This is a genomic window from Bradyrhizobium sp. FW305-F6 (assembly GCF_058782905.1).
Window position 1 is genome coordinate 338,690 of the sequence record NZ_JBYSYD010000002.1, and the last position, 54,711, is coordinate 393,400.

At 64.4% G+C, this 54,711-nt stretch carries 58 protein-coding genes (1 of these 58 running past the window's edge); 35 read left to right on the forward strand and 23 right to left on the reverse strand.

Annotated elements, in window-relative coordinates; translation table 11 throughout:
- A protein-coding gene (locus AC3WLX_RS12835; protein WP_291627032.1) for a chloride channel protein crosses the window boundary here: on the reverse strand, nt 1-1,398 show its 5' portion. The gene continues 390 nt to the left of window position 1, outside the view; the window shows 1,398 of its 1,788 coding nt (coding positions 1-1,398); it begins with the start codon at nt 1,396-1,398; its stop codon lies beyond the left edge, outside the window.
- A gap of 12 nt (nt 1,399-1,410) precedes the next feature.
- The gene (locus AC3WLX_RS12840; protein ID WP_492336199.1) at nt 1,411-2,064 is read right to left on the reverse strand and encodes an L-fuculose-phosphate aldolase; all 654 of its coding nucleotides are present in this window, start codon (nt 2,062-2,064) and stop codon (nt 1,411-1,413) included.
- Nucleotides 2,065-2,120: 56 nt separating this feature from the next.
- On the opposite strand from AC3WLX_RS12840, the gene AC3WLX_RS12845 reads away from it, so the two are divergent.
- From AC3WLX_RS12845 to AC3WLX_RS12870, 6 genes are all read left to right on the forward strand, one after another.
- The gene (locus AC3WLX_RS12845; RefSeq protein WP_492336200.1) at nt 2,121-2,288 is read left to right on the forward strand and encodes a hypothetical protein; all 168 of its coding nucleotides are present in this window, start codon (nt 2,121-2,123) and stop codon (nt 2,286-2,288) included.
- An 87-nt stretch (nt 2,289-2,375) separates the two neighbouring features.
- A complete protein-coding gene (locus AC3WLX_RS12850) occupies nt 2,376-2,582 on the forward strand; it encodes a hypothetical protein (RefSeq protein ID WP_492336201.1) in 207 nt (68 codons plus the stop codon).
- 105 nt (nt 2,583-2,687) lie between these two features.
- Nucleotides 2,688-3,269 (forward strand): YciE/YciF ferroxidase family protein, encoded by a 582-nt coding sequence (locus AC3WLX_RS12855; RefSeq protein ID WP_492336202.1) that lies wholly within the window; start codon nt 2,688-2,690, stop codon nt 3,267-3,269.
- A 157-nt stretch (nt 3,270-3,426) separates the two neighbouring features.
- Nucleotides 3,427-3,810, forward strand: a complete 384-nt coding sequence (locus AC3WLX_RS12860) for an Hsp20/alpha crystallin family protein (protein WP_024342525.1) — start codon at nt 3,427-3,429, stop codon at nt 3,808-3,810.
- An 8-nt stretch (nt 3,811-3,818) separates the two neighbouring features.
- Nucleotides 3,819-6,197, forward strand: a complete 2,379-nt coding sequence (gene lon, locus AC3WLX_RS12865) for an endopeptidase La (protein WP_492336203.1) — start codon at nt 3,819-3,821, stop codon at nt 6,195-6,197.
- Between the two features lie 5 nt (nt 6,198-6,202).
- Nucleotides 6,203-6,373, forward strand: a complete 171-nt coding sequence (locus AC3WLX_RS12870; RefSeq protein WP_492336204.1) for a hypothetical protein — start codon at nt 6,203-6,205, stop codon at nt 6,371-6,373.
- A gap of 70 nt (nt 6,374-6,443) precedes the next feature.
- Here the strand turns inward: AC3WLX_RS12870 and AC3WLX_RS12875 are convergent, their stop codons facing one another.
- The 6 genes from AC3WLX_RS12875 to AC3WLX_RS12900 form a co-directional block, all read right to left on the reverse strand.
- Nucleotides 6,444-6,746, reverse strand: a complete 303-nt coding sequence (locus AC3WLX_RS12875; RefSeq protein ID WP_025037698.1) for an HU family DNA-binding protein — start codon at nt 6,744-6,746, stop codon at nt 6,444-6,446.
- 343 nt (nt 6,747-7,089) lie between these two features.
- Complete coding sequence (locus AC3WLX_RS12880) at nt 7,090-8,322, reverse strand: acetyl-CoA C-acetyltransferase (protein ID WP_492336205.1); 1,233 nt, start codon at nt 8,320-8,322, stop codon at nt 7,090-7,092.
- Nucleotides 8,323-8,596: 274 nt separating this feature from the next.
- Nucleotides 8,597-10,060, reverse strand: coding sequence for a GH1 family beta-glucosidase (locus AC3WLX_RS12885; RefSeq protein ID WP_492336206.1), 1,464 nt, complete (start codon nt 10,058-10,060; stop codon nt 8,597-8,599).
- A 143-nt stretch (nt 10,061-10,203) separates the two neighbouring features.
- Entirely contained in the window at nt 10,204-10,611 is a 408-nt protein-coding gene (locus AC3WLX_RS12890) for a hypothetical protein (RefSeq protein ID WP_291623273.1), read from the reverse strand.
- Nucleotides 10,612-10,670: 59 nt separating this feature from the next.
- Entirely contained in the window at nt 10,671-10,838 is a 168-nt protein-coding gene (locus AC3WLX_RS12895; protein ID WP_492336207.1) for a hypothetical protein, read from the reverse strand.
- A gap of 164 nt (nt 10,839-11,002) precedes the next feature.
- Nucleotides 11,003-13,435 carry a TonB-dependent receptor gene (locus AC3WLX_RS12900; RefSeq protein ID WP_492337277.1) on the reverse strand — a complete coding sequence of 811 codons (2,433 nt, stop codon included), beginning with the start codon at nt 13,433-13,435 and terminating at the stop codon, nt 11,003-11,005.
- A gap of 355 nt (nt 13,436-13,790) precedes the next feature.
- On the opposite strand from AC3WLX_RS12900, the gene AC3WLX_RS12905 reads away from it, so the two are divergent.
- Both AC3WLX_RS12905 and AC3WLX_RS12910 read left to right on the forward strand, forming a co-directional pair.
- Nucleotides 13,791-15,950 carry a PQQ-dependent dehydrogenase, methanol/ethanol family gene (locus tag AC3WLX_RS12905; protein WP_492336208.1) on the forward strand — a complete coding sequence of 720 codons (2,160 nt, stop codon included), beginning with the start codon at nt 13,791-13,793 and terminating at the stop codon, nt 15,948-15,950.
- A gap of 90 nt (nt 15,951-16,040) precedes the next feature.
- Nucleotides 16,041-16,679, forward strand: coding sequence for a response regulator transcription factor (locus AC3WLX_RS12910; protein ID WP_492336209.1), 639 nt, complete (start codon nt 16,041-16,043; stop codon nt 16,677-16,679).
- A gap of 30 nt (nt 16,680-16,709) precedes the next feature.
- On the opposite strand, the gene AC3WLX_RS12915 is transcribed toward AC3WLX_RS12910, so the two are convergent.
- Entirely contained in the window at nt 16,710-18,068 is a 1,359-nt protein-coding gene (locus tag AC3WLX_RS12915; RefSeq protein ID WP_492336210.1) for a histidine kinase, read from the reverse strand.
- Nucleotides 18,069-18,274: 206 nt separating this feature from the next.
- Between AC3WLX_RS12915 and AC3WLX_RS12920 the strand changes: the two genes are divergently transcribed.
- Together AC3WLX_RS12920 and fghA are read left to right on the forward strand one after the other, a co-directional pair.
- Nucleotides 18,275-18,895, forward strand: coding sequence for a response regulator (locus AC3WLX_RS12920; protein ID WP_291623283.1), 621 nt, complete (start codon nt 18,275-18,277; stop codon nt 18,893-18,895).
- Nucleotides 18,896-18,963: 68 nt separating this feature from the next.
- Nucleotides 18,964-19,809: an S-formylglutathione hydrolase gene (gene fghA, locus AC3WLX_RS12925; protein WP_492336211.1), complete on the forward strand. Its 846-nt coding sequence runs from the start codon at nt 18,964-18,966 to the stop codon at nt 19,807-19,809.
- A 201-nt stretch (nt 19,810-20,010) separates the two neighbouring features.
- Here fghA and AC3WLX_RS12930 read toward each other — a convergent pair whose 3' ends face one another.
- Nucleotides 20,011-20,577: a DUF3280 domain-containing protein gene (locus tag AC3WLX_RS12930; RefSeq protein ID WP_492336212.1), complete on the reverse strand. Its 567-nt coding sequence runs from the start codon at nt 20,575-20,577 to the stop codon at nt 20,011-20,013.
- 60 nt (nt 20,578-20,637) lie between these two features.
- Between AC3WLX_RS12930 and AC3WLX_RS12935 the strand changes: the two genes are divergently transcribed.
- From AC3WLX_RS12935 to AC3WLX_RS12960, 6 genes are all read left to right on the forward strand, one after another.
- A complete protein-coding gene (locus AC3WLX_RS12935; RefSeq protein ID WP_492336213.1) occupies nt 20,638-21,819 on the forward strand; it encodes an ABC transporter substrate-binding protein in 1,182 nt (393 codons plus the stop codon).
- Nucleotides 21,804-22,802, forward strand: a complete 999-nt coding sequence (locus AC3WLX_RS12940; RefSeq protein ID WP_492336214.1) for a YVTN family beta-propeller repeat protein — start codon at nt 21,804-21,806, stop codon at nt 22,800-22,802. Before AC3WLX_RS12935 ends, AC3WLX_RS12940 begins: the two co-directional genes overlap by 16 nt.
- Nucleotides 22,799-23,599: an ABC transporter ATP-binding protein gene (locus AC3WLX_RS12945; protein ID WP_492336215.1), complete on the forward strand. Its 801-nt coding sequence runs from the start codon at nt 22,799-22,801 to the stop codon at nt 23,597-23,599. The genes AC3WLX_RS12940 and AC3WLX_RS12945 overlap by 4 nt, the downstream gene beginning before the upstream one ends.
- Complete coding sequence (locus AC3WLX_RS12950) at nt 23,596-24,444, forward strand: ABC transporter permease (RefSeq protein ID WP_492336216.1); 849 nt, start codon at nt 23,596-23,598, stop codon at nt 24,442-24,444. The genes AC3WLX_RS12945 and AC3WLX_RS12950 overlap by 4 nt, the downstream gene beginning before the upstream one ends.
- Nucleotides 24,441-25,049, forward strand: a complete 609-nt coding sequence (locus tag AC3WLX_RS12955) for a hypothetical protein (protein WP_492336217.1) — start codon at nt 24,441-24,443, stop codon at nt 25,047-25,049. The genes AC3WLX_RS12950 and AC3WLX_RS12955 overlap by 4 nt, the downstream gene beginning before the upstream one ends.
- A gap of 136 nt (nt 25,050-25,185) precedes the next feature.
- Entirely contained in the window at nt 25,186-25,488 is a 303-nt protein-coding gene (locus AC3WLX_RS12960; RefSeq protein ID WP_291624813.1) for a copper-binding protein, read from the forward strand.
- A gap of 276 nt (nt 25,489-25,764) precedes the next feature.
- Here AC3WLX_RS12960 and AC3WLX_RS12965 read toward each other — a convergent pair whose 3' ends face one another.
- The gene (locus AC3WLX_RS12965; RefSeq protein ID WP_291624798.1) at nt 25,765-26,322 is read right to left on the reverse strand and encodes a PQQ-dependent catabolism-associated CXXCW motif protein; all 558 of its coding nucleotides are present in this window, start codon (nt 26,320-26,322) and stop codon (nt 25,765-25,767) included.
- Nucleotides 26,319-27,203 (reverse strand): substrate-binding domain-containing protein, encoded by an 885-nt coding sequence (locus AC3WLX_RS12970; protein WP_492336218.1) that lies wholly within the window; start codon nt 27,201-27,203, stop codon nt 26,319-26,321. The genes AC3WLX_RS12965 and AC3WLX_RS12970 overlap by 4 nt, the downstream gene beginning before the upstream one ends.
- 127 nt (nt 27,204-27,330) lie before the next feature.
- Between AC3WLX_RS12970 and AC3WLX_RS12975 the strand changes: the two genes are divergently transcribed.
- On the forward strand, nt 27,331-28,254 hold the full coding sequence (locus tag AC3WLX_RS12975) for a quinoprotein relay system zinc metallohydrolase 2 (protein WP_492336219.1): 924 nt from the start codon (nt 27,331-27,333) through the stop codon (nt 28,252-28,254).
- A gap of 52 nt (nt 28,255-28,306) precedes the next feature.
- Nucleotides 28,307-29,125 (forward strand): quinoprotein dehydrogenase-associated SoxYZ-like carrier, encoded by an 819-nt coding sequence (locus AC3WLX_RS12980; RefSeq protein ID WP_492336220.1) that lies wholly within the window; start codon nt 28,307-28,309, stop codon nt 29,123-29,125.
- A gap of 100 nt (nt 29,126-29,225) precedes the next feature.
- On the opposite strand, the gene AC3WLX_RS12985 is transcribed toward AC3WLX_RS12980, so the two are convergent.
- Nucleotides 29,226-29,585 carry a hypothetical protein gene (locus AC3WLX_RS12985; RefSeq protein ID WP_291624789.1) on the reverse strand — a complete coding sequence of 120 codons (360 nt, stop codon included), beginning with the start codon at nt 29,583-29,585 and terminating at the stop codon, nt 29,226-29,228.
- An 86-nt stretch (nt 29,586-29,671) separates the two neighbouring features.
- On the opposite strand from AC3WLX_RS12985, the gene AC3WLX_RS12990 reads away from it, so the two are divergent.
- Genes AC3WLX_RS12990 through AC3WLX_RS13005 form a run of 4 tightly spaced genes read left to right on the forward strand, consistent with a single transcriptional unit; the run spans nt 29,672 to nt 32,491 of the window.
- Nucleotides 29,672-30,652 (forward strand): ABC transporter substrate-binding protein, encoded by a 981-nt coding sequence (locus tag AC3WLX_RS12990; RefSeq protein ID WP_492337278.1) that lies wholly within the window; start codon nt 29,672-29,674, stop codon nt 30,650-30,652.
- Between the two features lies 1 nt (nt 30,653).
- Entirely contained in the window at nt 30,654-31,391 is a 738-nt protein-coding gene (locus tag AC3WLX_RS12995) for an ABC transporter permease (protein WP_492336221.1), read from the forward strand.
- Nucleotides 31,381-32,091 carry an ABC transporter ATP-binding protein gene (locus tag AC3WLX_RS13000; RefSeq protein WP_492336222.1) on the forward strand — a complete coding sequence of 237 codons (711 nt, stop codon included), beginning with the start codon at nt 31,381-31,383 and terminating at the stop codon, nt 32,089-32,091. The genes AC3WLX_RS12995 and AC3WLX_RS13000 overlap by 11 nt, the downstream gene beginning before the upstream one ends.
- Before the next feature lie 46 nt (nt 32,092-32,137).
- Nucleotides 32,138-32,491, forward strand: a complete 354-nt coding sequence (locus tag AC3WLX_RS13005) for a hypothetical protein (RefSeq protein WP_492336223.1) — start codon at nt 32,138-32,140, stop codon at nt 32,489-32,491.
- Between the two features lie 145 nt (nt 32,492-32,636).
- On the opposite strand, the gene AC3WLX_RS13010 is transcribed toward AC3WLX_RS13005, so the two are convergent.
- The 5 genes from AC3WLX_RS13010 to lanM form a co-directional block, all read right to left on the reverse strand.
- Nucleotides 32,637-32,846 carry a hypothetical protein gene (locus AC3WLX_RS13010; RefSeq protein ID WP_492336224.1) on the reverse strand — a complete coding sequence of 70 codons (210 nt, stop codon included), beginning with the start codon at nt 32,844-32,846 and terminating at the stop codon, nt 32,637-32,639.
- A gap of 101 nt (nt 32,847-32,947) precedes the next feature.
- Nucleotides 32,948-33,778, reverse strand: coding sequence for a DUF6662 family protein (locus tag AC3WLX_RS13015; protein ID WP_492336225.1), 831 nt, complete (start codon nt 33,776-33,778; stop codon nt 32,948-32,950).
- A 240-nt stretch (nt 33,779-34,018) separates the two neighbouring features.
- Entirely contained in the window at nt 34,019-34,099 is an 81-nt protein-coding gene (gene pqqA / locus AC3WLX_RS13020; RefSeq protein WP_008562446.1) for a pyrroloquinoline quinone precursor peptide PqqA, read from the reverse strand.
- 215 nt (nt 34,100-34,314) lie between these two features.
- Nucleotides 34,315-34,638 carry a hypothetical protein gene (locus AC3WLX_RS13025; RefSeq protein ID WP_492336226.1) on the reverse strand — a complete coding sequence of 108 codons (324 nt, stop codon included), beginning with the start codon at nt 34,636-34,638 and terminating at the stop codon, nt 34,315-34,317.
- Between the two features lie 120 nt (nt 34,639-34,758).
- The gene (lanM, locus tag AC3WLX_RS13030; protein ID WP_492336227.1) at nt 34,759-35,151 is read right to left on the reverse strand and encodes a lanmodulin LanM; all 393 of its coding nucleotides are present in this window, start codon (nt 35,149-35,151) and stop codon (nt 34,759-34,761) included.
- A 323-nt stretch (nt 35,152-35,474) separates the two neighbouring features.
- On the opposite strand from lanM, the gene AC3WLX_RS13035 reads away from it, so the two are divergent.
- The 5 genes from AC3WLX_RS13035 (at nt 35,475) to AC3WLX_RS13055 (ending at nt 40,300) form a co-directional block, all read left to right on the forward strand.
- The gene (locus AC3WLX_RS13035) at nt 35,475-37,139 is read left to right on the forward strand and encodes a methanol/ethanol family PQQ-dependent dehydrogenase (protein ID WP_492336228.1); all 1,665 of its coding nucleotides are present in this window, start codon (nt 35,475-35,477) and stop codon (nt 37,137-37,139) included.
- Between the two features lie 11 nt (nt 37,140-37,150).
- Nucleotides 37,151-37,504, forward strand: a complete 354-nt coding sequence (locus AC3WLX_RS13040) for a c-type cytochrome (protein ID WP_291624652.1) — start codon at nt 37,151-37,153, stop codon at nt 37,502-37,504.
- Nucleotides 37,501-38,436, forward strand: a complete 936-nt coding sequence (locus tag AC3WLX_RS13045) for a substrate-binding periplasmic protein (protein WP_492336229.1) — start codon at nt 37,501-37,503, stop codon at nt 38,434-38,436. The genes AC3WLX_RS13040 and AC3WLX_RS13045 overlap by 4 nt, the downstream gene beginning before the upstream one ends.
- A gap of 313 nt (nt 38,437-38,749) precedes the next feature.
- A complete protein-coding gene (locus tag AC3WLX_RS13050) occupies nt 38,750-39,751 on the forward strand; it encodes a Bug family tripartite tricarboxylate transporter substrate binding protein (RefSeq protein ID WP_492336230.1) in 1,002 nt (333 codons plus the stop codon).
- A 123-nt stretch (nt 39,752-39,874) separates the two neighbouring features.
- Nucleotides 39,875-40,300 (forward strand): hypothetical protein, encoded by a 426-nt coding sequence (locus tag AC3WLX_RS13055; protein WP_492336231.1) that lies wholly within the window; start codon nt 39,875-39,877, stop codon nt 40,298-40,300.
- 37 nt (nt 40,301-40,337) lie between these two features.
- Here the strand turns inward: AC3WLX_RS13055 and AC3WLX_RS13060 are convergent, their stop codons facing one another.
- The gene (locus AC3WLX_RS13060; protein ID WP_492336232.1) at nt 40,338-41,306 is read right to left on the reverse strand and encodes a helix-turn-helix domain-containing protein; all 969 of its coding nucleotides are present in this window, start codon (nt 41,304-41,306) and stop codon (nt 40,338-40,340) included.
- Between the two features lie 510 nt (nt 41,307-41,816).
- On the opposite strand from AC3WLX_RS13060, the gene xoxF5 reads away from it, so the two are divergent.
- The 7 genes from xoxF5 (at nt 41,817) to AC3WLX_RS13095 (ending at nt 49,724) form a co-directional block, all read left to right on the forward strand.
- Nucleotides 41,817-43,622 carry a lanthanide-dependent methanol dehydrogenase XoxF5 gene (gene xoxF5 / locus AC3WLX_RS13065; RefSeq protein WP_291624647.1) on the forward strand — a complete coding sequence of 602 codons (1,806 nt, stop codon included), beginning with the start codon at nt 41,817-41,819 and terminating at the stop codon, nt 43,620-43,622.
- An 80-nt stretch (nt 43,623-43,702) separates the two neighbouring features.
- Nucleotides 43,703-44,224, forward strand: a complete 522-nt coding sequence (locus tag AC3WLX_RS13070; protein ID WP_492336233.1) for a c-type cytochrome, methanol metabolism-related — start codon at nt 43,703-43,705, stop codon at nt 44,222-44,224.
- A 61-nt stretch (nt 44,225-44,285) separates the two neighbouring features.
- Nucleotides 44,286-45,395, forward strand: coding sequence for an S-(hydroxymethyl)glutathione dehydrogenase/class III alcohol dehydrogenase (locus AC3WLX_RS13075; RefSeq protein WP_492336234.1), 1,110 nt, complete (start codon nt 44,286-44,288; stop codon nt 45,393-45,395).
- A gap of 32 nt (nt 45,396-45,427) precedes the next feature.
- Nucleotides 45,428-45,991: an S-(hydroxymethyl)glutathione synthase gene (gene gfa / locus AC3WLX_RS13080; protein WP_492336235.1), complete on the forward strand. Its 564-nt coding sequence runs from the start codon at nt 45,428-45,430 to the stop codon at nt 45,989-45,991.
- A 635-nt stretch (nt 45,992-46,626) separates the two neighbouring features.
- Nucleotides 46,627-47,079 (forward strand): (2Fe-2S)-binding protein, encoded by a 453-nt coding sequence (locus AC3WLX_RS13085; protein ID WP_492336236.1) that lies wholly within the window; start codon nt 46,627-46,629, stop codon nt 47,077-47,079.
- Between the two features lies 1 nt (nt 47,080).
- A complete protein-coding gene (locus AC3WLX_RS13090) occupies nt 47,081-49,393 on the forward strand; it encodes a xanthine dehydrogenase family protein molybdopterin-binding subunit (protein ID WP_492336237.1) in 2,313 nt (770 codons plus the stop codon).
- Nucleotides 49,394-49,466: 73 nt separating this feature from the next.
- Entirely contained in the window at nt 49,467-49,724 is a 258-nt protein-coding gene (locus AC3WLX_RS13095; RefSeq protein ID WP_492336238.1) for a hypothetical protein, read from the forward strand.
- 128 nt (nt 49,725-49,852) lie between these two features.
- On the opposite strand, the gene AC3WLX_RS13100 is transcribed toward AC3WLX_RS13095, so the two are convergent.
- From AC3WLX_RS13100 to AC3WLX_RS13115, 4 genes are all read right to left on the reverse strand, one after another.
- Nucleotides 49,853-51,589 (reverse strand): methanol/ethanol family PQQ-dependent dehydrogenase, encoded by a 1,737-nt coding sequence (locus tag AC3WLX_RS13100; protein ID WP_492336239.1) that lies wholly within the window; start codon nt 51,587-51,589, stop codon nt 49,853-49,855.
- 132 nt (nt 51,590-51,721) lie between these two features.
- Nucleotides 51,722-52,375, reverse strand: a complete 654-nt coding sequence (locus AC3WLX_RS13105) for a QcrA and Rieske domain-containing protein (RefSeq protein WP_492336240.1) — start codon at nt 52,373-52,375, stop codon at nt 51,722-51,724.
- 237 nt (nt 52,376-52,612) lie between these two features.
- A complete protein-coding gene (locus tag AC3WLX_RS13110) occupies nt 52,613-53,077 on the reverse strand; it encodes a group III truncated hemoglobin (protein WP_492336241.1) in 465 nt (154 codons plus the stop codon).
- A 135-nt stretch (nt 53,078-53,212) separates the two neighbouring features.
- The gene (locus AC3WLX_RS13115) at nt 53,213-54,064 is read right to left on the reverse strand and encodes a 3-hydroxybutyryl-CoA dehydrogenase (protein WP_492336242.1); all 852 of its coding nucleotides are present in this window, start codon (nt 54,062-54,064) and stop codon (nt 53,213-53,215) included.
- Nucleotides 54,065-54,389: 325 nt separating this feature from the next.
- Between AC3WLX_RS13115 and AC3WLX_RS13120 the strand changes: the two genes are divergently transcribed.
- Nucleotides 54,390-54,671, forward strand: a complete 282-nt coding sequence (locus AC3WLX_RS13120; protein WP_492336243.1) for a hypothetical protein — start codon at nt 54,390-54,392, stop codon at nt 54,669-54,671.
- Nucleotides 54,672-54,711: the final 40 nt, after the last annotated feature.

Genomic DNA, 54,711 nt, shown 5'->3' on the forward strand with positions numbered 1-54,711 from the left:
GTCGGAGCGCATCAGGCGCTCGACGGTGAGGTTGCGCAGCCAGCCGACGTCGTTGGCACTGCGGATGGTCTCGCCGCGCAGATGCAGCCGCCAGGTCGAGAAGGAATGGCCGAACATGAAGCGTACGCAGATCGAGGTGACGATGCAGCCGGCCAGCACCACGGCGGTGACGTCGACATTGCGGGTCATCTCCAGCACCAGGAACGCCATGGTCAGGGGGCCGCCGACGATGGCGACGCCGAGCGTCGCCATGCCGGTCAGCATCGCGACCAGCGGATCAATCGCGAAGTTCGGGCTGATCAGGAGCAGAACCGCAGCAAAGAACTTGCCGATCAGGCTGCCGACGAACAGCGAGGCGAAGAACAGGCCGCCGCGGAAGCCCGAGGCGAGCGAGATCAGGCAGGCCGTCACCTTCAAGGCGATGATCAGCGCGATCAGTCCGATCGTCATATCGTGAAACAGATCGAGCACCATGGCGCCGTGGCCGGCCGCCAGCACCTGCGGCGTGATGATGGCAAACCCACCGACGATGAGGCCGCCGAACACAGGCCGGATCCAGACCGGCAGCCAGACGAACAGACGCTCGAACATCGGCGAGGAGCGCATCACAGCGATGCCGACGCCGCTGGTGATGAGCGCGAGCCCGATCAATGCCAGATATTGCTCGACGCCGACGGCGCTGACCTTCGGTATCTCCAGCGAGTAAGGCGCGCCGCCCAGCCATTGCGCGGTCAAGGCGCCCGCGAGCGAGGCGGCGAGGATCGGCGCGGCGCTGCCGACGGCATAGACGCCGACGATCAGCTCGCAGGCGTAGAAGGCGCCGGTGATCGGCGCTCCGAACGCGGCCGCGATCGCGGCGGCGGCGCCGCAGCCGACCATCAGGCGCAGATCGTTGCGGCGGAGATTGAAGAACTTGCCGATCAGCGAGGCCATGCCCGAACCGATCTGGGTGTAGCCCGCCTCGAGGCCGACGGAGGCGCCGCAGCCGTTCGAGATCAGGGTCTGGCCGGCGACCACCACGCTGTCGCGCATCGACAGATTGCCCCCGCGCAACGCGTTCGCCTCGATCGGATCGACCGCGTTCGATATCTTCATACGCCGCCGCGACCATTCCATGATGCCGAGCGAAAGCCCACCGAGCGCGGGGGCGATCAATGCCGCCCACGGACTGACGCGTGCGTGGGCCGACAGGTGGACATCAACGGGAATGCCGTAGATCACGACATGCGCGATCTGGGCGATGTGGGCCATCAGCGTCACGACGGCACCCGCGAGCGTGCCGATCACGAGCGCCAGCGGGATCAGGTACAACTCGTTGCTGCGCAACAGGGCGCGCAGCCGAACCATGGTGCGGTTCGTCTTCCTGCGATCGAGAAGATGCCTGAGCCGCACGAACACCTTTGGCTCGCCCTACCCTTCCGACAGGCCGTAGCCCGCCATGCGTTGACGGACCCGCTCGATCTCCTCGCTCGCGAGCAGCGGCGGACGTCCGATCTGGAGGCAGCCGTGATATTGCCGCGCCAGCGTCTCGACCTCGACCGCCAGCCACATCGCCTTGTCCAGCGTCTTGCCGATCGCGATCATGCCGTGATGATCGAGCAGGCACGCAAGCCGGCCCTCCAGCGCCCGCACCGCATGTTCGGACAGCTCCGCCGTCCCGAACGTCGCGTAGGGCGCGCAGCGGATGCTGTCGCCGCCCGCCGCGGCGATCATGTAGTGTACCGGCGGGATCTCCATGCCCATGATCGCCAGGATGGTGCAATAGGTCGGGTGGGCATGCACGACAGCGTGGACGTCTGGCCGCGACTTCAGGATGTCGCGATGGAAGCGCCATTCGCTCGACGGCTTCTGGCCGGGCGCATGGGAGCCGTCCATGGCCATGAAGACGATCTGGTCCGGCGTCATGTTTTCATAGGGCACGCTGGTCGGCGTGACCAACAGGCCGTCCGCATAGCGGACACTGATGTTGCCCGAGGTGCCCTGGTTGATACCGAGCGCGTTCATGCGGCGGCAGGCGTCGATGATGGCTTGTCTTTTGGCGAGCTCGTCCGCTGTCATCGACATGTCGCTTTCCTGTCGAAGGGTCTGCTGGACCGGAAGTACGTCAAAGCAATATCGCAGTGCAAGCGAAAGCGTCCCATTTCCGCGGCCAGAGGAAGTTCGGCCGGTCGCTGCAGGATGCCAGCGGCGAGGTGACGATATGGCTGCGGGCCTCCAGCAAAGCCGGCGACTTCACCGCCCCGGGCGGCGAGCCGAAGGCGGCGCCGGCACGCCGACCGCTGGCGTAGCGCATCACGAACCGGCCCGCATGGAACGAGGTTTCGGCGGCCGACTTAGCTCAGCATGACCGCAATGACCATCGGTGGAGACCAATCATGAGCGACAGCGGAGTGAGCATGCTCTTGGGCCACGCCTCGGCCCAGATGCTTTGGCTCTGGTTCATCGGCGCCTTCGTGCTCGGCGGGGCTCTTGTTTACGGAGTGATGAAGGCCGGCCATCTGCGCGGCAGCGAACGGGCACGCCTGGATCGGGCGACGGAAGAGCGCCAGCGCCAGGAAGATCCCCACAAGCGCCCGACCTGAGCGAGCACGGGTTGCAGTTTGGAACTTTTCGTTCTCCGGAGGTTTTGATCGCCCGAGGATTGAAGGAAGGCGAGGCCTTCCCGTGTCGCCTCATGAGGAGGACGTATGGCTAAACGAGCGAACAAACGCACCACCAAGAAGTCCGCGCCCAAGAAGACCGCGGCGCGCCGCCCGCGTCAGGCGCCGAAGATGCTCAGCGACCTGTTCCTGGAGACGCTGAAGGACATCTACTTCGCCGAGAACAAGATCATCAAGACCTTGCCGAAGATGGCGAAGGCGGCCCAGTCGAAAGAGCTGGCAGCCGCTTTCAACAAGCATCTCCGCGAGACCCAGGGTCAGGTCAAGCGGCTGGACCAGATCTTCAAGATGCTGGGCAAGCCGGCACGCGGCAAGCCGTGCGAGGCCATCAACGGCATCACCGACGAAGGTGCCGAGATCATGAAGGACTTCAAGGGTGCGCCGGCACTCGATGCGGGCCTGCTCGCGGCCGCGCAGGCGGTCGAGCATTACGAGATCTCGCGCTACGGCACGCTGCGCACCTGGGCCGAGGAGCTCGGCATGCAGGACGCGGCAAGGCTGCTGCAGGAGACGCTGGACGAGGAAGAGGCGACCGACCACACGCTGACCGAGCTCGCGACCTCCGTGATCAACCTCGAGGCCGAAGAAGAGTACCGTGCGGCGGCCTGACCCCCGCCCAATCGACATATGACGCAACGCCGCGGCCCAGGCCGCGGCGTTTGCTTTTTTGGATCGCACGACGGTGCATGGCCCATCGGCGCCCCCGCACTGGATTTCCTCGGAACCGGCCCCATATGCAGGCTTTCCCACCCCCTGAGCCTACATCATGCAACCCAAGAATCCCCTCGACTGGATGCTGTCCGAAGCCCTAGACTCGCTGACCCGCGCCGACCGGCTACGCCAGCAGTTCGGCCGTCAGGAAGCCTGCTGGGAGCCGCCGATCGACGTGCTCGAGACGGAGCGTGAGCTCCTGATCCTGGTGGCACTTCCCGGGGTCAACCCGGACAATGTCGAGACGGTCATCCATGACGGCGTTCTCGTCATCTCCGGCCAGCGCACCCTCCCGCCGGAGCTACGTAACGCCCGCATCCACCGGCTCGAGCTGCCGCAGGGGCGTTTTGAGCGCCGCATTGCACTGCCCCTCGGCCGCTACGCCATCAGCCGCTTCGTGATGGACGGCTGCGTCGCGCTGCGCCTCGCCAAATCCTGAGGTCGATCATGGCCACCGAACAGATGAACAACGAACAAAGCAATAACGACGTGAAGATCCCCGACGACGCACTGATCATCATCCCCGTGCGCGAGATGGTGCTGTTTCCCGGCGCCATTGCACCGATCACGATCGGCCGGCCCAAGTCCATTGCCGCCGCGCAGCAGGCGCTGCGCGAGCAGCGGCCGGTCGGCATCGTGCTGCAACGCAGCCCAGAGACGAACGACCCCGGACCGGACGACCTCTATCGGGTTGCGACCATCGCCAACATCGTGCGCTATATCACCGCGCCCGACGGCACCCATCACATCGTCTGCCAGGGCGTGCAGCGCGCGCGCATCCTCGACTTCCTGCCGGGGACGCCGTTCCCGGTCGCGCGCTTCCAGCAGATTCCCGAGCCGACCACGACCTCGCCGGAGATCGAGGCGCGAGCTTTGAACCTGCAGCGTCTGGCGATCGAGGCGATCGAGCTGCTGCCGCAGGCGCCGCCCGAGCTCTCCGCGATGTTCCAGGGCACCAGCGCCCCCGGCGCGCTGGCGGATCTGGCCACGTCGTTCATGGACATCAAGCCTCAGGACAAGCAGGAGGTGCTGGAGACCATCGACCTCGCCCTGCGCGTGGAGAAGGTGTCGAAGCATCTGGCCGAGCGGCTCGAGGTGCTCCGCATCAGCAATGAAATCGGCCAGAAGACCAAGGCCTCTTTCGACGAGCGGCAGCGCGAGGCGATCCTGCGCGAGCAGATGGCGACCATTCAGCGCCAGCTCGGCGAAGGCGACGGCAAGGCGGCCGAGGTCGCCGAGCTGACTTCCGCCATCGCCAAGGCCAACATGCCGCCCGAGGCGGAGGCGCACGCCAAGAAGGAGCTGCGCCGCTACGAGCGCATGCCCGAGGCGGCCGGCGAGGCCGGCATGGTCCGCACCTATCTGGACTGGCTGATCGAGCTGCCCTGGGCGCTGCCCGAGGAGAAGCCGATCGACATCAAGCAGGCGCGCGCCGTCCTGGATGCCGACCATTTCGGCCTGGAAAAGATCAAGACCCGGATCATCGAATATCTGGCGGTCCGCAAGCTGGCCCCGCAGGGCAAGGCGCCGATCCTGTGCTTCGTCGGCCCGCCCGGCGTCGGCAAGACCTCGCTCGGCCAGTCCATCGCACGCGCGATGAACCGTCCCTTCGTGCGCGTCAGCTTAGGGGGCGTGCATGACGAGGCGGAGATCCGCGGCCACCGGCGTACCTATATCGGCGCGCTGCCCGGCAACATCATCCAGGGCATAAAGAAGGCGGGCGCGCGCAATTGCGTCATGATGCTGGACGAGATCGACAAGATGGGCCGTGGCGTGCAGGGCGATCCTTCTGCCGCCATGCTGGAGGTGCTCGACCCCGAGCAGAACGGGACGTTCCGGGACAATTACCTGGGCGTGCCCTTCGACCTCTCGCGCGTCGTGTTCATCGCGACCGCCAACATGCTGGACCAGATCCCGGGTCCGCTGCTGGACCGCATGGAGCTGATCAGCCTCGCCGGCTATACCGAGGACGAGAAGCTGGAGATCGCGCGGCGCTATCTGGTGCGGCGGCAGCTGGAGGCCAACGGCCTGACCGCCGCCCAGGCCGAGATCGAGCCGGAGGCCTTGAAGCTGATCGTCAAGGGCTACACCCGCGAGGCCGGTGTGCGTAACCTCGAGCGCGAGATCGGCAAGGTGTTTCGTCATGCCGCTGTGCAGATTGCCGAAGGCACGGCCGAAAAGGTCGTGGTGACGGCGAAGGACATCGCCACGGTGCTCGGCCAGCCGCGCTTCGAAGGCGAGATCGCATTGCGCACCAGCATTCCGGGCGTCGCCACCGGCCTCGCCTGGACGCCTGTCGGCGGCGACATCCTGTTCATCGAGGCATCGAAGGTACCCGGCAAGGGCGGCATGATCCTGACCGGCCAGCTCGGCGACGTCATGCGCGAGAGCGTGCAGGCCGCGATGACGCTGGTGAAGGGCCGGGCCCCGCAGCTCGGCATCGATCCGCAGGCGTTCGAGAAGAGCGACATCCACGTTCACGTCCCCGCGGGCGCGACCCCGAAGGACGGACCGAGCGCAGGCGTTGCGATGTTCACGGCGCTGACGTCCCTGCTCACCAACCGCACGGTGCGCAGCGACACCGCGATGACCGGCGAGATCTCGCTGCGCGGCCTGGTGCTGCCGGTCGGCGGCATCAAGGAAAAGGTGGTGGCCGCGGCGGCTGCCGGCTTGAAGCGGGTGATGCTGCCGGCGCGCAACAAGCGGGATTACGACGACATCCCGAAGAGCGCGCGGGACAACCTCGAATTCATCTGGCTGGAGCGCGTCGACGAAGCCATCGCCGCGGCGCTCGAGCCGGCTGAAGCCAAAGAAGCGGCGGAGTGAAGGCGATGAAGAAACTGCTGGAAAGAGCGAAGCAATCGCCGGCGAACAGATCGCGGAAGACGCGGCGGCTGCGCCAATTGCTCGATCGGGCGATCGACCGGATTCGCGATGCGCTCGCAGGACCCGAGCCGCGGCTTCAGCCCGTCCCGGTCCGGGTGAAGCGCCGCAAGGACTGAGCCCCTCCGTCTCAGGCCTCGCGGCTGCCCCAAACAAAAGGCCCCCTCGACGAGGGGGCCTTTGCGTTTGTTAGCCCACGGCGTCCTTGGCCGCCTTGACCGGGCGGGCGCGGACGATCTTGCGGGCCGGCTTGGCCTTGAACATCATCTCTTCGCCCGTGAACGGGTTGGTGCCCTTGCGCGCCTTGGTCGCGGGCTTCTTGATGACCACGAACTTGGCGAAGCCCGGCACCAGGAAGAGGCCGTTCTTCTTGAGCTCCTTGTGGCCGACGTCGGTCAGCGTCTCCATGACGTTCTTGACGTCGCGCTTGGAAAGCTCTGTGGCGGTCGCAATCTTTTCGATCAACTGCGATTTGGACATTTGGGTGGCCATCGTGTCTCCTCTGATTCGTGACGGCTGCATATTAGACCAACCGGCGAAGGCCTATAGCCTTCTGCACAGTTTTGTCGCGGTTTTACGGGCATTTTTGGCCCTCTGTGACAAAAAACCCTGCATTTTAGCTGCTTCCAGTGCGGAAGGAGCCTTGAGCAGCGGATTTTGCCTTGTTTCAAAGGCCCGCACGACATCTTGCTAAAGCTGATTCGCCGCTTTCGACAAGCGACGACCGGCCTCTTTGTGAAAGGAGGCGCGTATTTCACCCTGAAATATAAGGGCGGATCGCATGTCGCCGGTCTTCCTCCCCGTAAAAACAGGGAGAAAGTGACGGGGCGATCGGCTAGACGCGCTCGATGATGATGGCCGGCGCCATGCCGCCGGCGGCGCACATGGTGACGAGGCCGCGCTTGAGATCGCGCCGTTCGAGCTCGTCGAGCACGGTGCCGATCAGGATCGAGCCGGTGGCGCCGATGGGATGACCGAGCGCGATCGAGCCGCCATTGACGTTGACCTTGGCGCGGTCGAGCTCGAGGTCGCGGATATATTTTTCCGCCACCACGGCGAACGCCTCGTTGATCTCGAACAGGTCGATGTCGTCGATGGTGAGGCCCGTCTTGGCCAGCACCTTGCGCGTTGCCGGCACCGGCGCGTTCAGCATCAGGGTCGGCGAGTCTCCCATGTTGGCCATCGCGACCACGCGGGCGCGGGCTTTGAGGCCGTGCGTCTTGGCATAGGCGGGCGAGGCCAGGAGGATCGCAGCGGCGCCGTCGACGACGCCGGAGGAATTGCCGGCGTGATGCATGAAGTCGATGTCCAGATCAGGGTATTCTTGCAGGATCAGACCGCGATAGGTGGTGCCTTTGTCGTCGAGCGCGTAGTCCGCGATGGCGGGGAATGCCGGCTTCAGGCTGCTCAGCCCCTCCATCGTGGTCTGCGGCCGCGGATATTCCTCGTGGTCGAGGGCGAGGCTGCCGTCCTCGCGGTGGACGGGCACGAGGCTCTTCTTGAAGTAGCCGTTCGCGATCGCATGCGCGGCGCGCTTCTGGCTCTCCAGCCCGAGCGCGTCGACGTCCCTTCGCGTGATGCCTTCCAGCGTCGCGATCGCGTCGGCGCAGACGCCCTGATGCGACTGCGGATGCTTCGCGCGCAGGCGCAGATTGCCGTTGTCCATCATCATCGGACCAGTGCCGCGACGGCCCTCCATCGACATCATCTCGCAGCCGCCGGCGATGACGAGGTCCTCGGCGCCCGCCATGATCGAGTTCGCCGCCATGTTGACGCTGGTGATGCCGCTTCCGCAAAAACGATCCAGCGTCACGGCGCTGGCGCGCACGTCGTAGCCGGCATCGAGCGCGGACATGCGGCCGAGATCGCCGCTTTGCGTTGCGACCTGCGCGCTGCAGCCCCAGACGATGTCGTCGACATCGGCCGTGTTGATCCCGGTGCGGTCGGCAAGCGCGCGCAGCACGGTTGCGCCCAGCTGCTGCGGATGAATGCCCGAGAGAGCTCCCTTGCCGGCCTTGCCGACGCCCCGGGGGGTCCGGCAGGCATCGATGATCAGTGCGTCGGGCATGGACGTTATCCTCTCGTTGTGAGTGTTGAGGACGGTTCTGAATAAGGGGGAGACGAGAGTCAATGCGCAGCGCTGCGCGCTTTCTCCAGCCCCTCGCCTAGATTTCCGCTGCGCGAAAGCCTCCGCGACGTCATGGCCGGGCTTGTCCCGCCTGCGCGGCCGAAGCCGCTTCGGCGCGGCGAAGGCCCGGCCATCCACGCCTTGCTACGTCGCGCGAAGAACGTGGATGCCCGGGTCAAGCCCGGGCATGGCGACCTCTACACTATGGACGCGATCACACCCCCGACGCGTTCTTGGCGATCACGTTGCGATAGAAGCTGGCGCTGAGTTTGGGCGTGCGGACCTGGGTGTCGAAATTGACGTGGTAGAGCCCGAACCGCTTGTTCAGCCCGTACACCCATTCGAAATTGTCCATCAGGCTCCAGAGGAAATAGCCGCGCACCGGCACGCCCTCGGCGGTGGCGCGCTGGAGCTGGGTGAGATAGTTGCGCAGATACATGATGCGGTCGGTGTCGTAGATCTTGCCGTCGGGCGACACCACGTCGTCGCCGGAGGTGCCGTTCTCGCTGATATAGATCGCATCCGTCTTCCAGATCTTCGCCGCCAGCTTCGGCACCCAGTAGATCGTCTCGGGCCCGACGCGCAGCCAGTCCGAATTCATGTGCGGGAAGGATTTCGGGATCGGCAGCGGCTTGAAGCCCGCGCCCTCATCGGTCGCCACCACGTAGTTCTGCGGCGCGTAGATGTTGAGACCGAGGAAGTCGATCGGCGAGGAGATGATCTTGAGCTCCGCATCGGTGTATTTCGGCGCGTCGGGCCCGGCGAATTTCAGGAAGGCGTCGGTATAGCGGCCGGTCATGATGACGTTGAGATAGCCGGCATTCATCTCGCGCAGCGCGATCTCCGCGGCGCGAACGTTTTCCGGCGTGTCGATCGCGGGCACGCAGGCGTCGATGTTCTCGGCCGGCCCCACCCTCGTGCCGCGGCGGCCATGGGCGCGCACCGCCTGCACCGCGAGCCCGTGCGCCAGCGCGCTGTTGTGCCTGATCTGGTTGACCTCGGCTTGCGGCAGCGTCACGCCCGGCGCGTCGATGCCGATGCCGTAGCCGAAATAGACGAAGCGGCCGCTCTCGTTCAGCGTGAACACGTTCCTGACGCGATCGGTGAGGCGCTCGGCGACATAGGCGGCGTAGTCACCGAAGATCTTGCAGGTCTCTGTCGAGCGCCAGCCGCCGAAGCGGTCCTGAAGCGCTTGCGGCAGGTCCCAATGATAGAGCGTCAGCCACGGCTCGATGCCGTTCTTCAGGAGTTCGTCGACGAGACGGTTGTAGAAGTCGAGCCCCTTCGGGTTGGGCTTGCCGTCACCGTCCGGAAAGATCCGCGGCCAGGCCACCGAGAAGCGATAGGCCCTGCAGCCGAGCTGCTTGATGAGGGCGATGTCTTCCTTGTAGCGGTGATAATGCTCATTGGCACGATCGCCGGTGGTGCCGTCCTCGATCTTGCCGGGGATGCGGACGAACTTGTCCCAGATCGAGGCCCCTCGCCCGTCCTCGTTCACCGCGCCCTCGACCTGATAGGACGAGGTCGCCGTGCCCCAGAGAAAGCCAGCCGGAAAGCCGCTTCGAGCGCGTGGCGTTGCTGCCGGCTTGGCTTCGACTGCGTCGAGGGAACCGGTCAAGCCGGCTGCAGACAGTCCCGCGAGTTTCGCGAACCGGCGACGCGAGACCTTGTCCGTCATTGATGCTGCTCCACTTCCGGCTTGTTGCGGGCGCACAATGGCGAGTCCAGGGCGGTTTGAAAAGCAAGCGTTGGCGAAACCCGGATGCAGAATCCGGCGGCGTGGCGCGACATATGGATGCGGGCCGACGCGCTTGCTCGCGCTCAGCGCGACCGCTTCGGCAGCTTCGGCAGCTTGCCGGGATTGAACGCCGGCATCTGCCCGGTTCGTTCGGGTGCGGGCGGCTGTTGTTCCGTGAGAATGAGTGTTCCGTGGAGGATCATGCCCGGCGCCTGAGGTGCCGTCGCGGTGTAGGTCGCGATCTTGCCGGGGCAGCTTCCCTCGATCGTCAAGGTCAGCTCATCTTCGGTGCCGAACACGGTGGGGCGACCGCCGGTGTGACGCTTCGTCGATACGGTCGCAGTGAAGCGATCTCCATCGACCTCACAGGAGCCGTGATAGGTCATCAGACTGTCGCAGCCCCAGATCTGGCCGTCTGCGACGTGGACGATTCCGGTGCCCTGGTCGAGCGGCGTGTTGTACCACGCCGCATATGTCCCGTCCTTCAGCATGGGAGCCATCTCCGTTGGTGCCCCACGCGACAATCCGCATCATCAGCGCTAAGAAAGCGTTAACTGCGCGGCCCGTGCCGATCAGGCATGTCCCTGCGCAGCTCGGCTTCAAGCTCCTCGATGATGCTGTGAAGCAGGCACGCTGCGAGCGGATCCGTCACTTCCCGCTCCAGATGCCGGTAGCGCGCGATCTTGAATTCCTGTTCTCTCAACTGGCGCTCTGTCATCAGGCGGGCCCTCCGACGAACTGACGCGGAAACAGCCGAGCAGTTTCGTTAAAATTTTCCGATCATTTGCTATGGTTGCCGGCAGGTTAATGCGCGTCCCATCCGCTGGCGGACGAGAAGCCGGCATGGCCGGCGAAGCACCGGCCGCGCCACGGCTCCCCTCTTCAGAACGTCACCCGCATCCCCGCGTAGAACGCGCGCGGCCTTGCCGGGCTCAGCGAGCGCGGGTCGGTGAATTCCGCGCCATTGGTGAAGTTGGGCAGGGCTTCGCGGTCGAAGAAGGTGCCGAGCGTCGAGTAGCGGTGGTCGAAGATGTTGTTCACGCGACCATAGAGCTGGACGTTCTTCGTGACCTGATAGGACGTGTGCAGATTGAAAACGGTGTAGGACGGCAATTGCGGAAACTGGTTGGATTCGTCACCAAGGAAGAACTGGCTTGAGACGAAGAGTGCGTCGCCACCGACTTTCCAGACATCGGTCACTGCGTATTCGACGCTGGCCTTGATGAGATGTCGCGGCAGGCGCGGAATCTGATTGCCCGGCAGGACCTGGATATTGCCGTCGGCGTCCGCGAACGGGCTATCCGAACCCAGCGTGAGCGCATCGAGGAAGCGCGCATCGAGGAATGCATAGCTTGCCTGGAACGCCAGCACGTTCGACTTCAGGCTCACCTCGGCTTCGAGCCCCTGCCTGCGGGTGCGACCGACGTTCTGGAAGAAGCCGAAACCGGTCAAGCCCGGGATCGGGGTCGCGACGATGTCATCGTAGTTGGTGGCCCGGTAGGCACCGATCTTCCATCCGAGCGAACCGATGATCAGCTCCTTCGTACCGCGGAAGCCCGCTTCCACCGTCTTGGACACCACTTGCTGCAGCGGAGGGTCGGCGACCAGGAATTGGCCGATGATACACGGCCGCGCCGGATCGGCGCAGCCGAGCTCGAGGGGTGTCGGGACTCGGTTGGCTTCGGAGTAGCCGGCATAGGCCGTCACTTCGGGCGTAATCCTGAAGGTGCCTCCGACGATGGGATTGAAGCGGTAGAAGGCATGATCGCCGTTGAGCGCGGTGCCGAGCTGGTCCATCAGGGAAATCTGGGCGGCGTTGAACCGTCCGCCGCCAGTGATCGCAAAACGATCCGTCACGTCGAACGTGTCCAGCGCATAGAGGCCCTGATACTGGTTGACGGTGCGAAGCGACACCGGGCCGATCGACGTCGGCTCGCCCGACTGACCGAGGAATATGCCGCTGCCCGTAACGACATAGTTAGTGCCGATCGTTCCCAATTCGGTGCTGCCTGTGAAATGCGTCTTGCTGAGGTCATAGCTTGCGCCGACCACGAAGCGGTTCCCGTGACCGAACAGCTGATCCGTGTTGGTCGCCTGTCCGGATATGCCAAACGACGTCGACTTGGTGGAGGTGCGATCGATCTGGCTGAGAATGGCACCAGGTGCAAAGGTGTTGGCGAGTTGCACGCCATTCAGGCCGAAAGCCGGGACGTCGTCATCGTCAAAGCACAACAGGGTCGGGTCGTCGCAAGGCAGGGTATCGGTCGGGTTACCGTCGACCGTACCTTGTTTGAAGCGCCGCAAGCGTGCCGTGCCTTCAAAGGTCCAGGTCGGGGTCGCCTCCACCTTGCCGGTCAAGTTGAGGTAAGCGACCTTGTTAGAGATGGTCTGTGGTGTCGTGTAGGTGGCCCCCCAATATTGCTGGAGCAGTTCGGCCGGAACAGTACTGGGACCAGCCAGCGAATTGTTGGCGACGCCACCATTGAGGTGGAATTCGTTCCCTTCAAAGCGATAGCCGACGTCACCGTAGAAGCGCCGGACGTCCGACGACGAAAAATTGCGGAAGCCGTTGTCGTGAATGCCTTCGAGTGCGCCATAGACAGACCAGTTTCCATCGACCTGCTTGCCCCATTGCGCAGAGCCCTGAATGCGACCGAACGAGCCGCCCATGATGTCGATCTCGGCCCCCTGATAATTGAAACCGTTCTTCATCTGCAGATCGATGGCGCCGCCGAGGGCATTCAGGCCGTACGCCGGGTTGTTGGTGACCACGACCGCCGAGCGGATCGCAGCCGTCGGAATCAGATCCCAATTGACGATATCGGAGAAGGCTTCGTTGATGCGCACGCCGTTCTGATAGACGGCGAGCCCTTGCGGCGTCCCGGCGAGGGGTGAAGCAACGTAGCCGCGGAACTGAATATCGGGCTGAAACGGATTGCCGGTCACTTCATTGATGCTGACGCCGGGAACGTACTGCTGCAAGGCATCGGCGATATTCGGCGAATTGGTGCGCCTGATCTGACCGGCATCGACGGCGTTGATGGAGGAAGGAACCTTGTCGACGTCGAGGCCCCGCCCGGTGCCCGGCGAGGTGGGATAGACATAAAGACGCGTCCTCGGGGCGGCGGACCCCGGCGCCCCCGCGCGCGCCACCGGACGCGCCGATGTGATGGGCCTTGCCGATGGCGTCGGGGCAGCCACCTCGACCGGCGGCAGATTCTGGACGTTGGTCTGCTCGTCCTGGGCAGCCACGGCGTCACTCGCGATGAGTATTCCCGTGGAAATTGAAACAATGACCAGACCACGAACGCGCATACCTGACGCCTCCACCCGTATCGTCCGGCTCTCTTTGTTGCCCCGCCGGTTAAGCAAACGATACAGGCCAACAGCCGAAAAGCACCAGCCGTAAAAGGTCCGCATCGTCCGGAGCACGAATTCCCGACCGGATCGGGAATTCTTCCCGACCGATCCGGCGCCGTGCGTGAGCCGCAACCGTCCGCCGGGAACTATTCCCGACCGCCATGAGACTTTTTGCCGAACTTCGCGAAAGACCTTCGTGCAATCCTTGGCTCGACGCCGCGATCCGATCGCGAGTCATTTCATCCGCAGACTCACCCCGCCCTCGTGGCGGGGTGTTTTTGCGGCAAAGGAAAAACACCGGGAGGACATGATGACGCTGCGCGACCGTTTTTCACTTCGATCTTCATCGGCTCGCCCAGTCCGCAGAAGCGCCGTCACAGCTCTCGTCACCGGCCTCGGTCTCGCGGTATCCATCATCGCCGCGTCTGCGCAGACAAACAGCCCGACGCCGGAGAGCATCAAGGCCATCACCTCGCAGGTGGACAGCGCCTACATCAAGGCGAACGCCGCGACGTCGACCAACTGGCCGACCATCGGTCTCGACTACGCGGAGACCCGCTTTTCGAAGCTCAACCAGATCACGAGCGACAACGTCAAGGGCCTCGGCCTGGTCTGGACCTACAATCTCGAATCCTCACGCGGCGTCGAGGCGACGCCGGTCGTCGTCGACGGCATCATGTACCAGACGGCCTCGTGGAGCGTCGTGCATGCCATCGACGCGCGCACCGGCAAGCGGATCTGGACCTTCGATCCGGAAGTCAACCGGGAGCTCGGCTACAAGGGCTGCTGCGACGTCGTCAACCGCGGCGTCGCGCTCTACAAGGGCAAGGTGTTCGTGGCGGCCTATGACGGCCGCCTGATCGCGCTCGATGCGGCAACCGGCAAGAAGGTCTGGGAAAAGGACACGCTGGTCGACCACGAGCATTCCTACACCATCACAGGAGCGCCGCGCGTCTTCAACGGCAGGGTCGTGATCGGGCAAGGCGGCGCCGAATATGGCGCGCGCGGCTACGTCACTGCGTACGATTCGGAGAGCGGTGATCAACTGTGGCGCTGGTTCACCGTGCCCGGAGATCCCTCGAAGCCGTTCGAAGACGAGTCGATGGAGAAGGCGGCCAAGACGTGGGACCCCGCCGGCAAGTACTGGATTAACGGCGGCGGCGGCACGCCGTGGGACACCATCACCTTCGATCCCGATCTCAATCTGGTCTATATCGGCACCGGCAACGGCTCGCCCTGGAACAGGAACGTTCGCAGCCCCGCCGGCGGCGACAATCTCTATCTCGCCTCCATCGTGGCGCTGAACGCCGATACCGGCAAGTATGTCTGGCATTATCAGGAGACGCCCGGCGACCACTGGGACTACACCTCGACCCAGCCAATGATCCTCGCCGACATCAACATCGACGGCGCGCCGCGCAAGGTGATCCTGCACGCCCCCAAGAACGGCTTCTTCTTCGTGATCGACCGCACCAGCGGCAAGTTCATCTCGGCGAAGAATTTCGTCGATGTGAACTGGGCCACCGGCTACGACGCCAACGGCCGCCCGATCGAGGTGCCGGCCGCGCGCGGCGAAGCGGCATACGACTCGATCCCCGGGCCCTACGGCGCCCACAATTGGCATCCGATGTCGTTCAACCCGCAGACCGGGCTAGTCTATCTGCCGGCCCAGAACGTGCCGGTGAACCTCATTCCGGAGAAGATGTTCAAGCAAAATGCCGCAACGCCCGGCAAGTTCGGCGGCGCCACCGGCTGGAATGTCGGTTTCGTGCTGAACGGAGAGCCGCCCAAGAGCCTTCCGTTCGGGCGCCTGATCGCGTGGGACCCGGTCAGGCAGAAAGAAGCATGGCGCGTCGAATACCCCTCGCCATGGAACGGCGGCACGCTGACCACGGCCGGAAACCTGGTGTTCCAGGGCACCGCCGACGGACGCTTCGTCGCCTATGACGCCAAGACCGGCAAGTCGCTGTGGGAGACACCGACCGGGACCGGCGTCGTCGCAGCGGCCTCGACCTACCTGCTCGATGGCGTGCAGTATGTCTCGATCGCCGTTGGCTGGGGCGGCGTCTATGGCATGGCGCAGCGGGCGACCGAGCGGCAAAGTCCTGGAACGATCTACACGTTCGCGCTCAACGGCAAGGCGCCGCTGCCGGAATTCGTGAAGTACCAGACCGAAGGCCTGCTCCAGGGGGTGCCGTATGATCCCAAGGACGTGCCGGAAGGAACGGCGCTCTACGTCGCCGCCTGCGCCACCTGCCATGGCGTGCCCGGCGTCGACAAGGGCGGCAACGTCCGCAATCTCGGCTATGTGCCGGCGGAGGAGATCGCCAACCTCAAGAGCATCGTCTTCAAGGGACCGTTCCGGGACAAGGGCATGCCGGACTTCACGGGCAAACTGACGGAAGCCGATGTCGTGAAGATCCAGGCCTTCATCCAGGGCACCGCCGACGCGATACGGCCGAAGAAGTGACGTGGCGGCACGGCTGCGGCGGCAGCGCCGCAGCCGGCTTCAACGCCAACGTTGCATCAATGCAGCATGATGCAAACCAGAGTATTCCATTTGAATCCGATACTCGTCGTCGATGACCATCCGATCGTTGCAGAAGCCTGCCGCCTCGTGCTGGGCGACGTCGAGGACGTCGTCGCTGCGCGTGACGTGCCGAGCGGCTATCAGGCGTTCCTGGAGCACCGGCCGGGAGTCGTCATCCTGGATCTGACCTTTCCCGGAGAAGCACTGGGCGGCGTCGACCTGCTGCACCGTATCTCCTCGGGTGCACCGCTCGCCCGCGTGCTGGTTTTCAGCATGCACGCGGACGCAAGCATCGTCGCGTCCGCGATCAAGGCGGGAGCCATCGGATATCTGCTGAAGGACTCTCCGCCGGACGAGCTGCCGAAGGCTGTGCGCCAGGTCAGGCTGGGTCATCGCTATGTCGACGAGCGGATCAATCTGCGCGGAGTCCCCCTGCCCGATCACGTCGAATTCGGCAAGGCCGCCGCCCTGACCCGCAGAGAAAGGGAGGCGCTCAGCCTGCTGGGCCAGGGCAACGCATACCCTGCGATCGCCGAGGAGCTGGATATCACGCCGCGCGCCGTCGCTCGGCTGGTCAAGCAGGCGAGGATCAAGCTCGGTATCCGTCGCACCAGCGATCTGCTCCGCCGAGCGCACGAGCTCGCGGGCGACGCAGACGGTTCGAATTGACGCGCGCCACGGTTTCGACGTCAATTCGGATCAGGACGAGCCAGTCGGAACCAAGGCCTCGACGGTCACCCCCCCATCGCCGGACACGACATTGAGCGTGCCGCCCAGCGCCAGGATCCGCTCGCGCATCCCGACGAGGCCGAAGCCGAGCTTCTGGCCCGGCTCCATGCCCCGGCCGTTGTCTCGGACCCGCACCCGGGCGCAGACCCGACCGTCACGCCCGTGCTGTTGCACGGGCTCGATGACCACATTGACCGAGGTGGCGCCGGCGTGGCGGAACACATTGGTGAGCGCCTCCTGCACGATGCGGTAGATGGTGAGGTCGGCGGTCTCGCCGGTCGTTCCCAGCGCCGGCGAGATCGAGGTCTCGATCGCAACGTCTGGATGGGACTCCCGCCACAGCCGCGACAGCGATTCCAGCGCCTGGCGCAGGCCGAGCTCGGCAAGGCCCACGGGCCGAAGCCGTTCCAGCACGCGGCGATTGAACTGCTGAAGCGCATTGAGCTGCTCCAGCATGGCGCTGCCATGCTTTCGCACCGCATCCGCACTCGGCGCGCGTCCGTCCGCCAGCTTCGCCAGCGCGCTCGCATGCGCGCGCAGCGAGAACAGATAGGGCCCGAACTCGTCATGCAGTTCGCGCGCGATCTCCTTGCGCTCGATGTCCTGGAGCGATACCGCACGCTCGGCAAGACGCCGCTTGTCCTCGACCGCCTCATGCAGCGTCGCGGCAAGATGATTGAGCTTGTTACAGATCGCGGCGAGTTCCGGCGCGCCGCCTGGCTCCACGCGGGCCTCGTAATGTCCGCCTTCGAGCTTGCCCATCGTGTCCGCCAGCGACTGCAACGGTGCCAGCGCCCGGCCCACCACGCTCATCATCAGGAAGAACAGCGCGAGCGCGATCACCGAGCCGACTTCGAGCTGCGTCACGATGCCGTCCCAGATCTCGGCAATCTCGTCGTCGGGATGCGAGGTGATCACGAGTGAACCGGGCTTGCCTTGAATCGAGACGGGCACGGTGACGGCGGTCTGCTCGGGATGCACCAGGGCGACGAACCAGGCCGGTGGCGCGCGCGTGTCGGCGTCACCGTCAAGCCGAGGACGCGTCAGCGGCAGGCCGCCGGCGTCCCGTAGCGTGATGCTGACATGGCGCAGGCGACTGAGATCGCGCGCGATCTGGTTGAGCCTGGCATCCGGATCGGGCGCCTCGTTGAGATCGGCGACGATCATCTCGATGAACTCGCGCGCAAGGCGAATCACGCTCTGGTCCTCGGCCTGCACGCGCGGGCCGGCCTCGGCGACCTGGCGGCCGATATTGACCGCGAGCCCCAGCGCCAGCAGCAGCGCCAGCAGGAGGTTGATGCGCCCGCGCAAGGATAAATTCTGCCACATGGGTCTCGCTCGTGCCTCGCGAAGCCTCGCGGCCGCTGTCCGATGCCGTTGACAGGGGCGAAGCGAGGGATATTTAATCGGAAGCGTACAGCAATCCCGGCCGGGTTGCATGCGGCGACATGAGACACACTGATGCTCATACCGCCGACATGCGGCACAGAACAGGCAGTTCTAATCAGGGGAACGCGCTGTCGCAGGGAACGCCTATGCGCATTCTGATCGTCGACGATCATCCCATTGTCGCCTCCGGCTGCCGTGCCGTGCTGGCCGACGAGGGCGAGATCGAGATCCTGGAGGCGGCGGACGCCGAGGACGGCGAGTGCGTCTTCATCGTCGAGCGCCCCGACCTCTGCATTGTCGACATCAACCTGCCGACCGTCTCCGGATTCGAACTCGCGCGCCGCATCCTCGAGCGCGCGCCCGATGCCCGCATCATCATGTTCAGCATGAACGACGACCCCGCCTTCGCTGCGCGCGCGATCGAGTGCGGCGCCAAGGGCTACGTCTCCAAGACCGGCGACCCCGACGACCTCGTCGAAGCCATCCGCGCCGTCGGCGGCGGCGGCACCTATTTGCCGAGTGCGATCGCGCGCAGCATCGCCTTTGCCGGGCCGACGCTGGCACAGAGCCCGCTGTCGAAACTGAACGCGCGCGAGATGGAGATCCTGCGGCTGCTCAGCGCAGGCAAGAGCCTGTCCGAGATCGCCTGGCTGGTGCAATCGTCCTACAAGACGGTGGCCAACACCTCGTCAATCATGCGCCAGAAGCTCGGGGTGAAGACCTCGGTCGAGCTGGTGCGGCTGGCGATCGACAGCGGCGTCGCTTGACGGCGCCGCGAATTCGGTCACACAAGCGTTGCAATCCTGGTGTGGTGAGAAGCCGCGGAGTCTTGTGCATGGCCATTCAAACTGTCTCGACGAACAAATCCCATGGCGGCGTGCAGGGCGTGTATCGCCATGCGAGCGCGGCCACCGGAACCGACATGGTGTTCTCGGTCTATGTTCCCCCGCATGCGGACGGCGCCAAGCTGCCCGTGGTCTGGTACCTCTCCGGGCTGACCTGCACGCATGCCAACGTCACCGAGAAGGGCGAATTCCGCAAGGCCTGCGCCGAGCTTGGCCTGATCTTCGTCGCGCCCGACACCTCACCGCGCGGGCCCGACGTGCCCGGCGATGCCAACAACGCCTATGATTTCGGCCTCGGCGCCGGCTTCTATGTCGACGCCACGCAGGAGCCGTTCGCGCGCAACTATCGCATGTGGAGCTATGTCACCGACGAGCTGCCGAAGCTGGTGGCGGAGAATTTCCCCGTCGATGCCAAGCGCCAATCGGTGATGGGACATTCGATGGGCGGCCACGGTGCGCTGACGGTGGCGCTGCGCAACCCGCACCGCTTTCGCGCGGCAAGCGCGTTTGCGCCGATCGTGGCGCCTTCGCTCGTGCCCTGGGGTATCAAGGCGCTGACCGGCTATCTCGGGCCGAACAAGGATGCCTGGCGCAACCACGACACGGTGGCGTTGATCGAGGACGGCGCGAAATTCCCCGGCTTCCTGGTCGATGTCGGCGACGCCGACAATTTTCTGAAGGAGCAGCTGAGGCCCGAGCTGCTCGAAGCCGCCTGCACCAAGGCGGGCATCCCGCTGACGCTGCGGCGCCAGGCGGGGTACGACCACAGCTACTATTTCATCTCGACCTTCATGAGCGATCACCTGCATTGGCATGCGGAGAGATTGAAGGCGTGATCTTCTTACCCTCCCCTGGAGGGATCCGGGACGAGCGTAGCTCGCCCGTGGGTCGCAGCGCATGAAGCGCAGCGGAATGCGATGCGGGGTGGGGTGATCTCTCCACGCGGGCACCGCCTCGATGGAGAGACTGTCACCCCACCCCGCTCGCGCTACGCGCGATCGACCCTCCCCCTCCAGGGGAGGGTCAGAGTCCCCTCCTCACGGCTTGCCGTAATTCGGTGCCAGCAGGCGATTGCGGATCAGATAGCTCATCGTGCGCGTCCAGGATTCCTCCGTGTTGCCGCGCATGTCGGCGCTGGCGACGGTGATCATGTTGCCGGTCTTCACGTCGCGCAGATAGACGTTGAGATTGATGATCAGGTTGGAAACCTTCTGCACGAGGCCCGTGATCTCCTGGTCTGCTCCCAGCTGCCCGGCGAGCTTGAGGTCGCAGCCGCCGCAGGCCTGCAAGTTGGCCCGACGGGCGGCATCCCTGACCGGCGTGATGTCGAGCACCTGGAACTTGCCCGACTCCGCCAATTCCTTGCGCAGCTGTTCGCTGATGCGCGCGAGCCGCGCCTCCTCCGGCCGGGAGCCGTAGAACTCGCCGGGCAGGCTGGTGTCGATCAGCTCGAAATCAAACACCGCCAGTTTCGGCGGATCGGCGAGCGCGACCGAACCCGCCAGCAAAGCGGCAAGACCAGTCAGTGCTCGCATGATCGTGATTCCCGCCCTCCTGCGCGCGGGGATGAAATGCGGGGTTGCATGCCTTGGCAAATTGGTCATGCTTGAAGCAGAGACAATTCTTCACCGGCGGTCAAGCCGGGGAGATCGTCCGGAGGAAACATGATCCGATGGTTGGTCGGCCTGATCGGCCTGGGCGTTGCCGCGACGAGTGCGCTCGCGGCCGATCCGGTCATGATCGGCGTCGGCTATCTCGGCACTGCCGCAAACCGATCGACGCTGTCGCTGGCCGAGAAACCCGCGGAGAATGATGGCGTCGCCGGCGCCCGCCTTGCCATCGAGGACAACAACACCACCGGGAAGTTCCTCGGCCAGCGCTTTACGCTCGAGGAGCGTCGCGTCAAGGACGGTGAAGATCCGGTCCAGGCCGCAACCGCCCTCGCCGACAACAACGGTTTCATCATCGCGGACCTGCCGGCCGATGCGCTCCTGAAGGTCTCGGATGCGCTGCGCGAGCGCGGCACCCTGCTGTTCAACGTCGGCGCGCTCGACGAGCGGCTACGCGAGGCCGATTGCCGCGCCAACGTCATCCATACCGCCCCGACCCGCGCGATGCTGGCGGATGCGCTCGCGCAGTATCTGGTGTGGAAGAAGTGGTCACGCTGGTTGCTCGTGGTCGGTTCGCATGACGAGGACAAGCTGTTCGCGGATGCGCTGCGGCGCGCTGCGGCGCGGTTCGGCGCCAAGATCGTGCAGGAACGCACCTTCGAGGACAAAGGCGGCGCGCGACGCACCGATAGCGGCGTGACGCTGATCCAGCGCCAGATGCCGGTGTTTACGCAACAGGCGCCGGCCTATGACGTGCTGATTGCGGCCGACGAGAGCGAGGTGTTCGGCGCCTACCTGCCCTATCGCACCTGGGATCCGCGCCCCGTGGCGGGCTCGGCCGGACTCGTGCCGCGCAGCTGGGACGCGGCGCAGGACCAATGGGGCGCGATCCAGATGCAGAACCGCTTCTTCAAGCTGAACTCGCGGCGCATGACCGCGCTCGACATGCAGGCCTGGACGGCGGTGCGCATGATCGGCGAAGCCACCTCTCGGACGAATTCCGGCGACGTCAAGAAGGTCACCGACTTCATCAAGGCTCCGGATTTCTCGGTCGCCGCCTTCAAGGGCACGCGGCTGACGCTGCGCGACTGGAACCTGCAACTGCGCCAGCCGATCCTTTTGGTCGACGGTCGCATGGTGGTCTCGGTGTCGCCGCAGGAGGGATTCCTGCACCAGGTCTCCGAGCTCGACACGCTCGGCTATGATCGCCCGGAGAGCAAATGCAAGTTGAAATGAGGAATCAGATGTCGCGGCTGTGGCGTGCGGGATTGCTGGCCGGACTGGCGCTGGCGGCCGCCGCAGCGCCCGCGCACGCGTTCATCGCCTATGTCTCGAACGAGAAGAGCAACACGGTGTCGGTGATCGACACCGACACCTGGACCGTGACCAAGACCATCAAGGTCGGCCAGCGCCCGCGCGGCATCGATCTCACGCGTGACGGTAAATTCGTCATGGTCGCGGTCGGCGACGACGACACCATCGAGGTGATCGACACCAAGACGCAGACCGTTGTGGACAGCCTGCCCTCCGGGCCCGACCCGGAATTGTTCGCCCAGGATGCCGCCGGCAAGATCCTCTACGTCGCCAACGAGAACGACAACACGGTGACCGTGATCGATCTCGAGAAGCGCGCGCGTCTCGGCGACATCCAGGTCGGCGTCGAGCCCGAGGGAATGACCATCAGTCCCGACGGCAAGACGCTGATCAATACCTCCGAGACGACCAACATGGCGCATTTCATCGACACCGCCACGCGTCAGATCGTCGCCAACGTGCTGGTCGATGCGCGCCCGCGTTATGCCGAGTACAAGCATGACAGCTCCGAAGTCTGGGTCTCCTCGGAGATCGGCGGCACCGTCTCGATCATCGATCCCAAGAAGCACGAGGTGATCGGCAAGGTCACCTTCGAGATCCCCGGCCTGCGGAAGGAGGCGATCCAGCCGGTCGGCATCGGCATGACCAGGGACGACAAGACCGCCTTCGTCGCACTCGGCCCCGCCAACCGCATCGCGGTGGTCGACGTCGCCACGCGCAAGGTGACGAAATATCTGCTGGTCGGCCAGCGCGTCTGGCACGTGGCGTTCACGCCCGACGAAAAATACCTGCTCACCACCAATGGCGTCTCCAACGACGTCTCGGTCATCGACGTCGCCGCTCAAAAGGTGATCAAGACCATTCAGGTGGGCGAACTGCCGTGGGGCGTCGCGATCGCGCCATGACCCGCCCCGCTCCGATCGCCGAACCTTCGCCGGCGCCTGATCCGGCCGCGGTGCCGGCCTTGTCGATCGACGGCGTCAGCCACGCCTATGGGCAACGGCGCGCGCTGATGGACGTGACCTTCAACGTGCAGCCAGCAAGCTTCACCGCGCTGCTCGGCCTCAACGGCGCCGGCAAGAGCACGCTGTTCTCGCTGATCACGCGCCTGTTCGGCATCCAGGCCGGCCGCATCAGCATCTTCGGTCATGACATCAGCAAGAACCCCGGCGAGGCGCTGCGGCTGCTCGGGGTCGTATTCCAGCCGCGCACGCTCGATCTCGACCTGTCGCTGACGCAGAACCTGCTCTATCACGCCGCCCTCCACGGCATCAGCCGCCGCGAGGCCGCCGCACGCAGCGCCGAGCTCCTCGACCGCATTGGCCTCGCGGACCGTGCCGGGAGCAAGGTGCGCGACCTCTCCGGCGGGCAGATGCGCCGGCTGGAAATCGCGCGGGCGCTGCTGCACCGGCCGCGGCTGCTGTTGCTGGACGAGCCGACCGTCGGCCTCGACGTCAAGGCGCGCGCCGACATCATCAGCCATGTTCGCCAGCTTGTCGCCGAGCAAGGCATCGGCGTGCTCTGGGCCACGCACCTGTTCGACGAGATCCAACCCGATGACGATCTCGTGGTGCTGCACCAGGGCAAGGTGCTGGCGCGGGGACCGATGAGCCGCGTCATCGCGGAATCCGGCGCGCAGGACGTCAACACCGCCTTCATGCGGCTGACCGGTGCGCAAACCATGCCGGGAGGCGGCGCGTGAGCAGCATCACCACGCGCGAGGCGCCGCGCGGCTTTTCTGCCAGCGATTACCTGACGTGCCTGACCGGCATCGTCTGGCGCGAGGGCCTGCGTTTCCTGCATCAGCGCGAGCGCTTCGTCTCGGCGCTGGTACGGCCGCTGGTGTGGCTGTTCATCTTCGCCGCCGGGTTCCGCCAGGTGCTTGGCATCTCCATCATCCCGCCTTACGAGACCTACATCCTCTATGAGGTCTATATCGCGCCCGGCCTGATGGCGATGATCCAGCTCTTCAACGGCATGCAATCCTCGCTCTCGATGGTCTATGACCGCGAGATGGGCAATATGCGCACGCTCCTGGTGAGCCCGCTGCCGCGCGGGTTCCTCCTGTTCTGCAAGCTGCTCGCGGGCACCGCGGTGTCATTGCTCCAGGTCTATGCGTTCCTGCTGATCGCCTGGCTCTGGGACATCACCCCGCCACCCCAGGGCTATCTCACCGTGCTGCCGGCGCTGATCCTGTCGGGGCTGATGCTGGGCTCGCTCGGCATGCTGATCTCCTCCGGCATCAAGCAGCTGGAAAACTTCGCGGGCGTCATGAACTTCGTGATCTTCCCGATGTTCTTCGCCTCCTCCGCGCTCTATCCGCTCTGGCGGGTGCAGGAGGGCAGCCCTTATCTCTACTATCTCTGCGAGGCCAATCCGTTCACCCATGCGGTGGAGCTGATACGTTTTGCACTCTACGGGCAGATCAACTGGATCTCGCTGGCGGTGGTCGCTACTTGCACAATCGTCTTCATGATCGGCGCGATATTGGCCTATGATCCCTCGCGCGGGCTGGCGCGGCGCGGGCCCGCGGGAGGCGAAGGATGAAGATTCTGGCTTTGGCTGCAATGGCCATCGCGCTGTGCGCTACGGCGGCGCGCGCGGCCGATCCACGTCATCCGGACTGGCCCTGCACCCAGGCCAAGGTGTCGGAGATCTCGCTGGCCGCCGTGTGGAGCGGTCCGCCGCTCGACGACGTCCAGAGCAAATGGAAGGACGACGCCAAAATCAGCGCGCTGGTGGCAAGGCTGTCGGCGCGAAAGACGTCGATGGACGAGGCCGAGAAGGCCGTGAAGGAGTTTCTGGCCGCCTCCGGCCCGGACAAGACCAACAACGCCAAGCTGCTGTTCGCCGGCCTGTTCGATACCCTCAACGCCCAGCGTTCCCAGGTCATGAACGGGCTCGAGCGCGTCAGCCGCAAGCAGCGTGATGCGGCTGACAAGATCCGCGAGGAGGCGGTTCAGCTCCAGGCCCTGCAAGGTGCGACGCCGCGCGACGAGACCAAGGTCGAGGCGCTCAGCAACGATTTGATATGGAAGACCCGCATTTTCGAAGACCGCACCAAGGTGGTGCGCTTCGTCTGCGAGGTTCCGACCTCGATCGACCAACGCCTGTTCGCTCTCGGACGCGTGATCCAGCAGGAAATGGAATAGCGTCAGCGACGCTGACAGCTCATGAAAAGTTCCTGCCATCACCTCGGGAACGTTAACCTTTCGCCGCGGTATTCTCCGGAACCAATTCGATTTATGATGGCTTGTCGAAGTGAACGCCAAACGTCGGGAGGCTTCGATGGGAACCAAAAGAATCATGCTCGCGGGCGCTGCGGCCCTCAGCCTGTTCGCTACTGGCGCTGTCGCTGACGACATGACCGGAATGATCACGCGGATCGATCGGCTCAACGGCACCATCTCGATCCAGCAGACGCAGAAAGGCACGGTGGGCGCCAGCACAGGCAGCGCCGGCGCGCTGCAGGAATACAAAACGAAGGACGCCGCAATGCTGGAGGCCGTCCATGCCGGCGACCGCGTGACCTATTCGGCCACTCAGACCAACGGCACGGGCACGCTGACGAAGTTGGAGAAGCAGAAATAGCATCGCCTCTGCCGCTCCCTGCTTGCGGCAGGGCGATCGCATATAGGTTTTTGAAAGACCTGAGCGCGCGCCTCGCCCTTCGAGACGACCGCTTCGCGGTCCCTCAGGGTGAGGCTCAGCGGCACCGGGGCCCGTTGAAACCAGCTCAACGCACGCGGTCCTCATCCTGCGGGCCCGCCAACGGCGGGCGTCTCGAAGGATGGCCAGAGGCGAGATCACTCCCATATGCGTTTGCCCTGCTGCTTATGGGGGCGGCCGGGCACCTGCATCCAGCCGCTACTGATCTGGGCGCGGTTCCGGCTTCGCGTCCTCCGTCGGGAGTTTGGCGGCTTCCCAACCGTCGGTGCCATCAGGAAACCAAGCGATTTTGGCGTAGCCATAAGTGAGCGCACGCTTGGCCGCGTTCCAGGACATCCAGCAATCGGCGAGGCAATAGATCACCAGCAACGCGGCCTTGTCGCCGCGCGACGCACGAGCGAGGCCGCGCTGGAGATAATCGTCCATGGAAGGCGGCAGCGTGCCGTAACCGGTATCCGGCAGCCAGATGCTGCCCGGAATGTTTCGGCGCGGCGCATCGCGCCACACCGTGCCCTCGGGAAGATTCTTCGGTTTCGGCGGCCGCGGCATCACGTCGACGAACACGCCGCTGTTTGCGCGCCAGATCGCCTCCGCTTCCCCGATCGTGAGCACGCGCGCGCCAGCGAGCGTCGCCGGAACCGGCGCGCGGTAATTATCGGTGCGATATCCCTCGGGCTCGAACGGCTCCTGCTGCTGCGCCCACACCGGGGCCACGAGCAGGGCAACGGCGAGCACAGCGGCAAGAGGCCGTCTCATGGCGTCTTCTTGGCCGTCTCCGCACCGAGTGGCCGATTGCTCTCGTCCAGCAGCGGCACGCCGAAGTCGAGCAGGATGTTGTTGATCTCGCCCTGGTTCTCCTGGATCAGCTTGTTCAGCTGCCGCTTCCAGTTCTGGTCGGCGGGGCGCACGCCCATGCCGATGCGATAGACCAGCTTCGGGCCGCTGGTTTCCTTCACCAGCGGCGTGACATGGAGCGAGGGTCCGGCCTTCTTAGCGAAATAGCCGGCCATCGGGCCCCACAGCACGCCGGCGTCGATCTTGCCAGCGTTGAGATCGTCGATCATCGCCTGCGCCGAATTGTCGAAGCGCGTGTCGATCATCAGCGGATATGGCTTCGCATCGCCCATCAAGCCCGCCAGCGCCATGTTGGTCGCCGGCGGCGTGCCGGCGACGATGCCGACATGCTTGCCCTTGAGGCGCGCATCCTCGAGCGTATCGACGTCCTCGAGTCCGCTGCCGGCCTTGGCCACCAGGGCATAGCTCGTGCGGTAATACGGATTGGTGCCCTGCACGAGGTCGTCGCCTTGCGGGAAGCCCATGATGACGTCGCAGCGATGTGCCCCCAGCGTCATCCGCACGAAGCCCGAGGCTTGCGGAAAGAAAACGTAATCGAGTTTCTTCTGCAGCTTGCCCGCTAGGAATTCGGCCAGCTTGTTCTCGAACCCCTCGCCCTTTTCATTGGAGAACGGCAGGTTGCGCGGATCGGCGCAGACGCGCAGCACCTTGGGATCGACCAGTTCGAACGAGAGATCGCCGGCCTCGTTGGTCTGTGCCGAGGCGATGTCGCCGAACGCACAGGACGCGACCACGACCCACAATGAAAGCAACCAGCGACGATGTCGTCTCGCCTGCGTCATCGCGCTTCCTCCTGGTTTGGGTTGAATGTTATCCATGCAACGCATAACGCGCCACATGTGCCAGCTTCGTGCTGGCCTCGCATTGTTGCAGTGCAATGAGGCTGATCCTTCGAACTGAGGCGGAAAAGTGTCTCGCATCGCTCCCTTGATCGCTGTGTTGTCCCTTGGCATCGCGACGCTAGCACGCGCCGGCGCGGCCGAATTGCCTGTGAGCGAAGTCGCACCGGGAATCTTCGTACACTCCGGGACTATCGCCCTGATGAGCCGCGAGAACGAGGGCGACATTGCCAATATCGGCTTCATCGTGGGCGATGAGGCCGTGGCCGTGATCGACACCGGCGGCAGCCTTCGCGAAGGCGAGGCGCTGCTGGCCGCCGTGCGGGCGCGCACGCCCAAGCCGATCCGCTATGTCGTCAACACCCACGGCCATCCCGATCATATCTTCGGCAACGCCGCCTTCGCGGCCGAGAAGGTCAGCTTCGTCGGTCACAGCAGGCTGCCGCAGGCGCTTGCGGCGCGCGGGCCGTTCTATCTCGAAAACTTCCGTCGCATCATGGGCAACGAGCTGATCGATCCCGTCAAGATCGTCGCCCCGACCCTGCTGGTTTCGGAGACGATGACGCTGGATCTCGGGTCACGCCGCCTGACTCTGCGCGCCTGGCCGGCCGGCCACAGCGACAATGACCTCACCGTATACGACGAGACAACCAAGACCCTGTTCGCGGGCGACCTGGTTTTTCTTCGACACGTTCCGGTAATGGACGGCAGCATCCGCGGCTGGCTCGACACGCTGAAAGCGTTGGAGGCCATTCCGGCGCTCCGCGTCGTTCCCGGTCACGGCCCGGTGAGCGACTGGCCTGCTGCGCTGGCCGATCAACGGCGTTATCTGTCAACGCTGCTGTCCGACGTTCGCGCGCTGAACAAGAAGGGCGCGCCGATCCGCGCCGCCGCGGACAAGGCCGCCGCGTCGGAGAAGCCGCATTGGCAATTGTTCGACGACTACAACGCGCGCAACGCAACTGCAGCATTCTCGGAAATTGAATGGGAGTAGCGGGCGCGCTAGTATGTGCCCCAAAGATTGTTCGTCCGCGGGATCATGACCCATGACGGGATGCACACGCCGACTGCCCTTGATCGCCCTGCTCCTCGGCGTCGCCTTCGCTGTACCTGCATCGGCGGAAGAGGCCCCGGATCCGTGGCCGGGGCTCGTGCAGGACATCTTCGGCAACCGCCCGATGAACGACGGCAGCGCCGTGATTGGCATCGAGATGCCGTATCGCGCCGAAGATGCCGCCATCGTGCCGGTCACCTTGCGCAACAAGCTCTCGCCGGCCGACAGCCGCCGCATCCGTTCGATCACGCTCGTGATCGACCGCAATCCCGCGCCGATGGCGGCGAAGTTCGAGCTCGGGCCGGAGGCCAATGTCACGGAGATCTCGACCCGCGTGCGCGTCAACAACTATACCGATGTCCACGCGGTCGCCGAGCTCAGCGACGGTCAGCTCTACGTGTCGAAAGTCTATGTGAAGGCCTCCGGCGGCTGCTCGGCACCGGCGGTCAAGAACGTCGAGGAAGCCAAGAACCGGCTCGGCCAGATGCGTTACCGGGCATTCGCGCGCGAGGAGACGCCGGCGAGCCGCGTCCGCGAAGCGCAAATCATGATCGGCCATCCCAACAATTCAGGGCTGCAGATGGACCAGGTCACGCAGCTCTATATTCCCGCCTTCTTCATCAATCAGCTGAAGCTGACGCAGGACGACAGCCCGGTGCTGTCGATGGAAGGCGGCATCTCGATCTCGGAAGATCCCAATCTGCGCTTCACCTACGTCTCCAACGGCGCCAAGCGTTTCCGCGCGGAGGCAAAGGACACCGAGGGACACGTGTTCCGCAATGAGTGGGATGTCGAGAAGCCGGGGACGTAAGCCTTGCTTGCCGTCATTCCGGGGCGATGCGAAGCGCGAGCCCGGAATCTCGAGATTCCGGGTTCGATGCTTCGCATCGCCCCGGAATGACAGTGCCAACTCAAAAACACCTCACCTCGGCTTCCGCCTGCGCGCGTCTCAGATCATTCACCGCCGAGTTCGCCTGCTCCGAGGTGCGGAACTGGACGCCGAGATTGCCGCGCACCTGGGACATGCTGAGCGCGGTCTCGGCCGTGACGTAGCGCTGGTAGGGCATGATCGAGGCCACCACGTCGATCGAGCAGGAACATTGTTCGATGGACTGGCGGCTTTCACCGTTGGCCTTCATGCAGCCATAGACGTACTCTGCGCGCGCCGAGGTCGGATAATCATTGGCCTCTTGCGCCCGCGCTACGCATACAGTGGCTGCGAACGCCGTCAATGCGGCGACAATCGGTCGTAGCTGTCCCGCAAGTTTCATGCGCGTCCTCCCGCTGGTTGCGACCAAGGCTATGCTATGCGTATTGTCCTGAAAAGCACTCTTCAGGGGAAACGGCCCACAAGGTGATGAGAGTCCTGGGACGAACATTGGCGCTCGCGGCGACGCTGGTGCTGACGCTGGCGGCGCCTGCCAACGCCGCGGATACGATCCGCCTTGCGGTGCAGAAGACCGGAACATTCTCCTGGGAGCTCGCAGCGATCCGCAGCGCCGGTCTCGACAAGGAAGCCGGCCTGTCGCTGGAGGTCACCGAGCTTGCAAGCACCGAGGCCGGCAAGATCGCGATGCGCGCCGGCAACGCCGATATCATCCTGTCGGACTGGCTGTGGGTCTCGCGCGAGCGTGGGCTGGGCGCCAAGCTCACCTTCTATCCCTATTCCAGCGCGCTCGGCGCGGTGATGGTGCCGGCCAGTTCGCCGATCAAGACACTCGCCGACCTCAAGGGCCGCAAGCTCGCCGTCGCCGGCGGGGCTATCGACAAGAGCTGGCTGCTGCTCCAAGCGCGCATGAAGCAGGATGGCATCGACCTGAAGTCGCAAGCGACCATCGTCTATGGGGCCCCGCCTTTGATCACGGCCAAGTCACTCGATGGCGAGATGGATGCAAGCCTCAATTTCTGGAATTTCTGTGCCCAGCTCGAGGCCAGGGGTTTTAGACGCCTCGCGGGAATCGAGGAGATCTTGCCGAAGCTCGGCGCCAAGGGCGCGGTCGCCGCGGTCGGCTACGTCTTCGACGAGAATTGGGCCGGAACCCACAAGGATGCCGTTGCGCGCTTCATCGCGATGACCCGCAAGGCCAAGGAATTGCTGGCGAGCTCGGATGCGGCCTGGGACAAGGTCGCGCCGCTCACGGGCACAGCCGATCCTGCCCTGCTCAAGACCTACCGCGACCGCTACCGTGACGGCATTCCGCGCCGGAGCATCAATGACGAGGAGACGGACGCGCGGGTGCTCTATCGCGTGCTGGCCGAGATCGGCGGCCGCGAACTCGTGGGACCGGCGGCCGAGCTCGATCCCGGCACCTTCTATCACGCGGTCCCCGGAGACTGAGGTGCTGCGCCTGCTCTCGTTCGCCCTGCTGCTCGCGACCTGGTGGATTGCCGCGCTCCTCGCCGGCGGCGCGAAGCTGCCCTCCCCGCCGGCCGTGCTTGAGGTGATGATCGCAGAAGCCTCATCCGGCGCGCTGTTCCTGCATCTCGGCGCCACGCTGGCGCGCGTTGCGCTCGCCTTCACGCTGGCGATGTCGCTCGGCAGCGCGATCGGCTACCTGATGGGACGGGTGAAGCTCGCCGACAAGCTCGGCGATCCCTGGCTGATCCTCCTGCTCAACCTGCCCGCATTGGTCGTGATCGTGCTGGCCTATATCTGGGCCGGGCTCACCGAGGCCGCCGCGATCGCGGCCATCGCCATCAACAAGCTGCCGACCGCCATCGTCACCTTGCGCGAGGGCACCCGCGCGCTCGACCGTTCGCTGGACGAGATGGCGAGCGTGTTCGCGATGCCGCGCTGGCGCGCCTTCCGCCACGTCGTGCTGCCGCAGCTTGCACCCTATATCGCGGCCTCCGCGCGGTCCGGATTGTCGCTGGTGTGGAAGATCGTGCTGGTCGCCGAGCTGCTCGGACGGCCGAACGGCGTCGGCTTCGAGATCGGCGTCGCATTCCAGCTGTTCGACACGCCTCGGCTGCTGGCCTATTCGCTGACCTTTGCCGCCGTCGTGCTCGTCATCGAGACCTTGCTGGTGCAGCCGTTCGAAGCCCGCGCAAACAGGTGGCGGCCCCGTGCGGCTTGAGGTCGAGATATCGGGCAAGACCTTCAGGAGTGCCGCGGGCGGAAGCCACGAGGTGCTGGCGCCGCTCAAATTCGCGCTTCAATCCGGCGAGGTCGGCGTCTTGATCGGCCCGTCCGGTTGCGGCAAGAGCACGATGCTGCGCATCATCCTGGGACTGGATCACGACTTTGCAGGCTCCGTCGTACGCCCCCCGGAGGCGCGGATCGGCATGGTGTTCCAGGAGCCGCGGCTGTTGCCATGGCGCTCGGTCGAGCAGAACGTGCGGTTGGCCGCGCCCGACGTCACCGATGCGAAGCTTGCCGAGCTGTTCAGGATCCTGGAGCTGGAGGCGCATCGCAACCACTTCCCGGGCGAATTGTCGCTCGGCCTCGCCCGCCGCGTCGCACTGGCCCGTGCCTTCGCGGTCGAGCCGGACCTGCTCGTGCTCGACGAACCCCTCGCCTCGCTCGATGACGCGCTCGCCGGCCGCCTGCGCGAGGAGATCGCAACGCTGGTCGCGCGCCGGCCGGTGATGACGCTGCTCGTCACTCACAGCCTCGACGATGCGATCCGCCTCGGCGACCGGCTGTTCTTGCTGTCGCCGCGCCCCGCACGGATCGTGAGCGAGCTTCCCATCGCTGTCCCGCGCGCCGAACGCAGCGAGGCCGAAATCGGCAGGATCCGAACGGAGCTTGCGGCCTTGCAGCTTGAATCCAAATGAAAACTCGTGGTCAAATTGGCCAGACATCGTCGAGGGAGGTTCACCAATGCGGCGTAGGCTGATTGCGATCGGCGTCCTCTTGATTGCGGTGCCGGGCGCGGCGTTGGCGCAGACCAAGGGCAAGGGTATCAGGCTCTGGAACCTGACGAGCGAGACGATCTCCGGATTCCAGCTCTCGCCTGCCGGCAAGTCCGACTGGGGTCCGAACCAGTGCTTGAACGACAAGGACAAGGAGGTCGACCACGACGAGCGGTTGCGTATCGCCGGCGTCGAGCCCGGTCGCTACGACGCCAAGGTCAGCTATCCCGATGCGCGGCAGTGCGTCGTCCGCGACATCGAGATCAAGGCGGACGCGGTGTTCTCGATCGCCGACAAGGATCTCAAGGACTGCACGAAATAGCGCGGTGGTTTTCCCTCATCCTGAGGAGCCTGCGAAGCAGGCGTCTCGAAGGATGAAGGGCCTGGCTGGAGCAGCTGGGCCTATATGGTTCGAGACGCCGCTTCGCGGCTCCTCACCATGAGGGATCAGGAATTGCGCGAGCCATTCACGCCTTGTCGTTCGGGCGCGGATATTCGCAGCGCCACCGCACCGCCTGCCATTTCGGATGCTCGCCGACCCACTGCGCGATATAGGGCGGCGCGGCCATCACGCACTGTCGGGGCGACCCCGAATAGTGGAACACGAGATGCTGCTCCTCGCAGGTCGCAGGCGAGAGCACTGCGCATACAGTCACCACCAGGTCAATCGCGTTCATGCCGGGATCCTTTTGCAAGGGCAATGGAGACTAGCACATGGAGCTACGCCCCGAGGAGTGGGAAGTTTCAAGGGGCCGAGAGCGATATGGAACAGCCTGGGCTAGAAGTTCACCCCGAACACCAAGCGCGCGTGATGCCGTTCAAAATTGACGAGGTCGAGATTGCCACCGGCGCCGGCCGGGCGGCCCCCCCATGCCTGCATGCTCCAGCTCATGGTCAGCCGGGAGCGTTCCGAGAGCTGGAAGAAAGCCGTAGGGCCGACAAACAGGGCCTGGCCCGAGAACTCGCCGAGACCGATCCCCTCATAGTGCCGGAAATAGCGCATCTCGCCGCCGAGCAGCACGTTCGGCCGCACCCGCACCAGGCCGGCAAACGCCGCGCCGACCGTCGAGCTCTTCTCGGATGCCCCACCGACTTCGAAGCGCGCCCATTCCGGCTGATAGGTCAGGTTGACCGCGCCGATGGCGAAATTCGGGATGAGCTCGCGGTCGAAGGCGAGCGTGAACTCCGTGCCGTACATCCGCCCCTTTGCACCGCTGGTTTCGTCGATGCGGTCGCCGTGCAGTTCGGCAGCGATGGTGAAGCCAAACGGCGCGCGCTCGCGACTGAGCAGGCGATAGCGCAGGTCGAGCGAGGCGCCCTGGAAGTTGAACTGGCGGCGATCGCCGATATCTGGGACGCCCGTGATGTCATGCAGGCTGGCGGTGCCGCCGACCTCGACACGGAGATTCGGCAGCGGCACCAGTTCGATCTCGACCTCCTGCTCGAGGGCGCGATAGGCCGCCCCGCCTTTTCCGAGGCGGCTCGTGGTCTGGGTCTGGAATTCGCGCTCGCCGACATTGCCTATATCGGTGCCGATCATGAAGCCGAAGATGTGCTCGGTATCGAAGCTCTCCTCGGCGTCGACGCACGCTGGCGCGACCACGGCCATGCACGCAAGCGCCACCCCGAATCTGTGAGCCCCGATGCGCATCCCTGTCCCGCAAGCTGCGCCATCTCATGCGGCGCCGGCCGCGATCAGCGTAACACAATGCTAGACAACGCGACCGGGATTTTGATGGAGGGATTGAAGCCGATCGCGTGGCGGGGCTCGACGGCGGCAGGCGATGCTTCCGACACTGCCACGGCTGCGATGGCGAAGCGTCATCGAAGCCGCGGCAGGTCGTAGGGCTTACTTGCGCGAAGCGCAGGCGTACATGTTGATTTCCATGCCGACCGGCACTTCCACGATCTTCGGAGCTTTCCAAGCCATTCGGGTCTCCCAAGGTCTTGAGCGCGACATCGCGCGGCGAAAAACCTAGGGCTGCATCAAATGCAGTTCAAGCCTGGATTCGATTGCCCAACACGTCTGTGTCGATTCTTCGCGGCCGCACTTCGCTCTCGGACAAAGCCACTTCCCTCTTGGTCAAGCACAGACGTGAGAGACGCGGCCTCGCGCGATACGAACGACATGACGATGCCGCGCCGTCAGCAGTCCTTGCCCGCCGTTTGTGTACTGGGCTTGGCTCCTTCCGCCCGCTCCGCCGCGGTCGGCTGGCTCTGCATTTGCCGCTGCGCATCCTCGGACGAGGCGGCTGCGCCGCTGCTGGCCCGATTCATCGTGCTGGTCGGCGGATGCTGACCCGTTTCGCCGGACGAGGTCTGCGACTGCGCCGAACCGACCGTGACTGGACCGGAACCGGCATCCTTGTCGGTGCTGGCGCTACCGGTGTTGCAAGGGCCCGCGACGGCGATGCCCGCGCTCAATGTCAGGATCGCACAGGCAGCAAGGACAGAACGGTTGGTGTTCATCTGCTTCTCCTCTTCTCCCGCCGCGCTGCCCCGGCGCAGAGCAGGACATCGCCAGAAGAACAGGCCGAACAGCGCGATGTTCCGAGCTGGTGGTCGGGAATTCGCTCCGGCAGGGCGCGCTCAGCGCAGCAGCCGCACCAGCGAGCGGCCTGCCCGCGCGTTCAGCTCCTTTGCATCGAGCGTCCCGTCCTTGTCCGGATTGGCCGCGTTGAAGCGCTGTTCCACCACGGACAGGTATTCGTCGAGCGACAGGGTCCCGTCGCGATCTGGATCGGCGGCGGCGAGCTCCTTCGCCGACAACCGCCCGCGCAATTCGCGTGCGTCCAGCGTGCCGTCGCGATCGGGGTCCAGCTTGGCAAACATCGCGCTGGCAGCCTTCTTCACCTCCGCAAGATCCAGCGTGCCGTCGTTGTCCGTATCGAACATCTTGACGGCGTTACCGGATGCCGCGAGCGCGGGACCGGACAGCATTGCGATCATGAGCACAAGCGCGACTGGGTGAATCGACATCATCCAAACCTCCTGAGAGCCTCGATCCGGGAAAGGTCGAGAACGACATAAGTCCACAAACGAGCCACAGTTCAAGTTGGAAAAAATTGCAACCCGGGCGCACCACAACTCGCATGATGCCGACACGCCTGGCCTTCTTTGCACCGCGGCATTTCTGCAGCGTCTACGCACAAGTGCGAGCACCTCGTAAGGTTTCTGTCAGGTGACCCGGCGCGGGCCTCCAGCAATATCGGCATCGCACTTACGACTTTCGTATTGACGCATTTTGCATTCGGGCGGAGTGTTGCAGTCGCAGCGTCAAAAGGCGCGCATATTGGGAGGAACGGATGAAACGCTTTGCGATGGCCGCGGGCCTCGTCGTGCTTGCGTCAACGTGTGCAGGTGCACAGACCACCGAGCAGTTGCTCAAGGGCGCGACCGACACATCGAATGTTCTCAATTACGGGATGGGCTACCACCTGCAGCGTTTCTCGACGCTGAACCAGATCAACAAGGACACGGTCAAGAACCTCGTCCCGATCTGGAATTACAGTTTCAATGACGATCGTAGCCAGGAATCCCAGCCCATCGTCTATCAGGGCGTCATCTATGTGACCTCGCACAATGCCACGATGGCGGTCGACGCCAAGACCGGCAAGCAGATCTGGAAGAGCAAGATCGAATACCCGGCCGAGACGCCGCGCATCGTCTGCTGCGGCATCATCAACCGCGGTGTCGCGATTCACGAGGGCAAGTTGTTCCGGACGACGCTCGATGCCCATGTGGTTGCCATCGACGCCAAGAACGGCAAGGAGCTGTGGCGGCAGAAGGCGGCCGACATCAAGGAAGGCTATTCGATGACGGTGGCCCCGCTGGTTGCCGACGGCGTCGTCATCACCGGCGTCTCCGGCGCCGAGTTCGGCACAAGGGGCTTCATCGATGGCTGGGATCCGGCGACGGGCAAGCATCTCTGGCGAACCCATTCGATCCCCTCGCCGGACGAGCCCGGCGGCGACACCTGGAAGGGCGACACCTGGAAGCTCGGCGGCGGCTCGACCTGGATCACGGGCTCCTACGATCCCGAACTGAAAACGATCTACTGGGGTATCGGCAATCCCGGCCCGTTCAATTCGGCGGTTCGGCCCGGCGACAATCTCTACACCTGCTCCGTGCTGGCACTGGATCCGAAGACCGGCAAGATCAAGTGGCACTACCAGTTCTCGCCGAACAATCCGTTCGACTACGACGCCGTCGCCGAGATGGTGCTTGCCGACGTGACGATCGAGGGCAAGCCAACCAAGACGCTGATGAACGCCAACCGCAACGGCTTCTTCTACGTGCTCGACCGCACCAACGGAAAGCTGCTCGCGGCCAATCCTTACGTGAAGGTGAACTGGGCAACGGGCATCGACATGAAAACGGGGCGTCCGATCGAGACCGACGTGTCCAAGGACGCGCGCGAGGGCAAGAAGGTCACGGTCTATCCGTCCATTCTGGGCGGCAAGAACTGGGAGCCGATGTCGTTCAATCCGCAGACCGGCCTTGCCTATGCCAACACGCTCAATTTCGGCGGCAAGTACAAGGCCGAGCCCGTCACCTTCAAGCAGGGTGAGTGGTATCTCGGCATGGACCTGACCGATCCCTGGGAGTTCGGGGACGGGCCGCGCGGTCACCTCAAGGCGATCGATCCCATGACCGGCAAGACCAAGTGGGAATCCCCGAGCGACATTCCGCGCTTCTCCGGCGTGCTGTCGACCGCCGGCGGTGTCGTGTTCTCAGGTCAACTCACCGGCGAGTTCGAGGCCTTCGACGCCGACACCGGCAAGAAGCTCTGGCAGTTCCAGACCGGGTCCGGCATCGAGGGACAGCCGGTAACCTGGCTGCAGGACGGCGTGCAATATGTCGCCGTGACGAGCGGCTATGGCGGCGTCTACTCGCTGTTCTCCGGCGACGAACGTCTTGCCAACGTGCCGCCCGGCGGCTCGCTGTGGGTCTTTGCGGTCAAGCAGTAACCACAGGCACGATGCTGAAAGTGATCTCTCACAGGACGGCGGCGATGACCGCCGCCGTCACGGTGCTGTCGGTCGCGCTTGCGGCGGCCGGTCGTGCCGATAACACCGCCGGCAATTCCATGCAGGCGCAGATCGACCATGGCAAGTCGACCTATGCCTCGAAATGCTCGCACTGCCACGGCCCCAATCTGATAAACTCAGGCACCATCACGCCGGACCTGCGCGCCATTCCCGACGACAAGACGCGCTTCGTCAGCACGGTGAAGAACGGCAAGAACAACAAGATGCCGCCCTGGGGCGACATCCTCTCCGACGACGAGATCGGAAACCTCTGGGCCTTCGTCTCCAGCCGGAGAAAGCCATGAGACGATGCCTCTCCATCTGGAGCGTTGCCGCAATCCTCGGGGCGGCACTTCTTCTTCCGGACGCGGCCGCGGCCGAGGATCCGCTCAAGGTCTGTCTCGACGAGGACCGGCCACCGCTATCGGTGCATCGAAAGGGCAAGCCGGATGCCGGCTTCGACGTGCTGCTGGCGCGCGCGGTGGCCGAACGCCTGCGACGACCACTCGCGATCCAATGGTTCGAGAGCCGGCTCGATGAGGATGCCAGCCCGCAGCTCGAGGCCAATGCGCTGCTCTCGGACGGGCGCTGCTCACTCGTCGGCAGCTACGCGCTGACGCAGGACTCGCTCGTCGCGCCCGGCATGAAGACGGCCCGCCTGCCGGATTTCGCCGGGGCCACGCGCGACGACCGGCGGCGCCGCGTCCCGCTCGGCGTGCTCGCGCCGAGCCAGCCTTACATCTATTCGCCGATGACGGTGGTGCTGGGGCCGAAAGTCCGCGGACGCAAGATCGGCGACATCGGCGACCTCGCCGGCTTGCGGCTCGTCATCGACAGCGGATCGCTTGGCGATGCCATCCTGATGACCTTCGACAAGGGGCGCCTGATCGAGAATATCACGCACCTCGTCCCCGGCCGCGACGATCTCCTGGGTGCGCTCGAGCGCGGCGACCACGACGCGACCCTGATCGATCTCGCCCGCTTCGACGCCCATCGCGCCGCGCACCCGGACACGGCGATCACGGCGTCCGGCTATTATTACCCGATCGGAGCCAACCGCGGCTATGTCGGGCTCGCCAGCGACGGCGCGCTGATCGGGGCCGTCAACAAGGCGCTGACGGAGCTCGCCGCCGAGGGCAAGATCGCCGAATTCGGCAAGCAGGTGGGGCTCACCTATCTGCCGCCGCGCGAGCCTGCGATTCTGGGCGACGTCTGGACCAAAATCATTCAGCGGTGAGGCTTCGTCATTGCGGGGCTCCCCCAGGGAGAGCCCGGAATCCATCTCTCCGCAGTGCATGCGGCGCCATGGATTCCGGGCCTGCGTGCTGCGCACGCATCCCGGAATGACGGAGGATGTGGCTAGCGGCGTCTCACGTCGTATACTGGCGGCATTCACTCGGCCATTTGGTGAAGGCGTGAGGCCTACTGCCGCAAATCGGCGCGAACAGGCACCGCGCAAAGCCGATCGAATGCGCCAATCTGTCTCGCCTGCAGGGCATGCCCCGCGACAGCCTGATGCAGTAGGTTCGGCGAAATTTTGGGAGAGAATCATGTCCGCCAAGCTCGATCGCCGCCACTTCATCGCCGCCGGTACCACTGCACTGGCCGTGCCTTTCGTCTCGCGTGGCGCCTCCGCGCAAGGCGCATCGCAAAGCCCATGGCCGGCGCGGCAGATTCGCATGATTTGCAGCTATCCCGCCGGCGGCCAGACCGACCTGCTCGCACGCGCCTATGGCGAATTCATCTCCAAGCAGGTCGGCAAGACCGTCGTCGTCGAGAACAAGCCCGGCGCCTCCGGCGCGATCGGCACCGCGGAGGTCGCCCGCGCCGAGCCGGACGGTCACACCATCCTGTGCTCGATCTCGACCACCTACATCATGAACCGGGTGGTGATGAAGAATCCCGGCTATGACATGGACAAGGATCTGAGCCTTGTCAGCGTGATTCCGGGCGCCGGCCTGCTGCTGGTGGCCAACCCGAAAACCGGGGTCAAGACGCTGGAGGATTTCGTCGCCTTCGCGCGCAAGAGCGGCAAGGTGAACTTCGGCACCTACAGCGCGGGCTCGGCCCCGCATATGACGGTCAACGAGCTCAACAAGCAGTATGGCCTCAACATCGAGCCGGTGCACTATCGCGGCGAGGCGCCGATGTGGACGGGAATGCTGGAAGGCACCCTCGATGCCGCCATGGGCAGCTACACGGCCGCGCAATCGGCGCTGCAAAGCGACCGCGGCACCGTCTTCGCCGTGCATTCGAAGAAGGTCGATGCGATCCCCGCGATCAAGACCCTTCCCGAGCAGGGCGCGACGTCGAAATTCTTCACCGTGAGCGGATTCACCGGCTGGGCCGTGCCGAAGGCGACGCCGCAAGCCGTCGTCGACCGCCTCGCCGAGCTCTGCGTCGCCGCCAACAACGACCCGAAAGTGAAGGAGGTTCTCGCCACCTTCGTGCTCGAGCCTGCGATCGGCTTCAAGGAGACCAATGCGCTGTACCAGCGCGAGCTGCCGATCTGGATCGAGAGCGCGAAATCGCTGGGTCTCGAGCCGGCCTGACCTCCACGCGGGGCCGGACAGGCCGGTTGCTCCCCTGCGGCGCGAAGTCCGACCAAAGCCCAGTGTCGGGAGCGTGTTTTCCCGTTATGATTGTGCCCTCCTGTGGACTAGGAGGGTCGACCCATGACACCGGATCCCGTTTCCGTCGCCGTTATGATCATCCTGCTGTTTCCGATGAGCTATTTCACCCTGGCGTCGCCGGCCTTCCTTCTGGTGAGGCTCGACATCCAGCCCGTCGCACAATTGCTGCGCGGAATGTTCAACGCTCATTTTCTGGTCATGCGTGTCGTCGGCATCGTTGGGACGGCGGCTCTCCTCCTCGACGGTCGCCCCCTTGCTGCCGCTGGCGTCGGCATGATCGCAGCCTTGGCGATTTGGGGACGACGACAATTCATGCCACGGGTCGACGACCAGCTCAGCGCGGGGGACGCCGGGGATGCAGATGCTGCACGACGGTTGCGCCGGCTGCACTGGAGCGTGATGCTGGGGAACGCGGTGCTGCTGGTCGCTCTGGTGGCCGGCATTCCCTACATCGCACCGTCGGCGTGAGCATTCGCCGACGCCGCGAGCGGTTCGCTCAAGACGCCTAATGCTCGCCCGAGCTCGCCGCGCCCTGCTGCGCCTTGTGGATCGAAGACGGCACCACGCCAAAATACTTCCGGAACACCCGGCTGAAATGCGACGAGCTCGAGAAGCCCCAGGAGAAGGCGACGTCGGTGATGGTCTTGCCGGCGTGGGCCTCGAGCTCCTGGCGGCAGTTCTGCAAGCGCGCCTGCCAGATATAGTCGCTCACCGTGGTGCCGCGCTCCGAGAACAGCATGTGCAGATAGCGCTTGGAGCAGCCGAGCTCGGCCGAGATCTGGTCGATGCACAGATCCGGATCGCGCAGGTGCTCGCGAATGAAGAACTGCGCGCGCACATACATCGCTTCGGGCCCGACACGATCGAACATCGTGTCGGCTTCACGCAGCGGCAGCAGCAGCAGATCAATCAGCGAATCGGCAACGCCGATCGCGCTGTTCGCCGATAGCTTCGCCGCCTCGTCGAAGGTCGCATGGACGAAATCGTGGGCGATCCGCCCGGTGCCGGTCTTGGCCGACAGCTTGCACGCGGGCATCCGCTGCGAGGGGAACCCGCGGTCGCGCAGCAGAGCCTTCGGCACGATGACCACGTCGTGACGCGTGAACGCCGGGCTGATGATCGAATGCGGGCAGGAGACGTCATAGGCGATGATATCGCCGGGGTTGATTTCGATATGACGGCCTTCTTGTTCGAAATAAGACACGCCGTAGGTCTGGAAGTGAATCTTGATGTAGGGGTGCTCATTGGCCTTGGCGCGCGCCAGCGTGTGCGCGATGCGATGCTGGCTCACCTCGATCTGGCAGAGCTTCAGGCGCGAGACGCTCGTGTAGTCGATGCGGCCCTCGAGCGAGGACGCCTCCAGCGGATCGACGTCGAAATGCCCACACAGGCTCGTCAGCCCGTCGATCCAGCTCTGGATCTGGCGCTTCGGCGTCATGCCGGTCGTCGAGAGCGTGTGAATGGTGTCGGACATGAATCCCGCCACTGGTTTGATCCGGAGATTCGACGCGAATCGCGACCAGCGCTGCCGGAGCCCTCAGCCGTAATTGCGTGACGTTTACCTCGAATTTGAGCGGTCTCTTGGCACGAGCGCCATCGTGCCATTGCCACCCTTGAAGGTTAATCCTCCGCCTTAGTTGCAACGCCGTCAAGGGGAACCTGAGCGCGAAGGGCGCGGCCAAGCGCGTGCGGAAGCCGCTGAATTCGCTACTGCAAAACAAAATCTTCGCCGCCGTGCGCTGTCGAGCAAACCCGCTTCCCTCTTGGGCAAGTTTCCCGATGACGAAGCCGATAGGGATTGTGGCAGGAACAATAAGAACGGGCCGCTCCCGCGCGTGGACCCGTGGATATTATCAGGAGGAGGAAACAGAACAGCATCGTTTCTGGTCCCAACCGTGACCGCCTGCGAGCAGACGCCGGACGAGAAGCCCGGCGATTGAACAATGCTTCGGAAACAATAAACGCGACCAACGGAGGAATGACTATGCGCAAGGTGCTACTGGCGACCTATATCGGCTCCGCGGCGGCTCTCGCCGTCGGCAGCGCCTCAGCCAACGACGAGCTGATCAAGATGTCGCAGAACCCGAAGGACTGGGTGATGCCGGCGGGCGACTACGCCAACACCCGCTACTCCAAGCTGAACCAGATCAACGCCCAGAACGTCGGCAAGCTCCAGGTCGCCTGGACGTTCTCGACCGGCGTGCTGCGCGGGCATGAGGGCGGCCCGCTGATCATCGGCAACATGATGTACGTCCACACGCCGTTCCCGAACAAGGTCTATGCGATGGACCTTTCGCAGGAGAACAAAATCGTCTGGAAGTACGAGCCGAAGCAGGATCCGAACGTCATTCCGGTGATGTGCTGCGACACCGTCAATCGCGGCTTGGCCTACGGCGACGGCAAAATCATCCTGCATCAAGCCGACACCACCCTCGTTGCGCTCGACGCCAAGACCGGCCAGGTCGCATGGTCGGCCGCCAACGGCAATCCCGCAAAGGGCGAGACCGGGACTTCGTCGGCCCTGGTCGTCAAGGACAAGGTCATGGTCGGCATCTCCGGCGGCGAGTTCGGCGTGCAGTGCCATCTCACCGCATACGACCTCAAGACGGGCAAGCAGGCCTGGCGCGCCTTTTCGGAAGGTCCGGACGACCAGATCAAGGTCGATCCCGTCAAGACGATGTCGCTCGGCAAGCCGGTCGGCCCGGATTCGTCGCTGAAGACCTGGCAGGGCGATCAGTGGAAGATCGGTGGCGGCTGCACCTGGGGCTGGATTTCCTACGATCCCGCTCTGAACCTCGTCTATTACGGGTCCGGCAACCCCTCGACCTGGAACCCGAAGCAGCGGCCCGGCGACAACAAGTGGTCGATGACGATCTTCGCGCGCGATGCCGACACCGGCATGGCGAAGTGGGTCTACCAGATGACGCCCCATGACGAATGGGATTATGACGGCGTCAACGAAATGATCCTCTCCGATCAGCAGATCAACGGTCAGAACCGCAAGCTGCTGACGCACTTCGACCGCAACGGTCTCGCCTACACCATGGACCGCGAGTCGGGCGAATTGCTGGTCGCCGAGAAGTACGACCCGAAGGTGAACTGGACCAGCGGCGTCGACATGGACAAGAACTCGCCGACCTACGGTCGTCCCAAGGTCGTCGCTCAATATTCGACGGAGCACGGCGGAGAGGACAAGAACACGAAGGGCATCTGCCCGGCCGCCCTCGGTACCAAGGACCAGCAGCCGGCAGCCTACTCGCCGGACACGCAGCTGTTCTACGTCCCGACCAACCACGTCTGCATGGACTACGAGCCGTTCAAGGTGAGCTACACCGCGGGCCAGCCCTATGTGGGCGCGACGCTCTCGATGTATCCGCCTCCGGGTGAAACCCACATGGGCAACTTCATCGCCTGGGACAACAAGACCGGCAAGATCGTGTGGTCGAACAAGGAGCAGTTCTCGGTCTGGTCGGGTGCGCTCGCGACGGCAGGCGGCGTGGTGTTCTACGGCACGCTCGAAGGCTACCTGAAGGCGGTCGATGCCAAGTCGGGCAAGGAGCTCTACAAGTTCAAGACTCCGTCCGGCATCATCGGCAACGTCACCACCTATGAGAACAATGGCAAGCAGTACATTGCCATTCTCTCCGGCGTGGGTGGCTGGGCCGGAATCGGTCTCGCCGCAGGCCTGACCGATCCGACTGCAGGTCTCGGCGCAGTCGGTGGCTATGCGGCCCTCAGCAACTACACGGCGCTCGGCGGCACGCTGACCGTGTTCTCGCTGCCGAACTAGGCCCTTCAGCATCGCTCCGGCGCGTGGATCACTCCACGCGCCGGCTCGTCTCCACCGACGCCTGCCGAGGAAACAATCTCTTGCGTAAAATCTGCTTCATCATTGCTGCCACGATTGTGAGTGTGTCCGGGGGACTTGCGGTCGCGGACGGCCCCGGCGATCCCGCCGCCGTGAAGAAGGAAGACGACGGGAAGTGGCTCGATAAGGAGGGCAATCCCACCTACAAGATTTCGGCCGATGGCACCGTGGACTGGTTCACTTATTCCGGCTACCGCCGCTATCACTCCGACTGCCACGTCTGCCATGGCCCCGACGGCATGGGCTCCACTTACGCGCCGGCGCTGAAGGATTCCGTCAAGACCATGAGCTATGGCGATTTCCTCGGCGTGGTCGCCTCCGGCCGCAAGAACATCTCGACCGCGCAGGAGAACGTCATGCCGGCCTTCGGAGACAATCCGAACGTGGCCTGCTACATGGACGACCTGTACGTCTATCTGCGCGCCCGGTCCACCGAAGCATGGGGCCGGCAGCGTCCCGCCAAGAAGGAAGAGAAGACAGATGCGTACAAGAAGGCGGAAGACGCCTGCATGGGCACCAAATGAACGTTACGAGGACTGCCGAGACTACGTCTTGGGTGTCCTATGAGAATTTGAGGAGCTACCGATGAAGACACGTGCCGCCGTCGCTTTCGAAGCCAAGAAGCCGCTCGAGATCGTCGAGGTCGATCTGGAGGGACCCAAGGCCGGCGAGGTCCTGGTCGAGATCAAGGCGACGGGCATCTGCCATACCGACGCCTATACGCTCGACGGCTTCGATAGCGAGGGTATTTTCCCGTCGATCCTGGGACATGAGGGCGCCGGCATCATCCGCGAGATCGGCCCCGGCGTGACCTCGGTAAAGCCGGGCGATCACGTCATCCCGCTCTACACGCCGGAATGCCGGCAGTGCAAAAGCTGCCTGAGCCAGAAGACCAATCTCTGCACCGCCATCCGCGCGACGCAAGGCAAGGGCGTGATGCCCGACGGCACCAGCCGGTTCTCCTACAAGGGCAAGCCGATCTATCACTACATGGGTTGCTCGACCTTCTCGAACTTCACCGTGCTGCCCGAGATCGCGGTGGCCAAGATCCGCGAGGACGCGCCGTTCGACAAGAGCTGCTACATCGGCTGCGGCGTCACCACCGGCGTCGGCGCCGTCGTCAACACGGCCAAGGTCGAGCCGGGCGCCAACGTGGTCGTGTTCGGCCTCGGCGGCATCGGCCTCAACGTCATCCAGGGCGCCAAGATGGCCGGCGCCGACAAGATCATCGGCGTCGACATCAACGACTCCAAGGAGGAATGGGGCCGGCGCTTCGGCATGACCCACTTCGTCAACCCGAAGAAGGTCACCGGCGACATCGTCCAGCACCTCGTAGGCCTCACGGACGGCGGTGCCGACTACACCTTCGACTGCACCGGCAACACCACGGTGATGCGCCAGGCGCTGGAAGCCTGCCATCGCGGCTGGGGTACCTCGATCATCATCGGCGTTGCCGAGGCCGGCAAGGAGATCTCCACCCGCCCGTTCCAGCTCGTCACCGGGCGCAACTGGCGCGGCACCGCCTTCGGCGGGGCGCGCGGGCGCACCGACGTGCCGAAGATCGTCGACTGGTACATGAACGGCAAGATTCAGATCGATCCGATGATCACTCACACGCTCAAGCTCGAAGACATCAACAAGGGCTTCGACCTGATGCATGAAGGAAAATCCATCCGTTCAGTCGTCGTGTTCTAGCTCGAAAGCGTCACCCCCAGGAGGATCGACCCATGACTGTTGCACTCCATCCCTCGATCGACAACGGCATCAAACAGGGCAGCGGCAGCTTTGCCGGCGGCACGCTGGTCTGCAAATGCAGTGACCATCCGGTCAAGGTCGGCATCAAGGGCGATGTCGCCCACAACCACGCCTGCGGCTGCACCAAGTGCTGGAAGCCGCAAGGCGCGGCCTTCTCCGTCGTGGCCGTGGTACCGCGCCAGAACGTCACCGTGCTCGAGAATGGCGACAAGCTCCAGATCGTCGACGCCTCCGCGGTGATCCAGCGCCACGCCTGCAAGGCCTGCGGCACGCACATGTACGGCCGGATCGAGAACAAGAACCATCCGTTCTACGGCCTCGATTTCATCCATCCGGAATTGTTCCAGGAGCAGGGCTCGCAGGCGCCGCAATTCGCCGCCTTCGTCTCCTCCGTGATCGAATCCGGCGTGAAGCCGGAGCAGATGGGCGGCATCCGTTCGCGGCTCAAGGAGATCGGGCTCGAGCCTTATGACTGCCTGTCGCCTGCGCTGATGGACGCAATCGCGACCCATGTGGCGAAGGCCAAGGCTGCCTAGGAACCGCCTGGGATGGTCGTCTTAACCGGCCGACCGCCCACCATCATCGGCTCGCTGGCGCCCGTCGCCGCCAGCAGGCCGCACGAGTCCCCGCTGCCGGGACCATTGCGGCGCGATGCCGCCGCTTCTGCACCACGCGTGAGTAAGGGCCATCGGCTCCTCAGTCCTGGTCTCTGAATGACTGCGCAGGACCGTCCGCTTCCTGCTTGAAGTTCGCGGTGCTCTGCGTTCTCCCTCCCTCGACTGAGGCCTACTGCTTCGTCCGTTCGGTCCAACCGGCGGACGAAGCTTTTTTCGTTGCGCCGATTTGATGCGCCACGTGGCGGACGACTCGCCCTGCTTTTGACAAACCGTCGATGCAATCTTTTCCCGGTGAACACACTCGGCTGTGAACGCCGGGTCGAGGCGATCCCTGCTAGGGTCGCGCCGTCACGATGCCGCACGACGTACAATCAAATAAGAAGAAAACGGGAGGTATCGAGCACATTCAGACATCGCGACCTGCGTTCCTGCCTCCCTCCGGGATTTGCCCGCGCGGGACCACGGCGGGATGTGGCGAGACGACGCACGAACCGTCGCCGACCGGCGTCGGCGGACTTTGAATTTGGCATGCTTATGAAGAGCGAGGCACGATCATGATCAAGGTGAAGATCAACGGCCAGGAACAGAGCTGGGACGGCGACCCGGATCTCCCGCTACTCTGGTTCCTGCGTGACGAGGCCGGGCTGACCGGCACCAAATACGGCTGCGGCCAAGCCCTGTGCGGCGCCTGCACGGTCATCGTCGATAAGCAGGCCGTGCGCGCCTGCATCACCTCCGTCAATGACGTCGCCGGACGCGATGTCACCACGATCGAGGGATTGCATCCGAACGGCGATCACCCCGTGCAGAAGGCCTGGCGTCAGGTCAACGTGCCCCAATGCGGCTTCTGCCAGGCCGGCCAGATCATGCAGGCGGCCGCTCTCCTGATGGAGAATCCAAAACCTTCGCATGACCAGATCCGCGAGGCGATGGCCGGCAACATCTGCCGCTGCGGCTGCTACCAGCGCATCGAGAACGCCGTCCATCTCGCATCGACGGGAGTGTGACATGAATTTCATCGACAATCCCCGCAAGCTTCGCGGCTTCGAAAAGCACATCAACGTCGAGAAGATCTCGCGCCGCAGCATCCTGAAGGGGCTCGGCGTCACCGGCGGCTTCGTGCTCGCCGCCCCCGTGATGTCGCGCCGGGCGCTGGCCTATGAAACCGGTGCCGGAAAAATGCCGCACGGCGTCGTGGTCGACCCGCGCGTTTTCGTTTCCGTCGCCCCTGACGGCATCGTCACCATCATCGGGCACCGTGCGGAAATGGGCACCGGCGTGCGCACCAGCCTGCCGCTGATCGTCGCCGAGGAGATGGAAGCCGACTGGTCCAGGGTCAAGGTGCAGCAGGCGCATGGCGACGAGGCCAAGTTCGGCAACCAGGATACCGACGGCTCGCGCAGCACGCGGCACTACCTGATCCCGATGCGCCAGATCGGCGCCTCCGCCCGCACCATGCTGGAGCAGGCTGCGGCGAAGCGCTGGGGCGTACCGGCCACCGAGGTCAAGGCGGTCAACCACGAGGTCGTCCACAGTGCCAGCGGACGCAAGCTCGGCTTCGGCGAGCTGGCTGCCGACGCCGCCAAGGAATCGGTGCCCAGCATCGAAGGCCTCAAGCTGAAGGACCCCAAGACCTTCCGCTATCTCGGCAAGGGTCAGGTCGGCATCGTCGATCTCCACGACATCACCACCGGCAAGGCGCGGTACGGGGCGGACGTCCGCTTGCCCGGCATGAAGTATGCCGCAATTGCCCGCCCGCCGGTGACCGGCGGCAAGCTGGTCTCGTTCGATCCGGAGGCGGCGCTGAAGGTCCCTGGCGTCGAGAAGGTGATGCAGGTGCGCGGCTGGCCGTGGCCGTCGAAATTCCAGCCGCTCGGCGGGGTCGCCGTGATCGCGCGCAACACCGGCGCGGCGATCAAGGGCCGCGACGCCTTGAAGCTGGTCTGGGACGACGGCCCCAACGCCAAATACGACTCCGTCGCCTATCGCAAGGAGCTCGAAGAGGCCTCGCGCAAGCCCGGGCTCGTTCTGCGCAAGGAGGGCGATGCGGAGGCTGCCCTGAAGAGCGCCGACAAGGTCATCGTCGGCGAGTACTACCTGCCGCATCTCGCTCACGTCGCCATGGAGCCGCCGGTCGCGGTTGCCGACGTCAAGGGCGACAGGGCGGAAATCTGGGCGCCGGTGCAGAGTGCCGGCGGCACCCGCGAGGACGTCGCCAAGACCCTCGGCATTCCCGAGGCCAACGTCACCGTCAACGTGACGCTGCTCGGCGGTGGGTTCGGCCGCAAGTCCAAATGCGACTTTGCGTTGGAGGCCGCGCTTCTCTCGAAGGAGCTCGGCGCGCCCGTGAAGGTACAGTGGACGCGGGAGGACGACATCCATAACGGCTTCCTGCACACCGTCTCAGTCGAGCGGATCGAGGCCGGTCTCGACAAGAGCGGCAAGGTGATCGCCTGGCGGCACCGCAGCGTGGCCCCGAGCATCGCCTCGACTTTTGCCGCCGGCGCGGTGCATCAGGCTCCGTTCGAGATCGGCATGGGCCTCGTCGACATGCCCTTCGAAATCGCCAACATCTCCTGTGAGAACCCGGAAGCGGCCGCGCATACCCGCATCGGCTGGTTCCGTTCGGTCTCCAACATCCCGCATGCCTTCGCAGTGCAGTCGATGGTCGGCGAGATCGCGCATGCGACCGGCCGCGACCAGAAAGAGACGTTGCTCGATCTGATCGGATCGCCTCGCATCGTCAAGCCTGATGTGAAGGACCTCTGGAACTACGGCGAGCCCCAGGAGAGCTACCCGATCGACACCGCGCGCTTGCGCAAGGTGGTCGAGCTGGTCGCCGAGAAGGGCGAGTGGGGACGCAAGGTGCCGAAGGGCCACGGTCTCGGCATCGCCGTGCACCGCAGCTTCGTCAGCTACATCGCGACCATCGTCGAGGTCGCGATCGACGACAAGGGAAAGCTGACGGTGCCACGGGTCGACACGGCGATCGACTGCGGGACCTATGTCAACCCCGAGCGCATCGCCTCGCAGATCGAGGGCGCCGCGATCATGGGGCTGAGTCTCGCCAAATACGGCGAGATCACCTTCAAGGACGGCAAGGTCCAGCAGAAGAACTTCGACGACTTCCAGGTCGTCAGGATGGACGACTCCCCGTTGGTGACCAACGTCTACATCGTGCCGCCCGCATCGGACACGCCGCCAAGCGGCGTCGGCGAGCCCGGGGTTCCCCCGTTCGCGCCGGCCCTGATAAATGCGATCTTCGCCGCGACGGGAAAACGTATCCGCGCGCTTCCGATCGGCAAGCAATTGGAGGCTTGAGCTGGAAACTAAGGCGTGAGGCGGAACACAAGGCGCCTCACGCCGTTTTCACCGATCTGACAGGAGCAGATCGATGACCAACATCTCCAAGGCGCTCGCAATCTCGCTGTCGAGCGCCTTTCTTTTGACGGCCTCCGGCGCATTCGCCCAAGGCAGCACGCCGCCGCCGACCAGCGCCACGCGCCCCGGCACGCCGGACCAGACCTCGCTGCCGAACGCCAATGCCCCGCCCGCCTCGACCACCCAGACCACGGGGCAGCACAATCCGGACCCGAAGATCCGTGAGATGAACCAGAAGGAAAAGGACAAGGTCGAGCGTATGGGCAAATAGCGATCTGAGGCATTGCCCGCGTCGTGCCATCCCGGCCGGCAACTATCCGTGTCTCACACGAATGCGGCGGACGTTGCCGTCCGCCGCATTCGCCCCCACGCTCCGCGTCTTTCGATCCGCCTGCGGAGCTACTTCTTCAGCGCAAACACCCAGACGACCCCGCCCTGCGGCACGTTGGCTTCGATGCCGATGTTGTTGGTCACGAGTGCATCCTGGATGCGCTGTGCGTCGACGCCCCACCCCGACTGGATCGCGATATACTGCGTGCCGTCGATTTCATAGGACACCGGCATGCCGACGATGCCGGAGTTGGTCTTCTGCTCCCACAGCAGTTCGCCGGTCTTGGCATGGAAGGCACGGAAATAGCGGTCGTTGGTCCCGCCGACGAAGACCAGATCGCCCGCGGTCGCGGTGACCGATCCGAACAGTTGCGACTTGGGGAAGTTGTGCTGCCAGACCTTCTTACCCGTGGCGGGATCCCAGGCCTGGAGCTCGCCGAAATGATCGGCGCCGGGCTTCGTCGTCAGGCCGATGTCTTCCGGTTTGGTGCCGAGCCAGAGCTCGCCCGGCTTGAGCGCGACCTTCTCGCCGGTGAAGCCACCGCAGAAGTTCTCGTTGGCCGGCACGTAGACGAGGCCGGTCCTCTGGCTGTAGGCGGCCGACGGCCAGTCCTTGCCGCCCCATAGCGACGGACAGAACTCGACGCGCTTGCCGAGCACCGGCTTGTGCGCGGGATCCACGATCGGCTTGCCGGTTTCGTCGATACCCTTCCAGACGTCGGTGAAGACGAAGGGCCAGCCGGCGACGTAGTTGATCTTGGTCGGCGTCCGCTCGAGCACCCAGAAGATCGCGTCGCGTCCCGGATGCACCAGGCTCTTGATGGTGCGGCCATCGCGTTGCAGGTCGATCAGCATCGGCGCTTCGACCTCGTCCCAGTCCCAGGAATCGTTCTGATGATACTGGTGATAGGCCTTGATCTTGCCGGTGTCGGGATCCAGCGCGAGCACCGAGGATGTGTAGAGATTGTCGCCGGGATGCGAGTCGCCGGGCCATGGTGCGGCGTTGCCGACGCCCCAATAGATCGTCTTGGTCTCCTTGTCGTAATTGCCGGTCATCCAGGCCGAACCGCCGCCATTCTTCCAGTCGTCGCCCTGCCAGGTGTCGTGACCGGGTTCACCTTCGCCGGGGATGGTGTAGGTCCGCCACAGCTCCTTGCCGTCCTTGGCATCATAAGCGACGACATAGCCGCGCACGCCGAACTCGCCGCCGGAGCCGCCGACGATGACCTTGCCCTCGACGATCAACGGCATCAGCGTCAGGTACTGGCCCTTCCTGTAATCCTGCACCTTGGTATCCCACACCACCTTGCCGGTCTTGGCATCGAGCGCGACGACATGGTCGTCGGTGGTCGCGAGGTAGAGCTTGTCCTCCCACAGGCCGACGCCGCGGTTGGTCGGATGCAGTTGGAAGAGATCGTCGGGAAGCTGCCGCTTGTAGCGCCAATATTCGTCGCCGGTCTTCGCGTTCAGCGCGATCACCTGCCCCATCGGAGTCGTCACGAACATCGCGCCGTTGTTGACGATCGGCGGGGCCTGGTGCCCCTCGACCACGCCCGTGGAAAAGGTCCAGACCGGCGTGAGGTTCTTGACGTTGGAGGTGTTGATCTGTTCGAGCGGGCTGTAGCCGTGCCCATCATAAGTGCGACGGTAGAGCATCCAGTTGCTCGGCTCGGGATTCTCCAAGCGTTGCGCGGTGACCGGAGCATAGTTCTCGATCGGGCCTGACACGGCGGCGCTCGAGGCGAGACAGGTGAATGCGACGAAGCCGGACAGTAACCATTGCTTCCCGGTGATGGAAGTTCTCATGGACGTTCCCCTTTTTCATCCGTGTGAATTCTTGTTTTGAATTCTTGTTGTGGATTCTTGTCGTCGTCCCCTCGTCCGCCCGTGGGCGGAGGCGGCCGCCTCTCGTGACGCGGGCAGAGCCCGCAACGTCCATCATCCTGGCTGCGCGCCACCTACCTTTCCGATGAAGTTGCCGGCGATGCTGAGCGATCCGTCAGCCAGCGCCAGGGGCAACGCCGCGAGCCGCCGCGGCGCCGGCCCGAACACGACCTGCGCGCCGGCACGCGGATCGAATTCGGAGTTGTGGCACATGCACTTGAACACCACCTTGTCGCCGACATCGCTTTTCACCCAGGCGGTAACGGGACAGCCCGCATGCGAACAGATCGCCGAATAGGCGATGATGCCTTCGACGGCGCGCGCGCGGGTTTTTTCGTCGAGTTCGGCGGGATCGAGCTTGATGATCAGGATCTCGTTGAGCCGTGAACCGCTGCGCACCACCGATGTGTTGGGATCCTTCGGCCAGGCATGGACCGGTGGTGCGCCGACCTTGAGATCGGCCGCGGTGACGAGCTTGCCTTCCCGGTCACCGTCGGAGAAGACGAGCAGGTCGCCCTTCTGCGGCCGCTCGTCAGAGCCGGGCGGATCCTCACCTGCGCGAGCTCCAGTGGAACAGCCGAGACAGGCCGTGGTGGCAAGCGCACCCAGCAGCATCGTTCGGCGCGTCTGCTCAGAACCCGCGTCGACTTCGGGTCCCATAACACTCTCGGAGGATGAAGAATGGATATCGAACGATGTGCGAGCCATCCCGCTAGCAGGCGCTGGGACTCAGCCGAAAACAAGGCGAAGAATTGGCGCCGCAGTGCATCAATATGGCCTTACTCGCTTTGATTGAACGAGCATGAACGCAAGCAAACGTGTTTTCGACAATCTACGTCGCATTGCGCGAGCGGCATGATGATTTTGCAGATCAGACCGATGCTGCTGGAATTGGTGCAACGCGTTACGAGGCGCACTGGCTCGCTTAAGCGGGCTTTCTCGCTTTCACGGCCTGAGAACGTGGCGCGGCGAAGCGATGCGGCCTGCGACCGTCGCCGATGCCATCTCAAAGCTATCGGCGATGCGACGCGCCTTATCGATGAAAAGCGCGGCCGCGTTGGGCGGGCAGACTTCGCGCGCGGTCTGTTCGAACAGGTCGAGCCAGCGGTCGAAATGGCCGCCGGCCAAATTCAGCGGCAGGTGCGCCCGCATCGGCGAACCATGATAACGGCCGCTCGTCAGCACGACCGACGACCAGAAATCCCGGAGCTTGGAGAGATGCTCGTCCCAGTCCCGCACGACCGCGAAGACCGGCCCCAGCAGCGCGTCCTCGCGCACACGCCCGTAGAAACGGGTCACGAGTTCTCCGATCATTTCCTCGGTGATCCCGGTGCGCTCGATCGCATCCTGGGTCAACAGGTTCCGTCGCGCGGCCGCAGCTTCCCGTTCGGCCTTCAGTCGATCCGACATGTCCTTGCAATCGTTCCGTTGTTCCCGCAGGCGCCCCATCGGCTTTGTCGGGCACGTCGCGCAGGGCGTCTTTGTCCCAGCGCAAATTGCCGGGGCTCTGGCGGCGGGCGCTCGGGCCCGCCGCCACTGCCTTGGTCAGGCGCTATACGTATAAAACCCCTGCCCGGTCTTGCGGCCGAGATGACCGGCATCGACCATCTCTTTCAGCAGCGGTGCTGGACGATATTTGGGGTCGTTGAAGCCCTTGTAAAAGACCTCCATCACCGAAAGCATGGTGTCGAGCCCGACGAGATCGGCGAGCGCCAGCGGCCCGATCGGGTGGTTGCAGCCGAGCTTCATGCCGGCGTCGATCTCTTCCGCCGTCGCGATTCCCTCCTGGAGCGCGAAGATCGCCTCGTTGATCATCGGGCACAGGATGCGGTTGACGGCGAAGCCCGGGCTGTTCTTGGCCGTGATCGCCACCTTGCCGACGCGCTTGGCGAAATCCAGCGCCTTGGCATGGGTGTCATCGGAGGTCTGCAGGCCGCGAATGAGCTCGAGCAGCGCCATCACCGGCACCGGGTTGAAGAAGTGCATGCCGATGAAGCGGTCCGGACGATCGGTAGCGGCTGCAAGCTTGGTGATCGAGATCGACGACGTGTTGGTTGCGAGAAGCGTGCGCGGCGAGAGGGTGGCGCAGAGATCCTTCAGGATATTGACCTTGAGCTCCTCGTTCTCGGTCGCAGCCTCGATGACCAGGTCGCAATCCGCCAGCTTCGCCCGGTCGGTGGTGCCGGTGATGCGCTTGAGCGCCGCCTCGCGGTCGGCCGCCGACATCTTCTCTTTCTTGACCAACCGCTCGAGGCTGCCGCCCACGGTCGAAAGCCCGCGATTCACCGCCGCATCGGAAATATCGACCATCACGACCGAGAGCCCGGCCGCGGCGCAAACCTGCGCGATGCCATTCCCCATGGTCCCTGCCCCGATGATGCCAACGGTCTGGATCATTGCGTCACATCCTTTCATCCTTGCGGCGCGTGCCCTTGGCGGCCCGGCCCATTGTTCCTGCACCGGGGTCTAGCACTGCCAATGGGCCAGCGCGACCCGATCCTGTTCCCATAATGCATCCATGGACGGAATACAGCCGGCCCAGCCGCGCCGCGGCAGGATTTGGGCTGCTCCCTGCCCGAATTGACGGATTTTCTCCCTTGCCAGAGGACGCAGGAACGCGGACGCGGGGCCGCGGCATCGCGCCAGAGCAACAGCGTCAGGTCGAACGAACGATTTCAGCACAGGCGGATTGTCTCAGGACGTAAACGTCAAGGAGAGTCCCATGAAAAAGATCATCCTGGCATCCGCATGTATCGTGGCGCTGGCAACGGGTAGCGCCTCCGCCCAGACACAACCTGCACCGGGCGCGTCCGGTCAAAGCGACGTGGGCCCCTCATCGCGAGGCCCCGCAACCAAGGGCATGACGACGGGACGGGCGTCGAACATGCAGAACGAAGTCAGCGACGGCAAAGGGCAGCAGCCGTCGACCGGCGGCAACACGAACAACATGGGTAGCCAGGCCGGCGGAAGCGCGGGCTCCGGCAGCGCAGGCTCCGATAAATGACCTGACGATCGATCCCGAGAGGGGACAGGCGTCCCCTCTC

What these genes read in the sequence shown, in the direction of transcription:
- AC3WLX_RS12840 (WP_492336199.1), bottom strand. Translation starts at nt 2,064, where the DNA reads ATGTCGATGACAGCGGACGAGCTCGCCAAAAGACAAGCCATCATCGAC.
- AC3WLX_RS12850 (WP_492336201.1), top strand. Translation starts at nt 2,376, where the DNA reads ATGAGCGACAGCGGAGTGAGCATGCTCTTGGGCCACGCCTCGGCCCAG.
- AC3WLX_RS12855 (WP_492336202.1), top strand. Translation starts at nt 2,688, where the DNA reads ATGGCTAAACGAGCGAACAAACGCACCACCAAGAAGTCCGCGCCCAAG.
- AC3WLX_RS12860 (WP_024342525.1), top strand. Translation starts at nt 3,427, where the DNA reads ATGCAACCCAAGAATCCCCTCGACTGGATGCTGTCCGAAGCCCTAGAC.
- lon (WP_492336203.1), top strand. Translation starts at nt 3,819, where the DNA reads ATGGCCACCGAACAGATGAACAACGAACAAAGCAATAACGACGTGAAG.
- AC3WLX_RS12870 (WP_492336204.1), top strand. Translation starts at nt 6,203, where the DNA reads ATGAAGAAACTGCTGGAAAGAGCGAAGCAATCGCCGGCGAACAGATCG.
- AC3WLX_RS12875 (WP_025037698.1), bottom strand. Translation starts at nt 6,746, where the DNA reads ATGGCCACCCAAATGTCCAAATCGCAGTTGATCGAAAAGATTGCGACC.
- AC3WLX_RS12880 (WP_492336205.1), bottom strand. Translation starts at nt 8,322, where the DNA reads ATGCCCGACGCACTGATCATCGATGCCTGCCGGACCCCCCGGGGCGTC.
- AC3WLX_RS12885 (WP_492336206.1), bottom strand. Translation starts at nt 10,060, where the DNA reads ATGACGGACAAGGTCTCGCGTCGCCGGTTCGCGAAACTCGCGGGACTG.
- AC3WLX_RS12890 (WP_291623273.1), bottom strand. Translation starts at nt 10,611, where the DNA reads ATGCTGAAGGACGGGACATATGCGGCGTGGTACAACACGCCGCTCGAC.
- AC3WLX_RS12895 (WP_492336207.1), bottom strand. Translation starts at nt 10,838, where the DNA reads ATGACAGAGCGCCAGTTGAGAGAACAGGAATTCAAGATCGCGCGCTAC.
- AC3WLX_RS12900 (WP_492337277.1), bottom strand. Translation starts at nt 13,435, where the DNA reads ATGCGCGTTCGTGGTCTGGTCATTGTTTCAATTTCCACGGGAATACTC.
- AC3WLX_RS12905 (WP_492336208.1), top strand. Translation starts at nt 13,791, where the DNA reads ATGACGCTGCGCGACCGTTTTTCACTTCGATCTTCATCGGCTCGCCCA.
- AC3WLX_RS12915 (WP_492336210.1), bottom strand. Translation starts at nt 18,068, where the DNA reads ATGTGGCAGAATTTATCCTTGCGCGGGCGCATCAACCTCCTGCTGGCG.
- AC3WLX_RS12920 (WP_291623283.1), top strand. Translation starts at nt 18,275, where the DNA reads ATGCGCATTCTGATCGTCGACGATCATCCCATTGTCGCCTCCGGCTGC.
- fghA (WP_492336211.1), top strand. Translation starts at nt 18,964, where the DNA reads ATGGCCATTCAAACTGTCTCGACGAACAAATCCCATGGCGGCGTGCAG.
- AC3WLX_RS12930 (WP_492336212.1), bottom strand. Translation starts at nt 20,577, where the DNA reads ATGACCAATTTGCCAAGGCATGCAACCCCGCATTTCATCCCCGCGCGC.
- AC3WLX_RS12935 (WP_492336213.1), top strand. Translation starts at nt 20,638, where the DNA reads ATGATCCGATGGTTGGTCGGCCTGATCGGCCTGGGCGTTGCCGCGACG.
- AC3WLX_RS12940 (WP_492336214.1), top strand. Translation starts at nt 21,804, where the DNA reads ATGCAAGTTGAAATGAGGAATCAGATGTCGCGGCTGTGGCGTGCGGGA.
- AC3WLX_RS12945 (WP_492336215.1), top strand. Translation starts at nt 22,799, where the DNA reads ATGACCCGCCCCGCTCCGATCGCCGAACCTTCGCCGGCGCCTGATCCG.
- AC3WLX_RS12955 (WP_492336217.1), top strand. Translation starts at nt 24,441, where the DNA reads ATGAAGATTCTGGCTTTGGCTGCAATGGCCATCGCGCTGTGCGCTACG.
- AC3WLX_RS12960 (WP_291624813.1), top strand. Translation starts at nt 25,186, where the DNA reads ATGGGAACCAAAAGAATCATGCTCGCGGGCGCTGCGGCCCTCAGCCTG.
- AC3WLX_RS12965 (WP_291624798.1), bottom strand. Translation starts at nt 26,322, where the DNA reads ATGAGACGGCCTCTTGCCGCTGTGCTCGCCGTTGCCCTGCTCGTGGCC.
- AC3WLX_RS12970 (WP_492336218.1), bottom strand. Translation starts at nt 27,203, where the DNA reads ATGACGCAGGCGAGACGACATCGTCGCTGGTTGCTTTCATTGTGGGTC.
- AC3WLX_RS12980 (WP_492336220.1), top strand. Translation starts at nt 28,307, where the DNA reads ATGACGGGATGCACACGCCGACTGCCCTTGATCGCCCTGCTCCTCGGC.
- AC3WLX_RS12985 (WP_291624789.1), bottom strand. Translation starts at nt 29,585, where the DNA reads ATGAAACTTGCGGGACAGCTACGACCGATTGTCGCCGCATTGACGGCG.
- AC3WLX_RS12990 (WP_492337278.1), top strand. Translation starts at nt 29,672, where the DNA reads ATGAGAGTCCTGGGACGAACATTGGCGCTCGCGGCGACGCTGGTGCTG.
- AC3WLX_RS13005 (WP_492336223.1), top strand. Translation starts at nt 32,138, where the DNA reads ATGCGGCGTAGGCTGATTGCGATCGGCGTCCTCTTGATTGCGGTGCCG.
- AC3WLX_RS13010 (WP_492336224.1), bottom strand. Translation starts at nt 32,846, where the DNA reads ATGAACGCGATTGACCTGGTGGTGACTGTATGCGCAGTGCTCTCGCCT.
- AC3WLX_RS13015 (WP_492336225.1), bottom strand. Translation starts at nt 33,778, where the DNA reads ATGGCCGTGGTCGCGCCAGCGTGCGTCGACGCCGAGGAGAGCTTCGAT.
- pqqA (WP_008562446.1), bottom strand. Translation starts at nt 34,099, where the DNA reads ATGGCTTGGAAAGCTCCGAAGATCGTGGAAGTGCCGGTCGGCATGGAA.
- AC3WLX_RS13025 (WP_492336226.1), bottom strand. Translation starts at nt 34,638, where the DNA reads ATGAACACCAACCGTTCTGTCCTTGCTGCCTGTGCGATCCTGACATTG.
- lanM (WP_492336227.1), bottom strand. Translation starts at nt 35,151, where the DNA reads ATGATGTCGATTCACCCAGTCGCGCTTGTGCTCATGATCGCAATGCTG.
- AC3WLX_RS13035 (WP_492336228.1), top strand. Translation starts at nt 35,475, where the DNA reads ATGAAACGCTTTGCGATGGCCGCGGGCCTCGTCGTGCTTGCGTCAACG.
- AC3WLX_RS13040 (WP_291624652.1), top strand. Translation starts at nt 37,151, where the DNA reads ATGCTGAAAGTGATCTCTCACAGGACGGCGGCGATGACCGCCGCCGTC.
- AC3WLX_RS13045 (WP_492336229.1), top strand. Translation starts at nt 37,501, where the DNA reads ATGAGACGATGCCTCTCCATCTGGAGCGTTGCCGCAATCCTCGGGGCG.
- AC3WLX_RS13050 (WP_492336230.1), top strand. Translation starts at nt 38,750, where the DNA reads ATGTCCGCCAAGCTCGATCGCCGCCACTTCATCGCCGCCGGTACCACT.
- AC3WLX_RS13055 (WP_492336231.1), top strand. Translation starts at nt 39,875, where the DNA reads ATGACACCGGATCCCGTTTCCGTCGCCGTTATGATCATCCTGCTGTTT.
- AC3WLX_RS13060 (WP_492336232.1), bottom strand. Translation starts at nt 41,306, where the DNA reads ATGTCCGACACCATTCACACGCTCTCGACGACCGGCATGACGCCGAAG.
- xoxF5 (WP_291624647.1), top strand. Translation starts at nt 41,817, where the DNA reads ATGCGCAAGGTGCTACTGGCGACCTATATCGGCTCCGCGGCGGCTCTC.
- AC3WLX_RS13075 (WP_492336234.1), top strand. Translation starts at nt 44,286, where the DNA reads ATGAAGACACGTGCCGCCGTCGCTTTCGAAGCCAAGAAGCCGCTCGAG.
- gfa (WP_492336235.1), top strand. Translation starts at nt 45,428, where the DNA reads ATGACTGTTGCACTCCATCCCTCGATCGACAACGGCATCAAACAGGGC.
- AC3WLX_RS13085 (WP_492336236.1), top strand. Translation starts at nt 46,627, where the DNA reads ATGATCAAGGTGAAGATCAACGGCCAGGAACAGAGCTGGGACGGCGAC.
- AC3WLX_RS13090 (WP_492336237.1), top strand. Translation starts at nt 47,081, where the DNA reads ATGAATTTCATCGACAATCCCCGCAAGCTTCGCGGCTTCGAAAAGCAC.
- AC3WLX_RS13095 (WP_492336238.1), top strand. Translation starts at nt 49,467, where the DNA reads ATGACCAACATCTCCAAGGCGCTCGCAATCTCGCTGTCGAGCGCCTTT.
- AC3WLX_RS13100 (WP_492336239.1), bottom strand. Translation starts at nt 51,589, where the DNA reads ATGAGAACTTCCATCACCGGGAAGCAATGGTTACTGTCCGGCTTCGTC.
- AC3WLX_RS13105 (WP_492336240.1), bottom strand. Translation starts at nt 52,375, where the DNA reads ATGGCTCGCACATCGTTCGATATCCATTCTTCATCCTCCGAGAGTGTT.
- AC3WLX_RS13110 (WP_492336241.1), bottom strand. Translation starts at nt 53,077, where the DNA reads ATGTCGGATCGACTGAAGGCCGAACGGGAAGCTGCGGCCGCGCGACGG.
- AC3WLX_RS13115 (WP_492336242.1), bottom strand. Translation starts at nt 54,064, where the DNA reads ATGATCCAGACCGTTGGCATCATCGGGGCAGGGACCATGGGGAATGGC.
- AC3WLX_RS13120 (WP_492336243.1), top strand. Translation starts at nt 54,390, where the DNA reads ATGAAAAAGATCATCCTGGCATCCGCATGTATCGTGGCGCTGGCAACG.